Source organism: Novosphingobium fluoreni, from assembly GCF_014196615.1.
GTDB classification, from domain to species: domain Bacteria; phylum Pseudomonadota; class Alphaproteobacteria; order Sphingomonadales; family Sphingomonadaceae; genus Novosphingobium; species Novosphingobium fluoreni.
In genome coordinates this window covers 173,015-230,685 of record NZ_JACIDY010000004.1, presented here as the reverse complement: position 1 = coordinate 230,685, position 57,671 = coordinate 173,015, and the positions used below count along the sequence as shown (strand labels likewise).

Sequence of the window (57,671 nt, the reverse complement as noted above, 5' to 3'; positions counted from 1 at the left end):
ACTGCAGGGAAGCCGATCAGCAGGGCGCGCGCCGTTTCGGGCTTGGGCAGGATGCGCACGGTTACCTCGGTCACGACGCCCAACAGGCCCTCGGACCCGACGATCACGCCCAGCAGGTCCATCCCGGCACCGTCAAGCGCCTTGCCGCCAAAGCGCAAGACTTCGCCCTCAATGGTTACCAATTCCACGCCCAGGACGTTGTTGGTGGTCAGCCCATATTTCAAGCAATGCACGCCTCCTGAGTTCTCCGCGACGTTGCCGCCGATCGAGCAGGCGATCTGGCTGGAGGGGTCGGGCGCGTAGTAAAAGCCCTCGCCCTCCACTGCACGCGTGATGGCCAGATTGGTGACGCCGGGTTGCACCACGACCAGGCGATCGTCGTAGTCGATCTCTATGACGCGGTTGAATTTGCCCATGCCCAGCAGCACCGCATCGGCCAGCGGCAGCGCGCCACCCGATAGAGACGTACCCGAACCACGGGGCACGACCTTCACACCTTCGCGATGGCAATAGCGCAAGATCTCCGCCACCTGCTGCGTCGTCTCGGGCAGAACCACGACCATGGGCGGTTGCCGATAAGCGGTCAGACCATCGGATTCATAAGGCGTGAGTTCCCTTTCACTGTCGATCACGCCTTCGCCCGGCACGATAGCGCGCAAGGCGGCCACGATGGCATCCCGCCGGGCGAGGACGGCCTGATCCGGTTCGGGCATCTTGATGGACATCGCGGTTCAATCCTGTGCGACGAGCCTTCGTCGTGTACGCTTTCGTTTTACCTCTCCGCCCTTCCCGTCAATGTCGGATGCGCGCGAACCGCCTCCAAGGCCACGGCATCACATTATTGATTTCGTTTGGATGGAACGACCACACCCGCTGGCGAGGTGGCACCCGCGGCATCGGTGCGGCCAAATTTTATAAAGTCTGAGAAGATACGCTGATGCCGCTGCATGCCTGGCGGAGCTGCGACGCGATTGCTGCAACGGGATGCGTGGCAGGCAAAGCTTGGCGGGGGATGCTTTGATGTCACCGACGTGATGCAGGAAGGTGATAGCGTTGCAGTTAAATTGCAGGCGGTGCTGGTTCTAAAGTGGGATCGGTGCAAGAAGTGCACGATATGACAGCGCTACAGATTGATGCGGACAGCCATTGGACCGCAACGCGTGCCGAATGGCGGCGGCATTGGCCCACGGGTGTGGCGACACTGCTCGGACTTGGCCTTGGAGCCTCGATCTTCCCCAATATCTCCAGCTTGTTTATCCTGCCTTTGCAAAGCGCCTTTGGTTGGAGCCGTGGCGAAATCGCCATGGCCAATAACGCGGCCCTGATCCTGGCTCTGCTCAACCCCGCGATCGGGCGGCTAATCGATCGGCACGGGGCGCGGCCGGTATTGCTTTGCGGGTTCGTGGGCGTGGCGGCTGCTTGGACGGGGCTGTCGCTGATGCCGGGATCGATCTGGATCTATTATGCCTTGTTCGCCTTGCTCTCGCTCAGCGGATTTGCGACCTCGGGTGTGGGTTTTTCCCGCGCGATGGCCGCGGTCTTCGTGCGCTCGCGGGGGTTTTCCCTGGCGGTAGGACGATGTGGGTTGGCTTTGATGGCGGCCTCGTTGCCGCCATTGCTATTCGCCTTGATGCAATGGGGCGGATGGCGCACGGGCTACGCTGCTATGGCGACCCTGACCGTGCTGATTGCCATCCCGGCGGTTTACTGGGGTATCGAACGGGACCGCCACAACCATGCGATCCGTCAGACCCCCGCCGGGTTAGACTCTAAAGGCGGTGGGGCGGTCTCCTGGCGCGATTTGTTGCGCGATCCCCGTGTATGGGCGATCACCGCCGGTGCCGCCTGCGCGTACATGCCGCTGCTTGCCATCATCAGCCAGTTGCAGCCGCTACTGATCGAAGTCGGCCTGACAGCGCCGCGTGCTGCCGCCATGGTGGGAATGCTAGGACTGGCTGCGCTGGCCGGTGCTTTCGGCGCGGGCTTGTTGCTCGATCGCGCGAATGCCACCATGACGGCAGCAGGTATCATGCTGCTGTCGGCTTTGGGCGTGGGCTGCCTGTTGCTATCCGGACATGATACACGCTTCGCCTATATCGGCGTCATCCTGATCGGTGCGTCCCAGGGGGCCGAAATCGACATCGTTGCGTTCATGATCGCCCGATATTTTCCAATCGCGCGGTTTGGCAGCGTATTTGGTATCTGCACCGTTGGTATCACCAGCGCGGGCGTGCTGGGCATGGCGGGGATCGGCGTGATGTTTGACAGGACCGGCGGGTATGCCGTCTCGCTGATTATAGCGCTCGTCCTGTTCGTGTGCGCCGCGCTGGCTTACGTGGTGCTGGGTCGCTTGCCGGTGGAACGGCATCCGGACTGAATGCCACTACTGCTCGTCCATGCATTCGTCTGCCTCATGCCCGGCAGAGGTCAAGCGCTGGTGGCTGGCACGCATTGCTAACGGTCTGCGGCGGGACAGAACCAGCCCGCCACGTTGATCGATGGCCACCGGGTGAGGACGCGCAAGCGGTCCTATTCGCTGAACCCTCCGCATAGAGCGAGACATCGGTGATGTGATCAGTTCGTCGCGCCTTGCGCCATCGCGCCAGAGCAGGGAAAGTTGAGACCGGAATAATAGGAGAGATGCAAATGGCCGATACCGAATTGACGCCGGAGCTGATCGCGTTCGTGCGTGAGCAGAAGGACCGGCATGAAATCTATCAGGCGCTGCTGCGCTATACACGCGGGATCGATCGTTTCGACAAGGCGCTGATGGCGTCGGCCTATCATCCCGACGCTATCGACGAGCATGGCGTCGCGGAGGGCGATCCCGACCAGTTCACCGACTGGGCGATCGGCTGGCATGGAGAATTCCAGCACCAGCACCAGCATATCATCACCAACCACACGGTCGAGATCGACGGAGATGTGGCTCACGGCGAAACGTATTACGTCTTCTGGGGCGAAAACCGCGAAGGCCCGCCGACTTTGGCTTTCGGCCGCTACGTGGATCGTTTCGAGAAGCGCGATGGGCACTGGGCGATCGCGCACCGGGTGTGCGTCAACCAGATTTCCGGCTCGTTCAACCCCGTCGACGTGCCTGCGGAGTATCTCTCGCAAATGCGGGCCACCGGTCCGAACACCCGCGATCGCAACGATATCTCACACGATCGCCCACTCACCCGCAGCCGTGGATACGCTCCAGCAAGCTGAAGCGCATCCGGGTTGACCGGCCGCTGGGAAGCTTCAGGCCAGCGATACCAGCTTGGTATCGAGATAGGCCTGGAGCCCTTCCATGCCGCCTTCCGAGCCATGACCGCTTTCGCCGACGCCGCCGAACGGCGTCTCGGGAGTGGAGATCGTGAGCGTGTTGAGACCCACCATACCGGTGCGGATGCGATGCATCGCCGTCTGCGCGGTGTCGAGGCTGGTGGTGAACGCGTAACCGGCAAGCCCGGCGGCGACGGAGTTCGCCTTCTCAATCGCTTCGTCCACGGTGGAGAACGGCGCGATCGGCATGATAGGGCCGAAGCATTCTTCACTGAAGAGCAGGGCGTCGCCGCCCAGCCCGGTGACCACGGTTGGCTGGAAAAAGTTACCCGCATTGCCCGTACGCTTGCCACCGGCGCGTATGGTTCCGCCCCGATCTTCGGCATCGGCGATGAAGCGCTCCATCGCCTCCACCCGGCGGCCGTTCGCCAGGGGACCCATCACGCTGTCTGCGGCAAGGCCAGAGCCGACCGAAATCCCGGCGGCATGTGCGGCTAGATCCTGGGTGAACCGGTCGATCAGGCTTTCATGCACGAAAAACCGGGCAGGGCTGACGCAGACTTGGCCGGCGTTGCGAAACTTGCCGGCTGCCAGCGTCTTGATCGTGCGATCGTAGTCCGCGTCCGAAAACACGATTACCGGACCATTACCGCCCAATTCCATCGTGGTGCGCTTGGGCCCTTCGGCCGCCAGCTTCATCAGGTGGCGACCCACCTGTGTCGATCCGGTAAAGCTGACTTTGCGAATGGCGGGGGCCAGGATAAGCTGCTCGGATACTTCCGACGGCACGCCGAACACCAGTTGCGCGCAGCCGGCGGGTAAACCCGCCTCATGCAGGGCGCGCACGATTTCGACCGCGGAGCCGGGCGTCTCTTCCGACGCCTTGAGGATTACAGGGCACCCGGCGGCGAGACCGGCCGCAAGCTTGCGGGCAGGGGTCAGCGCCGGGAAATTCCAGGGTGTAAAGACCGCGGCCGGGCCGACAGGTTCCGACAAGACCAAGTGGTCGAGACCGGGCATGCGCGAGGGCACGATCCGGCCATAGACCCGGCGGCCTTCCTCGGCGCACCATTCGAGGATTTCACACGCGTGAACCCACTCGCCCCGTGATTCCGCCAGGGGCTTGCCCTGTTCCAGCGTCATCACGCGGCACAAGTGATCCATCCGATCGCGCAGCAGGCCGGCGGCCCGGCGCATGATATCGCTGCGCTCCAACGCGGATTTCGCGCGCCAGGCGGGAAAAGCCCGCTCGGCAGCGGACACGGCCTCGTCCAGTTCGGCGGAAGTCGCGTGCGGAAGTTCGGCCAGTACCTCATCCGTCGCCGGATCGAAAACCGGCTCGGACTTGCGGCCCGCACCTGACGTGATGAAGCGGCCATCGATGTAAAGGCCCAGCGTGGTGTATTCGGTCATCGATTGTCCTCGCGGATCATGTCGGCCGCCTTTTCGCCGATGGCGATCACGGCAGCGTTGGTATTGCCTGACGGTACTGCGGGCATGATCGAGGCATCGGCAACGCGCAAGCCCTCGATCCCCATGACGCGCAGCGATGCATCCACCACCTTGCCCATCGCGGCCGAGCAGCTGGCGTGATAGATCGAGCCGCCGGTTTCCCGGGCGTAGGCCAAAAGCTGTTCGTCGCTGGCCATGTCAGAGCCGGGTATGTGTTCTTCCTTCACGAACGGAGCGATCGCGGATTGCGCCATGATCTTTCGCACGATGCGCATCCCGGCGACGACTTCGGCTTCATCACGCTCGGTCGTCAGGAAGTTCGCCAGGATCGCCGGGGAGACCGTCGCGTCGGGGCTGACAGCGTGGACGTGGCCCCGGCTTTCAGGCCGAAGCGGGCAGGCGGACACGGTGAATCCGGAAAAGGCGTGCAATTTGTCGCCCATCTTCGTCGTGCTGAAGGTGATGAACAGGCACTGGATATCCGGCCTTTCGTCCCGCGCGATGTCCGAGCGCAGGAAGCCGCCCGCATATCCCGCCGAAACCGTAAGCGGTCCCTTCCGGCTGAGCGCATAGCGCAGACCCACTCCCATGGTACGGAAAGGCGAGAGCATGTCATCGTTGAACGTGATCGGCCGCGTCGCTTTGTAGACGGTGCGAACCTGGAGATGGTCCTGGAAGTTTTCCCCCACCTCGGGGTTGTGGTGGATCGTCTCTATGCCCAGGCCGCGCAGACGTTCACCATCGCCGATGCCGGACAATTCCAGGATTTGCGGGCTGCCGATGGCTCCGGCTGACAGGATGACTTCGCGCCAGGCGGTGGCGCGCTGGCTCGTGCCGCTTTCGTCCGTCCACTCGACGCCGGTGGCGCGTTTACCCTCCAGAAGGATGCGCCGAACCATCGCGCCGGTGGTGACCTGAAGGTTCCGACGGTTGCGAGCTGGCTTTAAATACGCCACAGCCGCGCTGCATCGGCGGCCCCGCTTCATCGTGGATTGATAGTATCCCACGCCTTCCTGCGTCTCGCCGTTGAAATCATCGTTGCGCGCATAGCCCGCTTCCACGCCCGCCTCGATAAAGGCGTCGCAAAGCGTATGTGGCTCGCTGGGGTCGGAGACGGCAAGCGGGCCGTCCGCACCGTGCCAGGGATCGGCGCCACGTTGCTGCCCTTCGGCGCGCCGGAAATAGGGCAGCAGATCCTCATAGCCCCAGCCCCGATTGCCCAGCCGCGACCAGGCATCGAAATCCTCACGCTGTCCGCGCACATACAGCAGGCCATTGATCGAGGAGGAACCGCCCAGCACGCGGCCACGCGGCTGGTTCACCCGGCGGCCGTTCATGCCCGGCTCCGGCTCGGACTGGAACCGCCAGTTCAATCGCTCATGATTGAACAGTTTGCCGTAGCCCAGCGGCACGTGAATCCAGGGATTGGTATCGCGCGGTCCGGCCTCGATCAGCAGGACGCGGATCGAGGGATCCTCGCTCAAGCGGGCGGCGAGGACGCAGCCCGCGCTGCCGCCGCCGATGATAATGTAGTCAGCTTCTGTCACAGCTTGGCCGCCACGACATCGGCGATAGCCATGCTGGCGGTCAGGCCTGGAGACTCGATCCCGAACAAGTTTACCAGGCCTGTGCAGCCATGATCTTCAGGGCCGGAAATAATGAAGTCACCCGCCGGCTCACCCGGCCCGCTTACCTTGGGGCGGATGCCGGCATAGCCTGGCTGCAACCTGGTCTCGTCAAGCCCGGGCCAGATCCGCTTGGCGGCAGCGGCGAAGCGTGGGAGCCGGGCGGGATCGACGGTGTAGTCGATTGTGTCGATCCATTCCACGTCTGGGCCGAAGCGGGCTTGCCCACCCAGGTCGAGCGTCAAGTGGGTGCCAAGGCCGCCCGCCTCGGGCACCGGATAGATCAGGTGCGAGAACGGTACTTTGCCCGAATACGTGAAATATACTCCTCGGGCGAGATGGAGCGGCGGCACATGCGTCGCCGGCAAAGCCTCGATCCGTGCCGCGAGCGCCTGCGCACCCAGGCCTGCAGCATTGATGAGGATCGGGCTGGCCACTGCGGCTTCGCCATCGTCGAGATGGACATGCCACAGGCCATTAACATGCGTTACGCGGGTGATCTCGCTGCCGGGTACCAGCATCGCGCCATGGCTTTCCGCTTCACCGAGCAAGGCGAGCATGAAGGCGTGGCTGTCAACGATGCCGGTCGAAGGGGAAAACAAGGCCCCGGCGCAATCCAGCTCTGGCTCCATGGCCCGCGCGTCGGCGCGGTCAAGCGGCCTGAGATCATCGACGCCGGCCTGCCGCGCATGCGCTAGGATCGCATCCAGCTCACCCAGTTGAGTGTCGCTATGGGCGAAGATCAGCTTGCCAAGCTGCTGATGAGGTACACCGCGTGCTTGGCAGAACGCGTAAAGCTGGTGTTTCCCTTCGACGCACAGCCGCGCCTTCAATGACCCCTCCGGATAATAGATACCCGCATGGATCACTTCGCTGTTTCGGCTGGACGTCCACGATCCGAAATGCGGCTCGCCTTCCAGGATCAAGGGCGGCTTACCGGCTAGCGCCAGCGCCCGCCCGATCGCCAGCCCGACTACGCCCGCGCCAACGACGATGGCGTCGACCTGATCGGTCATGCAGCACCTCCGGTGCGCAGGAAGGAATGACGGGCAGTGAGGGAGAGCTGCGCGCATAAGGTGCGTTCGCCGTGGTGTTCGGCAAAGATGTCGGTCGCCGCGAAGCTGATCGACTTGCCCTTGCGGATCATCCGGCCCACGCCGATCAGACGATCACCCCGCGCGGCGGCGACAAAGCGGATCGATTGCTCCAGAACCACGGTGTCATGCTCACTTCCTGCCGCCGTCGCAGCGCTCCAGCTGCCGGCGATTTCACCCATGGCGGTGGTGACGGTGCCTTGGAAAAAACCCGGCGCATGCTGGAATTCCACCCGATGCGCCAAGGCGAGGGTGATGGCACCAGGCTCTGCCCGCAAGACCTCGAACCCGAAGAAGCGGGCGTAGGGTTTCTCAAGCAACGCCGCGATCTGCGCTGCCACGTCGCTTGAGCCAGTCGAGGGCATCAGGCCCCCGTGTAGGCAGGCTTGCGCTTCTCCTTGAAGGCAGTGGTGCCTTCGCGGAAATCGTCAGTCCAGGTCATCAGAGCCTGCACGGCGAATTCGAACTCCAGGGCGTCTGCCAAGGTCTGGCCCGGTGCCGCGTCGAACTGGCGCTTGATTTGCGACAGCGCGATCGTGGGCGCGTTGGCAAAGGTGGCGGCCATCTCCTGCGCACGCGCCAGAACGCCGCCGGCAGGAACTGATTCAAGCGCAAAGCCGAGCGAAACCGCTTCGGTACCGCTAACGAAACGCCCGGAATAAGCGATTTCCTTGGCGCGCATTATGCCAACGTGACGCTCCAGCAGCCAGCCTGCCGCCCCGTCCATTGCCAGACCGATGTGGCGGAAGGCGAACTGGAAGCGCGCGTTGTCAGCGCAGATGATGAAGTCCGATGCCAGCGCCAGTGCAAAGGCCACGCCGATGCATACGCCTTCGACAGCGGCGATCACCGGCTTGTTGGTGTGGGCTACGCTGCGGACCATGCGGTGCAAGGTGCGCGCCTTGATCGAGTTGCCGCGCACGCCGCCCTGACCCATCTCGCCCACGTCGGCCCCGGCCGCGAAATCGCCACCGGCGCCGGTCAGGACGATGACGCGAACATCATCATTGTCCTGCAGGCTTTCGAACACCTGTTGGAATTCGCCACGCATCGCCATGGTGATCGCGTTCTTGCGTTCCGGGCGATTGATCGTGACCGTGGCGACGCCACTATCGATTTGTACCTCGACCGACATGCAGGAACCCTTTCTCGTAAGCTATTGGATGCGGCCCTAGCACGCCCCGATCTGGCGCGGCAGTGCGCATACAGTTATCGCCGCTGCGATGTACCGGCGTGATGGCCCGGTCTTATCGCTCAGGCTGCGGCCAGATGCGGCGTGGCAGATGTAAAACCACCCATCTTCGCCAGCCGCTTGATCTGTTCGTCGGTGCCGCCCAGCAGCATGCCGATCGCAGTCAGGCGGCGGAAGTAATGGCTCACCACGTGTTCCTCGCTGACACCGATGCCACCATGGAGCTGGACGGCGTATTGCGCGACGAACCGACCCGTCTTGCCGATGACCGCCTTGATCGCGGCGGTTCCGCGGGCGCGTTCTGCCGGATCGTCTTCATTCGCCAGCAACGCACCGTAGATCGCGGCGGACGTCGCCTGCTCCACTTCCACAAGCATCTCTGCCGCGCGATGTTGCAAAGCCTGGTTGGTGCCGATGGCCTTGCCGAACTGCACGCGGGTCTTCAGGTATTCCACCGTCACGTCCAGCGCCGCGCGCATCGCCCCCGCCGCTTCGGCGGCCAGGAATGCTATCCCCGCCTCTATGGCGCGGGTGACTGCGGACGCGGTAACGCGCGCCTCGTTGGAGACTTGCACGCCGCTGAGCGTAAGGTCCGCCGCGCCACCGCCGCCATGCAGGCTGAAGCCGCGGCGCGAGAGGCCGGGCGCGTCTGCCGGGACGATCCAGGCATCGTCATTTGAGGTTACGACGAACACATCGGCATGATCGCCGCCCAGCACGAGTGAAGCGGCGCCGTCCAGGCGAACACTGTCGCCATTGGGCGTAGCGGTCACTTCTGCGCGATCGGCGAGGGCGGCGATCGTCTGCCCGCCCATGATGCCTTCCAGCTGCGCGGCTGCGATTTCGGGCGCCGTCCCTTCGGCGATCGCGGTTCCTGCCAGGACGATTGAGGAGAGGTAGGGTTCGAGCAACAGCCCACGCCCGATCGCCTCGCCCACGATCATCGTCTCCACGCCACCCAGACCCAGACCGCCAACGTGTTCTGAGAACGGCAGCATGGTCAGCCCAAGCTCAACCATCTCGCCCCAGACCGCATCCGAAAACCCACGCGCACCGGCGGCATGGCCGTGGCGCTTGTCGAAAGGATAACGTTCGGTGACGAGACGCTCGATGCTGTCCTTCAGCATCCGCTGGTCGTCAGAAAGCTCCAGGTTCATTGTGTTCTTCCTGTCAGCCGAGGCCGAGGATCGTCTTGGCGACGATGGTCTTTTGCACTTCGCTCGACCCGCCATAGATCGAGGCGGCGCGCAGGATGGCGTAATTGGGCATGATCGTGCCCAGCCACTCCGTGTCTTCCTCACCGAAGGGATCCTCGTCGGTGCGGACCTCCAGGGCCTGCGGGCCCGCAGCTTCAAGAAGCAGTTCCGACGCAGCCTGCCGCAGTTCCACACCCTTGAGCTTCAGCACGGAAGAGCGGGGATCGGGCTCGTTCGATCCCCGTTGCGCGTCCAGGATGCGAAGCTGGGTGATTTCCAGGATCTTCAGTTCGGCTTCCAGTGCGGCGGCCTTGCGCAGCACCGCTTCGTCATCGCCTGCCAAGCGCTTCACGCGGCGGATGAGATGCTTGGTCATGCCGATACGGGCAATTCCGGTGCGTTCATTCGAGAGCAGGAACTTGGTGACGTCCCAACCCCGGTTCTCCCCCCCGACCAGGCAATCGGCCGGGACATGGACATCATCCAGGAATACCTCGTTGACCTCGTGCCGGCCATCGCTGGTGATGATGGGGCGAATGGTGACGCCGGGAAGCCGCAGGTCGATCAGCAGGAAGGAGATGCCCATCTGCTTTTTCGGGGCATCGGGATTGGTGCGCACCAGGGTGAACATCCAATCCGCGTGGTGGCCCATGCCCTGCCAGATCTTGTGTCCGTTGACGATGAAGTGATCGCCCTCGCGGCGCGCGGAGGTGCGCAGGGCGGCCAGATCGGAACCGGCGCCGGGCTCGGAAAAGCCTTGAGCCCACCAGATGTCGATGTTGGCGGTGGCCGCCAGCAAGCGATCCTTCTGCTCCGGCGTGCCGAACGCCGAAATCACGGGGCCGATCATCGAGACATTGAACGACACCGGCTCGGGCGCGGGGGCCTGATGCAATTCATCCAGGAAGATATAGCGCTCCACGACGGAGAAGCCGGGCCCGCCCGCCTCCTTCGACCACGACGGCGTCGCCCAGCCACGCGCATTCAGCGTGCGCTGCCAAGCGACGATTTCTTCCTTCGTCGGAATACGCCCGTCCATCATCTTGCGATGGGTGACGGGGTCCAGGTTGTCGCGAATGAAAGAGCGAACGTCCTGACGAAACGCTTCTTCCTCCGCCGTGAAGCGCAGATCCATGAAGCTTACTTGCCCGTGAAGACCGGCTTACGCTTGCCAAAAGCAGCGACGCCTTCCTTGTAGTCTTCCGAAGCGTAGCAGATTTGGAACAGCTCTTCGCACCGATCGAGATCGCGCTTCGATTCGTCCTGCGCATAGGTCCACAGCGTGAACTTGATGTCTTCAGCCGTCAGCGGCGCGCCGATCGAGATGTTGCCGACGATCTTGTCGATCCAGGGCTGAAATTCCTCGTCGGGCAGAACGCGGCCGACCAGCCCCTTGTCGTACGCTTCCTTCGCATCGAAGCGCAGGCCGCCCAGCAGCATGTCCTTCGCCGGGCCGTAGCCGATGATGTCGACCATGCGACGCAGCGAGGAATAGCGATAGCCGATGCCGATGTTCAACGCGGGCTGACCGAATGAGGACTTAGCCGAGCAATAGCGCAGATCGCACACCAGCGCGACCGAGACGCCGCCACCGATGCAGTACCCGTCGATCGCGGCCACGGTGACCTTCTTGGAGGTATAGATTGCCTGCAACGCCTGCTCGCCGGTCTTGGCGTAATGCTCCTGAGCATCACCTTCGCCACGCTCCTCAGCATATTTGGAGACATCGGCACCAGCCACGAACGCTTTGTCGCCCGCGCCGGAGAAGACAACGACGCGAATTTCGTCATCCGCCTCGAACTGCTTCATGGCGTTGCCCATGCCTTCCCACATTTCGAGGCAGATTGCGTTCATCTTCTCAGGCTTGTTGAAGATGATGTGGCCGATCGCGCCGTCCTTGCGGGTGAGAATCTTGTCGCTCAAAGTAATGTTCCTCGATGAATAGGGTCGGTCGAAACCGCAGTAAGCCGTCTAGTCCGAAACTGAAGACTTGAGAATACAGCTTAATGCATCGCCACGGAGCGCAAGTCATGGCTCTCATGGGCGACACGCGGGCCAAGGTATTGGGAAATGTTCTGGCGAATGGTGCGCACCAGTTCGTCGCGGCGAGCGTCGATATCAGCGGTACGGCCAATCACGCCAACACCAAGCGGCTCTTCATCGATTCCCTGCGGCAACAGCAGAGCGATACCCGACCAACCAGCTGCGACTTTACCGGTTGCGAAACCCTGCCGATTGACCTGCTCCAGCGTAGCCTGCAGATCTTGATAGCGCACGTGCATTTCCGGATCGCAACCCGCGTTCAGGCGATGGACGATCTTGCGCACTTCCTCACCCCTGACGAGCGACAGCAGGATATGACCGAAGGGCGAATGCAGCAGGTCAGCATCTTCGCTTTGGGCGAGGGCGGCGGGGATCGGGCCGGCCGTGGTGTGAACGTGCTTCAGCGAAACACCCACCATCGATGTCAGCGACACGGCCAGACGGGTCTGCTGCTGCAGGTTGTCGACCATCGGCAACAGGCGGCCATCGCGGAACAAGTGCGGTTGGACCCAGGCGCCGAGTAGGGAAATGCGCGCGGTCGGCCGGAAGGCGCGTGCGCGGCGATCCCGGGCGAGATAACCCTGGCGCACAAGGCTGGCGAGCAGTTCAGACGTGCTGGACTGGGGCACGTCAAGCGCGCGCGCCACTTCCATCACGGTGAGCGATTGCCGATCGGGGCCGAACATCTCGAAGATGCGAAGGACCCGGTCCGCCGACTTGATCTTCTTCTCCTTCACCGCCGTAGCCATGCTCCGTCTCCGTCAGTTTCTAGTTGTTATGACATTATGACGCATTTGAACGGTTCCGCAAGACTAGAATCGAAATTCCTGTTTCGAGATTTCGCTGGCGGGAGATGATGGCTTGACGCTGCGATCGGCTGTTATGCGCCGTGTCCTGATCTGGCGGCGATCGCGGTCGCCGATGAATCAGGCAGCCGTCTGGAAGATGCGGTCGAATGACGCGGACAGCATTTCTCGCAAGTTCACGCGGATGATCTCATTCTGGCCTTCGGCATCCGTCATGCGGACAAGGCTGAGAAGGTTGTCTAGGCTCATCGCCCACAACAACAGTTTTTCGCGCTGCCCGTCGGTGAGTATCAAGGCTCGGTCTGATTGAGCCCAGGTGTCAGACAGTACGATCCTCGATCGTTCCATGACCCAGTCCGACAAGTGGCGGTTGGCCAGGGCAGCCTCCCAAAATGCATGATATATCGGGTAATGCTGCAGCCAGAACGCGCTGTAATCGTCAAACCACTGATCAAACCCGGCACGATCCTTGATGATTCCGGGAACGCGAGCATGAAAAGCCCTGATGGTCGGCGCGATCTCTTCCAGCAGGCTCAGCGCGATCGCCTCCTTGGACTTGAAGTATTTGTAGAGCGTCGTGTGCGTCGTCGCCGCGGCTGTCGCGATCTGGCGCACGGAGGTGGCGCGAAATCCGTCGCGCAAGAACAGGGCAAGGGCTGCATCGCGGATGCGATCGCGAGTCCCGGCGCCGCCCGCTGTTTGCGGTTCGGCATGCGGGGACAAAGGCGTTCGCGGCAGATCCATTCTGTGTTCTTCCCTTGGCCCCGGCAGAGGCTACTGATGCCGGTATGGTCCTAATCGAACGGGCGGGCAGCGGAAAGGCCGCCTGACTTGGAAAAGGTGGAGCGACTGCGGAATTATGGTTGCTCGTGCGCCCGGACGGCGAGGGCATGGCATCGCAAGGTCGATGGAAATCCGGTGGGGTTGACACTGATGCAACCCTTATGCAGGTTCTTGTCTGCTGACCGGTCCGATGCCGTGACGCAGTTCACCCCGGTCCGGTGAGAAAGAGCGCGAAATGGCGCCGCTACGGAGAGTGGAAAGATGCCCAACCAACTCGCGCTTATCGTGTCATGGTGATGGTGGCCTGAGCGGGCATCCCATTTGCCCGGCGTTTTACTATCATCTCAATCTAACGAACATCCGGCCACTGCCTTGCGATTGTGCGGCTAAGAGACCGGACTCATTCTCAGGCCCAGCTTTGGGCCAATGCCCTCGGAGGCCCAGAATGCTCAATCCGCTGCCCAAGTTCGAGGAACTGCCCCCCAAGCCAGAGGTGACCGCACAGATCCTGCGTCCGGATGCGTCGCTTGCTGAAATCGTTGCGGCGGCTTTCACCGGCTATGCCGACCGCACGGCATTCGTGCGGCGAAATACGTTCGGTGCGTTCGACAGCATGACCTACGGGGAAGCATGGACCGCGATCGGGCAGATCGCCTCGTCGTGGGTGGCGGCGGGCATGGTGCCTGGCGACATGATCGGTATCCTAGGCTTCACCAGCCCCGAATTCGTGCTGCTGGACATGGCGGCCGTGCAAGTGGGCTTGCCGGTCATCCCGCTGCCGATGAACCTGGCCCCGCCGCAACTGGCCGAAGTCTTGACTGAAGCCGCGCCGCGCTATGTCGCCTCATCAGTAAGCGAACTGTCGCTGGCGATCGAGGCGATCAAAGCATCGGGCATCTCAACCACATTGGTGATCTTCGATATCGTCGACGATGAAACGGACTCCGCACAGCTTGAGCAGACCACTCAGGCCTTGCCGGGCACGCCGGTTATCACGCTGGCCCAGCTTCGTGCGCAAGGGGAGGGCAGGACACCGCCTGCGCCTTTCAGATCGACCGAGAGCGATCCGCTCAGCACGATCTATTACACGTCCGGAAGCACAGGCTCACCCAAGGGTGCGATGTACACCGAGCGACTGGTGAAACCCAGCTGGACGAACGACACGCCCGGGCTTCACGTGCTGCTGCATTACCAGCCGCTGAGCCATTCGTTCGGGCGCGCCTTTATCGCCACCGCGCTCTCACGAGGTGGTCTATCCCACTTTGTGACCAAGAGCGACTTGTCCACCCTGCTGGAAGATATCGCTTTCGTGCGGCCGACGACGTTTCCGTTTGTGCCGCGGGTTTGCGAGCTGCTTTTCCAACGTTTCAAGGCAGAGCTTGAGCGGCGCGTCGCCGCCGGGGAGGACCCTGAAAAGACCCGCGCCGCGCTGATCGTCGAGACGCGGGAGAAAGCGCTGGGCGGCAGGCTGGCGCGGGCAGTGACGGGATCGGCACCCACCAGCGCCGATCTGGACGCCTTCATGACGCAGGTCCTGGGTTTTCGCATGATGGACGGATACGGCGCTACGGAAGTGGGCGGCGTCACCTTCAATGGCAAGGTCATGCGGCCACCCGTGATCGACTACAAGCTGATCGATGTTCCCGAACTGGGCTATTTCACCACTGACCGGCCCCATCCGCGCGGCGAACTGCTGGTAAAGTCCGAGCGGATGATCCCGGGTTATTTCAATCGGCCCGAGTTGACGGCAGCGATGTGCGATGCCGACGGGTTCTACAAGACCGGTGACATCATGGCTCAAACCGGCCCCGACCAGCTGGTGTACCTTGATCGCCGCAACAACGTGCTGAAGCTTTCGCAAGGCGAATTCGTTGCGATCGCCAATCTGGAATCGGTCTTCACCAGCGGCCACCCTGCGATCCGCCAGGTCTTTTTGTATGGCAACAGCAGCCGCGCCTTTCTGCTGGCCGTGGTCGTCCCAAACCGTGATTTCCTGACGGACTTGGAGCCGGGCGCAACAAAGGCGGCCTTGTTGACCGCGCTGCGGGAAGTCGCTGATGCGCAGCAGCTGAACTCTTACGAGATACCTCGCGACATCCTGGTGGAGGAGGAGCCGTTCAGCGCGGAAAATGGATTGCTGGCGGGCGTCGGCAAATACCTGCGGCCCAAGTTCAACGCGCGCTATGCCGAGCAATTGGAGGCCTTGTATGACAGCATGGCCGAGCAGCAGGATTCCGAGCTTCGCGAACTGCGCCTCGAAGCGCGCAACTTGCCGACCCTCGAAGCCGTATGCCGCGCCGTGCGCGCTACGCTGGGGACGCAAAGCAGCGTCGTCACCGGGGAAGCCAGCTTCGATCGGCTGGGCGGGGACTCGCTTTCGGCGCTTTCGTTGTCGATGCTGCTGGACGAAGCGCTGGGCGTGGCCATCGATGTCGGCACGATCCTCCATCCGGCGGCGACGCTGGCTTCGCTGGCCGAGCAGATCGACGCGTTCAAGAGGGGCGATGGCGGCACCTTGCCCAGCGCCCATGTCGTCCACCAAGGCAAGCTGGATGTGTTGCGGGCGTCAGACCTGAAGCTCGACCGCTTCATCGATCCCGAGACGTTGGAGAAGGCGGCGAAGCTGGCGCCGGCGGCTCTGGGTGAACCTTCGGTCGTCCTCCTGACCGGCGCGAATGGCTACCTGGGTCGCATAATTTGCCTGGAATGGCTGGAACGTGCCGCTCGGACCGGAGCTAAAGTCGTCTGTGTGATCCGAGCCGGGGACAACGCCGCCGCGCATGCCCGACTGCGCGAAAGCCTCGATAGCGGTGATGCGGAGTTGCTCGTTCGCTTCGAGGAACTGGCCGAAAGCCATCTGAAGGTACTGGCAGGGGACCTGGCCGCGCCGCGCCTCGGGTTGGATGACACGACGTGGACCCGTCTGGCCGAGACCGTGGACGTGATCGTCCACCCGGCGGCCCTGGTCAATCACAAGCTGCCTTACGCGCAGTTGTTCGCGCCCAACGTCGCCGGAACCGCCGAGGTGATCAAGCTGGCCCTGACGACGCGCGCGAAACGCATCGCCTTCGTCTCGACGATCGCGGCAGCCGGGCGACGGGATGGCACCGCCATTCGCGAAGATGAACCCATCGTCCAGGCCATCCCGGAGTGGGTGTTGAGTGACGGCTATGCGGATGGTTACGCCAGCAGCAAGTGGGCGGGCGAAGTTCTGGTGGTGGAGGCGCACGAGCGTTTCGGCTTGCCGTGCACGATCCACCGCTCGGACATGATCCTGCCGCATACGCGCTATCAAGGGCAGATGAACGTGCCCGACATGTTCGTGCGCTGGCTGATCAGCATTGTCGAAACCGGCGTTGCCCCCGTATCGTTCTACCGCACCGCCGAGGACTCGATAAGGCCGCATTACGACGGGATACCGGTGGACTACACGGCCAAGGCGGTGATCGAGCTGGCCGAGGCGAAACGTACCGGGTTCGCCACGTATCATTTGGTCAACGGACATGACGACGGCGTGTCGCTTGACACGTTCGTTGACTGGATCGCGGACAGCGGTCATCGGGTTGAGCGTATCGCCAGCCATGCCGAGTGGTTCGAGCGCTTCGAGACGAAGCTGCGCGCTCTGCCCGAGCAGCGCCGGCAAGCGACCGTGCTGCCGCTGCTGGAGGCGTTTTCCCGCCCGATGCCGGCCATACCCGGCGCCCATGTGCCGCACGACGAATTCGACGCCCAGATCGCTCGTCTTGCGGTCGGAGCAGGGGCGGTGCCGTACCTCGACAAGCGCTACATCACCAAGGCGATCCGCGATCTGGAGCATCTCGGTCTTGTCACGCCCGGCTGATATCGTGCCTCGCGCCCGGCACCGGCACCGACACCGGCGTGAGGGACGGCGGTTCGGTGCGGGAAGGCCTATGAAAAAGGTCAATTCCCTGGCGAAGTGACACCCTTGCGCAGGTTTTGCCTTTCCTACACGGCAAATCTCGCGCTAGGCCCGCCCCGCCAAGGGAGGGCTATGACGTGACTGAATCGGCAACCGCGCGAAACGATATCGATTTCAATCCCGATACATTCGATGCCTTCCTGCGCGACACGATGCCGGGATACGCCGGACCGTTAGGTCTGGAGCGGATCGGCGGCGGCCAGTCCAACCCGACGTATTTCGTCGACGGTGCGGCGCAGCGCATGGTTTTACGTAAACGCCCGCCCGGTGACCACGCGCGCGGCGCGCACGATGTCGGCCGGGAGTATCGCATCCTCACCGCTCTTGATGCGACCCCCGTTCCGGTCCCCAAGCCCATCGTGTATCGGGAAGAGCCTGACGTCGTCGGTACGCCGTTTTACCTGATGGGCTGCGTGCCCGGTCGCGTCTTTGCGGACGCCTCGCTTCCCGAAGTGCGGCGCGATGACCGGCGCGCCTACTATCGAGAGTTCGCGCGCGTGCTCGCGGCGCTTCACGCCGTTGACGTGGACGCGGTGGGGCTGGGCGGTTTCAGGCGTCCGGAACGATATCTGGTCCGTCAGGTGAACACCTGGACGCGGGTGTGGGGAGGGCTTGCCGAAACCGATCCGGACGTGGCGCGTGTGGTCACCTGGCTACGCGCCAACTTGCCTGAGGACGAGGAGAGCGCCATTGTCCACGGCGATTACAAGATCAACAACGTCATTTATGATCTTGAACAGCCTCAGATATCCGCCGTCATCGACTGGGAGCTGTGCACCGTTGGCGATCCGCTGCTTGACCTGGCGCATGCCTGGTCCTTCATGTGGGAAACCCGCCTTGAGGAATATGGCGGCATGATGGGGCAGGACCTAAAAGCGCTCGGATTGCCCGACGAAAACGAGTTTTTCGAAGACTACTACGCCGTCGCGCAAAGCAGCCGTCGCCTGACCCCGTTCCACATGGTGCTGGCGCACTTCCGCACGTCCGGCATTTTCCACGGTATCGCCGAACGCGCCGCCAGCGGAAACGCCAATGCTGGGAACGCCGCCGAAAAAGGCAAGCTTGACCGTGTTTACCTCTCCCGAGCAATCGCGGCGATCGAGCGGTTTTCGTGAGTTTACGACGCACATCAGACATGGTCATCGGCGAGTGATATCGCCCATACGATCTAGATTGCTTGCTCTTGTGCCCCGCCACGTTTCGCGGGAAAGTAAGGAGAAATAGAAGAGTAAATAATCGAAAAAGGGAGAGGTTGATGCGCTCGTCTTGTACGCTGGCGTTATTGTGCTCGGTGGCCATGCCGTCAGTGGTATTGGCTCAGGAGTCTGCCCCCACTTCTCCTCCCGCTGAAGCGGAAACGCGCAGCAGTTCCCAACTTCAGGATATCGTCGTAACCGCGCAGCGTCGATCTGAATCGCTGCAGCGGGTTCCGCTCGCGGTCACGGCACTTGACGCAAGGGCTCTTGAAACCAAGGGCATCACCAATCTTAGCAACCTGTCCACCTCGGTTGCGCCGGGCGTCAACATCACGCAGTTCGCGGGCACGCCCAGCACGCTGGCTTTCAATATCCGTGGTGCCTACTCGTCTGATCCCGGCATCGGCCTGGCAGAGCAGGGCGTAGCCGTCTATCAGGACGGCGTGCCGCTTGGCCGCGCCGTCGGCACCGGAATTGAACTGGGCGATATCGAGCGCATCGAGCTTCTGCGCGGGCCGCAGGGCACTTTGTTCGGCCGCAATGCCGAAGGCGGTGCGGTGCAGTTCATCACCAAGCGTCCGACCGGCGAAGCGGGTGGCCGGATCGAATTGCAGGCGGGCAATTTCAACCAGCGCCGCGCCATGGCTGTGCTCGAACTGCCCAAGTTCGCCAATATCTCGGTCAAGCTGTCTGGCTTGGTCGACCGTCACGACGGTTGGACGCGGAACATTCAGCCACGCGAGGGCGTAGACTTTTATCAGCCAGGTTATCGGCTGCCGGAAACCGCGTTCAAGCAGGAAAAAAGCGGTAGCTTTGAGGATTTGGGCTATAAGAATCAACGCGGCTTTCGCGTAGCGGTGCAGTGGGAACCGACGCCGAACTTCACCGCGAACTACTCGTATGACTTTTCCGATCTGAATTATACGGTTTCTTACAACTCACGCACCGGCGGGCGTGTACCTTCGTCTTATGCATGGTGCTTGAATCCAGCGTACGCCGCGACGTGCGCCAGCGGGGCCGGCATCGCCGCGAACATCTATTACGGAACGCCATCGGCGCAGCCCCGCAACCCCAAGTATGTCGATGCTCCGAGCTACTACCCGCAGAGCAGCAACCACATTCGGGGTCATGCGCTGACGCTGGAATGGGAAGCGTCGGATAACCTGACGTTTAAATCCATTAGCGGTCTACGTTTCCTGCGCGAGAATGGATTCACCAATCTTGGCACCGGGCAAGTCTTCGTTCAAACAATCCCGACATCGGCTTTTGGAGCCAACATCGGTCAGGTGGCCGGGTTCACCGGCACTCTGGCTCTAGCGGGGGTTGATCAAAAGCAATTCAGCCAAGAAGTCCAGATGATTGGTAACTTCGGCGATCTTAAGCTCACCGCCGGGTTGTTTTACTATTATGAACGCGTGTTCGATACGCGCAGCTCTTTCTTCGCGATGGGCTATCAGGTGATCAACCCAACCACGTTACGTCCGCTCGCCCTGACGCCCTTCGATTTCGGGGGTACGCTCGCCGATGGTCTCACCGCTTCTCTCCAGAAGTTCAGGGGTGCTGCGCATTCCTATGCCGCCTACACCCAGGTCACATATACGCCGAGCAGCGTACTTGATGGCCGCCTCTCCATCACTGGCGGCTTGCGCTATACCAAGGACAAGAAAGAGTTCACGCGTTTACGGGCAGCGGCCGGTGCGTTCGGCGCCAATGAGTCGCTGTTTGATCGGGACCGATTTGATCCCGCAGCCATCATCGCGTTCCAGGCCACGCCGACTTTGAACCTTTATGCTCGCTACGCGCGTGCCTATCGCGCCGGCGGTACGGGTATCCGTAACAAGCTGGCACTGACCACATACGATCCTGAGGTGAACACCACCTATGAAGCAGGCGTGAAGTCCCAGCTGTTTGATAACCGCGTGCGCCTGAACGTTGCTGCCTTCCACAGCATTATCGAGAATTCACAAGTCTCATTCCAAAACAGCGGCGTCGATCCGTCAAGCACGGACACCGTGAACATGAGCGGCAACGTGAAAATCGATGGCGTCGAAGTAGAAGCTCAGGCCCAGATATCTGAGAACTTCTCGATGAATGCAGGCTATAGCTACATGCATTCCTCTTTCAAGGGTGCGACAGTTACGGGCCTCGTCTCCGACGGCCTCGGCGGTACTAGCTTGGTGTCTTTCCCAGTTGTCCAGGTTCCGTTTTTGCCGAAAAACCAAGTCAATATAGGAGCGGACTACACTCATCCGGTAGGCGAGGCCGACTTGTTTGCGCATCTGGAATATTCATATCAGAGCGCTCAGAAGAACGAGCCGCGCGATCTAGTTGGAGCCCTAGCGGCAGATCGCAGTCTTTCGCAATTTAACGGCCGCATCGGTCTGCGTGACATTGACGTCGGCGCCAGCAAGCTTTCCATAGAGCTCTATGGCTACAACCTCTTCAATAAGCGCGATCTTGCTTATGCCTATGGCATCGGTTCCACTGACTTCACAGTAGGAATTCGCAATGATCCCGGCGGCTCGGCCTATACCACGAATCCACGGACCTTCGGTTTGCTTGGAAAGGTTTCGTTCTAGCCGCTTTTAAAACATTTTGAGATCAAGGCGATTAAGGCTCGAGGACGTCCTGTGAATGGGGATGTCCTCAAATCTCGTTGCGTTCTGGCAAGGCATTCAGAGCGCCGTTTCCGTTTGTTCCGATTTCACGGTGTAGCGCTCTGATCTATATCGCCCCGGCCGTCGGCCGACACGAAAACCAGGGGAACATTCATGCGCCTGTACCGCGTAAAGGCCTTCACCGGCATCGATGGTTTGCAGCGTGTCGAGGAGCCGGATCCTGTCGCACCCGTCGCCGCGCAGGTTCTGGTTCGCGTTCGGGCAACGTCCATCAACTTCCGGGATTGGATGGGCCTGATCGGCGGACTTCAGGCCGTGGAAGGCGGTATGGTACCCAACCATATCCCGATGTGCGACGGTGCTGGCGAAGTGGTCGCGGTCGGCCCATCGGCAAGACGCGTGAAAGTCGGTGATCGGGTCGCCATGACGTTTCATCCAACGTGGATCGATGGTCCCATTCCGGATGACTTCAATGTTCTCGGGCGCAGTGCCGGGCCAAATGATGGTTGCCTGACCGAATTCACCACCGTCGATCAAAGCGAAGTGGTCACGTTGCCCGATCATCTCTCGTTTGAAGAAGCGGCGACTCTGCCGTGCGCCGGTGTGACGGCCTGGGCTGCGCTTCGTGGCCAAGCGGGCAAACTTGAGCCCGGTGAGGACGTGCTGGTCATGGGTAGCGGCGGGGTTTCGATACTGGGGTTGCAGTTGGCCAAGATCGCCGGCGCGAGAGTGATCGCAACGACATCGTCTCCGGCGAAGATGGACCGTCTGCGGGAACTCGGGGCAGACGTGGTGATCGATACCTCGGCAGGCCCGGGATGGTATAAGGCGGTGCAGGAGGCAACGGGTGGACGCGGGGTCGATGTCACCCTGGACGTTGGTGGTGCGACCGGGTGGCGGGACTCCATCCTCTCGACGCGCCGTTCGGGTCGGATCAGCCTGATCGGTGCATTAGACATGCAGCCAGGAGAGATGCCGGCGCTCTTTATGATGCGGGGGATCAATCTCAATCCCACTCGCGTCGGTAGTCGCAGACATTTTGAGGATATGAACCGCGCGATCGCTCAGACCGGCATGCGCCCCGTGATCGACAGGGTGTTCGCATTCGAAGACACGGCAGCAGCGTTCCAGCATTTCGCGAGCGGGACTCGTATAGGCAAGGTCGTCATTCGGATCGACTGACGTGCGGAACTACCGTTCGATCCCCTCCGCATCCACTCGCCAAAGTTCGATAATCTATCTTATGTAAAATGAAGGTCGCGTCTGGGAGCGCCAGACCATATCACCGCGAGCGGATACACCCGCGCAAGACCCACCGATCGCGCGGTGTCGCGTCGCTTCCGCTGCGTATCTCATGACGCTGGTCGCATGAGCGTGTCCGTTTCACGTCCGCCGCCGAAAAACCCTGCCATTTTATCTGGCCAGCCATTGCCTTCACGACCCGGGAATAGCCTTTTATTGTTTTAGCTCAAACAGACCAGTCGCGGCTTTCGGGTTCATCCATACCGATGATGGCGTCGATCCCCCACCTACTTCAAAGCGGCTGCGGCCTTCCAATATCAATTATGTATGTTTGATACCAAAGGTAAACCAATGCTTTCCGAGGTGAGATGATGAAGACGCTGGCTCGCCGCCACGGCATCATCGATCATCCGATCGAAGATTGCTTCAACAGGCTCGATCGCATCGGCGAAGATAGCTGAATGTCCCCAATCATAGCTGCCTCGGCTAAGATCACCGCTTTTGTAACCTGCCCGAGTATGCGTGCCGGACACAAGATCGCGATAAGCTTCGAATTCAGTCACCCCTGCGGCTTCCAGCGCGAGAACATCTTTTGTCGTCTCGTTGGCCAGGACCCGGTGATTGTCACGGAAGACGCGCTTGATCACGGTGCTTTCGCTGCCATCGGCGGCGATCAGTTGGGTCTTATAGCCTTCGCTAACCCACATTTCTTTCGCCACCATCATGCGCGTACCCATGATCACGCCCTCGCAACCCATCGCCAGCACGGCCGCAAGCTGACGCCCGGTGCCGATCCCGCCGCCGATCACGACGGGAATATCGATCTCCATCGGCGCCTGCGCGGCATGGACCATCGTTCCGATCTGATGCACGCCGGGATGGCCGCCGCATTCGTTACCGATCACGGTGACCGCATCAACGCCAAGTCGTTGCGCGGTATGGGCATAGCGGACGCCGGGCACCTTGTGGATCACGCGAATGCCCGCTTCCTTCAAGGCGGGGATGATTGGTCCGGGGTTCTGCCCGGCCGTTTCGACGCAAGAGACATTGTTCGCCACCATCTCCGGAATGAAAGAGAGGATGCGCTCCACCGAGCCGGGGGCGCGGCCGATATAGAGGTTTACCCCGAACGGCATTCCGTCCGTCAATTCGCGACAAAGCGCCATCTGCGATGAAAAGGTATCTGGCTCCTCAAATCCGGTGTGAACCAGGAAGCCCATGCCGCCCGCACGAACCACTGCTGCGACATAGCGGGCATCCGATACGCCCGGGCCCAGCCCGCCGCAGAGGATGGGATGGCGAATGTTCAAAAGCTCGGTCAGGCGGGTCTGGAAAGTGGCGGGACGCATCAGGAAACCTTTCGTGTAATCACAGTGGGCCGAGCGCGTTGTCCAGGCCGTGAAGAAGTGCCTCAGGCGCTTGCGCGGGATCCCAGGCCCGGCCCGGCATCAGCCCCGAGCGATGCCTTAGGTGAACCATCATCTCCGTCCAAGCCAGGATTACGGCCATGCAATCCATCACAGCCGCGCCATTGATGCTGTGCATGCCTTGCGCGGAACATTCAGCGTGAGAATGGCGAGCGCGCCATCCGTCTTGCTCATGACCAGGTGCTGATGATTTGTAGCTCATGCCGCCTCGATCGGGTTGACGCCTGCGACACAGCAGCCGGGCTCTATCGTATTCTTTGCGGATGACCGTTGCAGTTCGCAAGGCGCTGCAAGGCAGTGATCGCAAGCATGATTGCCCCAAACCACATTGGCCGATGGCTCGCAGAGAGATAGCACGGTCCGCCGCGTGGGAATGGCAAAAAAAAGACATTCTACAAGGCGGCTCCCTCCCCTCCCTCTGGAGCCCCGCCACCACCATGACCGCGTTGACCGACCGTGATCTATCCCGCCGCTTGCTGTCCCTCATGGAAGAGCGCCGAAGTGCCCTGCCGCCCGGTGCAGGCAATGCGCTGGTGGCGCGCGTTATCGCCGAGACCGGAATGTTGTGAGGTCTTCTGCGCGGGCGAGCAGGCCGGGTTCAGTATCAATCCGCTGAACTTTTTGACTGGCAGGCGCGGGGCGCCGTATCGCCCTAAGCTGGAAGATCCGTTGACGTTCATGTACATCAGCGGAACCACTGGACGGCCCGAAGGTGTGTCGCGTTCCAACCGGGTGCAAGTTCAAGAAGGTAGCCTTGCGCGAACTTTATGGGCAAACGCCGATCACCGCCGAACCGACCGGTACCGCAAGGTGATTGCCCTAGACAGCTACTGGAAGGGCGCATCATGACTCGAATTTTTCAAACTCGCCGTTGGCCGGATACGGCGGAGCAAGCGCTCGATGGGCTAGGCGACGTGGAACGGCGGACCGATGACCGCCCTCTTTCGGCTCGGGAATTGCGCGTCGGACTGGCGAGCGCCGATGTCTTTTGCCCCACGGTATCAGACACGATCGATGCACTTGTTCTGGGCGACCTCGACCTTTCGGGCAAACTGATCGCGAATTTCGGCGCTGGCACCAGCCATATCGATGTTGCCGCTGCTCGCGCGGCGGGCGCGGTGATCAGCAACACCCCCGATGTCTTGACCGATTGCACCGCGGACGTGGCCATGCTGCTGATCCTGGCCGTGGCCCGCCGCGCTGGGGAGGGAGAGCGGCAGTTGCGCGCGGGTGCCTGGCCGGGCTGGCATCCGATCCACATGATGGGCAAGCAGGTCAGCGGCAGCGTGCTTGGCCTTGTCGGCTTCGGCCGCATCGCCCAGGCGATCGCGCAACGGGGAGCCAAAGGCTTCGGCATGGAAATCCTCGTCTGGAACCGCAGCCCGGTGGCGTCGGAGTTGCTGGCCGCTTGCGCCGCGCGCCAGGTTGGCACGCTGGACGAACTGTTGGCGCGTGCCGACTTTGTCTCGCTCAACATCCCGGGCGGCCAACAGACCCACCACTTGATCGACGCTGGTCGATTGCAGAAGATGAAGCCCACGGCATTCCTCATCAACACTGCGAGAGGAACCGTGGTCGATGAGGCCGCGCTGGTACAGGCGCTCGATCAGGGTGTGATAGCGGGGGCCGGGCTGGACGTGTTCGAGGAAGAGCCGCGCGTCCATGCCGGCCTGCTTCAGCGTGAGAATGTGGTTCTGCTGCCCCACCTTGGCAGCGCGACGATGGAGACGCGGGTCGCCATGGGCCTGCGCGTTGCGGAGAACATCCGGCATTGGCAAGCGGGTGAGCCGTTGCGCGATCCGGTTGCATGACCGTGGACCCGGCTGCCGCGCTTCGTGCCCTGCTGGATGCCGCAATCTCATCCGCGCAACCGGCATTTTGCGTTCCCCCGGCCCTCCCCGCCCCGCCCGATGGCCGGACGATCGTGGTCGGTTTTGGAAAGGCCGCGGCATCGATGGCAAGGGCGGTTGAGGATCACTATACCGGCCCGGTTACAGGCGTCGTCGTGGCGCCGCATGGTTCGTCCCAGGATCATGGTTGCCGATCTATCCAGGTGCTGGAAGCGGGACATCCCATCGCTGACGACGCCAGCGTTACGGCAGCCAAGGCCATCATGGCGGCCGTGTCGGGGCTTACTGCGGATGATCTGGTACTGATCCTGATTTCCGGCGGGGGCTCGGCGATGTTCGAGTGGCCGCGCGATCGGGTCAGCCTGAGCGAGATGCAGGCCGTCGTGCGTCAGTTGATGCACGCGGGTGCGAGCATCGGTGAACTGAACACCGTGCGCGCGACCTTGAGCCGCGTGAAGGGAGGTGGCCTCGCTCGTGCCATTGGATCGGCACGGGCCGTGGCGCTCGTCATCTCGGATGTCGTGGGGGATGATATTGCGGTGATCGCCTCCGGTCCAGCAGTTGCCCCGCCCGATTTGCGAGCCGCTCCAGACATTCTGGCACGGTACGGCGTCGATGCGAGTGATCACATATTGCGCGTCATGGCGGGGGCGGCGCAGGCGCATGACCTCACTCCGGCCATCCCCCATCACCTTATCGCGACGCCGGCGATGGCGTTGGCGGCTGCGGCCAGTGTGGCGCGTAACCTGGGTTTGAAACCGATCGTGCTGGGTGACGATATCGAAGGCACACCCAATGTCGCCGCCGATCTTCATCTGCAGGCTGCAGCCGGGGGAGGTTCTGCTTTCCGGGGGTGAATTGGTTTGCCGCGTTACCGGCGCAGGGCGTGGAGGGCCAAACCTGGCGTTCTGCCTGGAACTGCTCAATCGTCAGGCGGACGCGACGGACCTTTGGGCGCTCGCCTGCGACACGGATGGACGTGATGGTAACTCCGGCCTGGCGGGTGCCATGGTCCGCCCCGGCGCGAAGGCACGCGCGCAGGCGGAAGGCCTGGATATTGCAGGTTTCCGGGTAAACGCCGACTCATCAGGCCTGTTCAGCGCCTTGGCCGACACAATTGATACCGGATGGACCGGTACCAATGTGAACGACTTTCGGGCCATTTTACGCGCTTCATGACTTGCGCGAGAAGATATCGCTGGAGCGATTTCTTGCTTACATCTGCGCGGGCGCCACGGTAACTGCCAACCCCTCAAGTTCTGGGCCGGCAATGATCTGGCAGGCCAGACGGCTTCCCGCCTGCCTATCGGCGAAAAGGCCTTCCAGCATCATCTCTTCGGCCTCATCCGGCGCTGGTAACCGCGCAATATCCTGCTCCGCGACGTAGATATGGCAGGTGCCACAATTTGCGTATCCGCCGCAAAGACCGACAATCCCGTCAACCTCCTTGTGCAGCGCCACGTCTTTTAGCGAGCTGCCGAGTTCCGCATCCACCACTCTTGCGGTGCCTGACGGCTCGATAAAGGTAATAGAAACCACACAGACCTCACTTTCGGTTGTTGGCCTTCTAATCTACACAGAACTAGATTTGCAATGTAACAAGATGTGCACTGGCAGGAGACAATATGCAGCTTTCACCGGAAAAGGCCTCCTTGCCCGACAATGTGCCGGCAGAATTGGTGGTAGACTTGAACGTCTACAAGCCAGAGGGCGGAAACCAGGATCTGCATGGTACTTGGCGGCGCATCCAGGCAACTTCGCCGGACATCATGTGGTGTCCCTACAATGGCGGACACTGGCTGCCGACACGCTTTGAGGATATCGACTTCATCCAACGCAATCACGATCCTTTTTCCATGCGGGATGTTGGAATGCCCAGTGGGTTGAAGCCCACTCGGATCCTCCCGCTGGAAGCTGATCCCCCGGAGCATCTGGGCTTCCGGATGATCATCAATCCGTTCTTCACGCCAAAAATCGTCAGCGGCCTCGACCATTTCACTCGTGAGTTGGCGGTTGAGTTGATCAGGGAAATCAAGCCGCGCGGCCGGTGTGAATTCATGGCGGAGTTCGCGCAGAAGCTGCCGATCGCGATCTTCATGCGCCTGGCCGATCTTCCGATGGACGACGCTCCGGAACTGCTTCGTCTGGCTGAGCAGTCGACGCGCGGCGGCGCGGAGTTGCAGGCCAGTTCGCAGATGGCGATGATGGCCTATATCACCCCGTTCGTGGAAGAGCGTCGCGCCAATCCGGGTAGCGATCTGATCAGCGCCATCGTTCACGCCAAGGTGAAGGGGAACCAGATTTCCGACACCGATATGATGAGCACGCTGTTGACCGTGCTGTTCGGTGGCCTTGATACCGTGGCGTCCACGATGGGTTTCATGGCAGAGTTTCTGGGCCGCCATCCGGCGCATCGTCAGCAGTTGATCGACGACCCCAAGCTGATCCCCAATGCCGTCAATGAAATGATGCGGCGCTTCGGCCCCTCCAGCACGGCGCGCACGCTCAGCCGCGATTACGATTACAAGGGCATCCATTTCAAGGAGGGTGACAAGGTTTACATCCTGCCGCTGCTGGCCGGGATGGACGAGCGGCGTTTCACCGATGGATGGAACATCGACTTTGAGCGGCGCGAAGGAGATCACGCCAGCTTCGGTTCCGGACCACACCGCTGCCCTGGGCAATTGCTCGCACTACTGGAACTGCGCATTTTCGTGGAAGAGTGGCTTAAGCAGATCCCGGATTTCCGCGTCAGCGAGTCTGAGCCGCCTTCATACGGCACGGGCATGGTGAATTGTGTGGAGACGTTGGTCCTTGAATGGGATGGTTGAGATATGACCATAATCCGGCGGATGGGCAAATTGGTCACCCGCCAAAGCGGCGCGCTTTGCATGCGTCACAATAGAATGGAGTCCTGCGTATCGCGCCGCTTTCCTTGAAGTAAGATATGCCCCGATATGACTCAGAGCTTCCCGCTTCCAACTGAATGCAGCCTCCGAGGTCAAATGTCGGTCGCGCTGGATTGATCAGAATGGCGCCGCCAGTGGTGTTGCACCCAAAAAGAGTGCCTTGCGGCCCCTTCAGCACTTCGGCAGAGGCTTAGTCATAGAGCGCAGTATTAGTCTGGTGCGGACGCTGTGTCACCACTTCGGCAAAATAGATGCCAACTGCGTTATTCTGCCTGATCAGACTTTCTAGCGAACGCTGCGATCGTATGGTGGAGCGCGGCACGGTCTTGCCGAATGACGATGGGGAAAACTGCGGCGCAGGGGCAAAGAAACGCTATGGCGGAGACACGGCTGCCACCCATCCAGCGCCATACGCCAGGCATCCTAACCCCTGCTTCCTAGACGAGCGCGAAAGCAAGTGCTTGCTTGATGCCATGTCGACCAAGCTCAATTGTTTACAGGCAGGGCGCATGCATCAGGAATGCGATTAGTGCTCGGCCTTGCTCCCATCGTCGTGCAAGGATAACGCGAGATGTCTAGGGTCACACCCAAATGATTGCATTGGAGCGAGCGTATGGCTGATAATATAGGACCCGACGGTGAGACGCTGCTCGGCATTTACCGGCGCGCGGCGTTGCTGAAGGCGAATGACGAGCGTAGCCGCAAGGTGATCACCACGGGCCGTCTAGTCATGCCGTATTACAGCTATCGCGGGCAGGAGATCATTCCTTCGGCGCTCTGCGCCAGCCTGACAGATGATGACTATCTCGTCACCATCTATCGCGGCATCCATGATATGCTGGCCAAGGGCATGCCGCTGAATGACCTGTGGGCGGAAATTGCCGGCCGCGTGGACGGCACTTGCAAGGGCAAGGGCGGCCCGATGCATCTCACCTACCCCAAGAAGGGCATCATGGTTACGACCGGCATCGTCGGCTCGTCCATGCCGATCGCCAACGGCCTGGCTTGGGGTTCGCAGCTTTCAGGAAACAACCGCGTGGCTGTTGCCACGTTCGGTGATGGCGCATCGAACATCGGCGCGTTCCATGAATCCTTGAATATGGCTGCGGTGTGGAAGCTTCCGGTGATCTTCCTGTGTCAGAACAACCTTTATGGCGAACACACCGCGTACGAGAAGGCAACGTCGGCTAAGCAGATCGCCGATCGCGCTGCCGGCTATTCGATTCCTGGCGTCCGCGTCGACGGCAACGATCCGGTGGAGATGTATCGCATGGCACGCGAGGCCATCGATCGTGCTCGTGCCGGCGAAGGACCGACGCTGATCGAGGCTATGACCTTCCGGTTCCATGGTCACGTCTTCGGGGACGCCGATGGCTACATGGACAAGGCCCAGAAGGCCGCCGCCATGGAAGCCGATCCCGTCCCGCGTTTGCGTCGCAAGTTGATCGACGAGGGTATCGCGACAGAGGAGCAACTTGCCCAAATCGAAGCCGATATCGAAGAATCGATAGATGCGGCCGTGGAATTTGCCCTGGCGTCGCCCCTGCCCGAGCTTTCCGAATTGACTACCGACGTTTATGGAGAAGCCGCATGAGCGATACTCTGACATCCGAAAAGCCGGCCGCCGCCAAGGTGGCGCAGGTGACGATGCTGCAAGCCATTAATCAGGCCATTGCCGATGCGATGGAAGCGGATGAGCACGTCGTCGTCCTAGGCGAAGACGTGGCCGATCCCGAAGAGGGCGGCGTCGTCGGTGTGACCAAGGGCCTGTCGGGCCGCTTTGGCGAGAAGCGCGTGCGCTCGACGCCGATTGCGGAGCAGGCGATTATCGGCGCGGCGATCGGCGCCAGCCTCGTGGGTTACAAGCCCGTGGCCGAAATCATGCTGATGAACTTCACGACTGTCGCCATGGACATGATCGTGAACCACGCGGCCAAGCTACGTTTCATGTCGGGCGGACAGACCCACGTCCCCATCGTTATCCGCACGATGACCGGTACCGGCTTCTCGTCCGGCGGCCAGCACTGCGACTACCTGGAGGCGTGGTTCGCCCACACGGCGGGGATGAAGGTCGTGGCCCCTTCCAACCCGGCTGATGCCTACGGGCTGATGCGCGCGGCGATCAACGATCCCGACCCGGTGCTCTATATTGAGAACATGCCGAGCTACTGGATGAAGGGCGACTCTTTCGATGCCGATCACATCGTGCCGTTGGGCAAGGCGGCCGTGGCCAAGGAAGGCGGCGATGTTACCATCGTCAGCTACTCGCGGACATTGAACGAGGCGCTGGGCGCGGTGAAGGCGATGGAAGCAGCAGGTGTTTCAGCCGAGATCATTGATCTGCGCACCATCTCCCCGTGGGATGAGGACACCGTGCTGGCCTCCGCCGCCAAGACGGGACGCCTCCTCATCGCGCACGAAGCAGTGGAAAAGCATGGCATGGGCGCCGAGATCGCTGCGGTTGCTTCGACCAAGCTTTTTGGCAAACTGAAGGCACCCGTCGCACGCCTGGGCGCACCTTATGCCCCCGTACCCTTCTCCAAGCCTCTGGAAGATGCCTTCGCACCCAACGCCAAGCGCATCGCTGAGGCCGCCATCTCACTTTGCAAATAACAGGACTGGTTCATGGCTACCGAAATCCTTCTGCCCAAGCTTGGCTTCTCGATGAACGAGGGCACTCTTTCCGAATGGCTCGTGGCGGACGGCGCCACGGTCAACGAGGGGGACCCACTTTTCTCCTTGGAAAGCGACAAGTCGACCAACGAAGTCGAAAGCCCCGCCACCGGTACGTTGAAGATCCTGAAACAAACCGGCGAAACCTATGAAGTTGGTACCGTCCTCGGCACGATCGAGTAACACGAACCGCAGGGACTAACCGTAAACGATGAGCGCGACCGAGCAGAGCGATGTCCAGGCGACGAACGTAGCGCCGTGGAATACGAAGCTCGTCGCGCTCGTCACCGGCGGCGTTAGCGGCATCGGCGAGGCTACCGCGAAGGCTTTGAGAGCCCGTGGCGATCGGGTTATTACCGTCGATTTGCGTAACGCCGATATCAATGCCGATCTTTCGACAGCGCAGGGCCGTGCAACACTTGTGGCGCAAGCGGAGCGATTGGCTCCGGATGGCATCGACCTCGTTGTTGCCGCTGCTGGTGTTTCGCTTGGCATCGGCGACGTTCTGGGCGTAAATTTTTTCGGTGCGGTCGCCACCCTTGAAGGCTTGCGCCCCCTGCTTGTCAAAAGGGCCCCAGCCCAGGCGATTGCCATCACATCCACCGCCGCGATCGGCGAGGTGGATGACGAAGTGATGGCCGCATGCCGCGATGGGAATGAGGAAGCCGCCAAGGTGCGCGCTCGTCACACCACAGAGGGAGATGCTCATTCGCCCCTGGAATATTCATCGTCGAAGCGGGCCCTTGCTTATTGGGTCCGCCGCGCCGCCATAACGCGGGATTGGGCAGGCTCACGCGTGTTTTTGAATGCAGTCGCACCGGGCTTGACGTTGACGAACATGACCCGGCCGATGCTCTCCGATCCAGCGTTGGTGGATGTGATCAATGCATCCACGCCCAGGGCCGTTTCTCAACCTGGACAGGCGGAGGATCTTGCGGAAGCGATCGTCGCGATCGCATCCCTTCGTAGCGGTTATGTAGTGGGACAAGTCCTTCATGTAGACGGCGGCACTCACGCCATTCTGCAACCTGAAATTTACTGATAATCGTCGTCTAAGTCGAATGGCCGCCGTGCTTTTGGGTGGTCGATAATGTTGCTTTACCGCCAATACTTTCAGATCATACGACCTGTTGTGAAAGATTTCTGCCGCAGGTGTATCCTCGTTCAAGAGCATGGTTCCATCGCTATCGCGAGAAAGATCGGCCCCGGGGAAGAGAAGACTATTTTTGAAGTTGTATCGATCGATTACGGCGGTTCAATTCAGGAAATAGTATTGCGCCGCGTTCGTCCCGGCCCGCTCGCTTGGCCAGCCCTGCCGCTTTCACATTTCAGACCACTTCACATTCACGCCCCTTTCATCGGAGCGGCGGCCTGCGACTTTATATAGCAATCGCTTTATAAATATCGTATGTTAGCCTCTAATAAGACAAATAAGGTCAAGCAGGAGACGGATCATGACGGCGCTGCCGAAGTTGCGCGACCTCGACAATCGCGAGTTCAACCCTTTCATGGAAGAGCGCTTTTTCTTTGGCGAGAACGAGGACCCCTATCCTCTGCTGGCGCGCTTGAGAGAGCAAAATGCGGCCATGGCAGGTGACTATCGGCTGATGATGGGCCTTCAACCGGACATCACGCACCCGGCCAACGTGCCGCACTTCATGATCCTGAGTTATGAGGAGGTTGCGAAGGCACTGCAATCTCCTCAGGTATTTTCGAACAAGGCGTACACGTTCAACATAGGAGCCAGCTTCGGTCGATCAGTTTCAGCGATGGATGCGCCTGAGCACGGTAGATATCGCCGGATTTTCCAGAAGATTTTTCTGCCGCAATTTGTGAAGACATGGGGCGATAACATCGTTGACCCTGTTGTCAACGATCTGATGGATGGGTTCATAGCTACCGGAAAGGCCGATTTGATTCAGCAGTTTACGCTGAATTACCCCTTTGGCGTCATCTATCGGCAGCTAGACTTGCCACCGGATGAGGGAAAGCTATTCCACAAGCTGGCTGTTACGCAGACGCTCGTCTCGTTCGACTTCAAGCATGGTTCTGAGGCAAACGCGAAGCTTGGGGAATATTTCCCTCATTTGATCGAGCAGCGGCGAGCCAATCCCGGCAATGATCTGGTCAGCCTGCTGGCGCGCGCGGAAGTGGATGGCGAATATTTGCCCGAAGATGTCCTGGTTTCCTTCTTTCGTCAGTTGATCAATGCCGCGGGCGACACGACTTATCGCGGCACCAGCGTTCTATTGACCAAGCTGCTGGAAAACCCGGACCAACTGGCGATGCTTCGAGAGGATCGCAGTCTGATGCCCAATGCGATCGAGGAAGCCCTACGCTTTGATGGACCGGTGGTTGAACAGGCTCGCTGGACTGCGCAGGACGTGGAGGTAGCAGGCGTTTTCATGCCCGCCAACTCTATCGTGCATGTCGTTGCCGGCGCGGCAAACCGTGATCCGGCGAAATTCGACGATCCTGATCGTTTTGATATTCGCCGGCATAATGCAAGCCGGCATTTCTCGTTTTCGGCCGGGCCACACATTTGCATTGGCCAGCATCTGGCACGGGTGGAGATGACGCGCGCCATGACGGCGATCCTGGATCGACTGCCCAATTTACGGCTCGACCCCGATATGCCGCCGCCCGCGATACGTGGCGCGATGATGCGGGTGCCGCACAGTCTCCACGTTCGCTTTGATCCCAGTTGATCGTTCATCCGCTGGGCTCCGCCTTACAACGGACGGGCCCAGCGGATCGATCATCACAAATCAGGGCGCGCGTGAACCTTGACGTCGGTGCTTTCACCTTTGTGCATCTTCTCAATCATCGCGGGAACTTCCTCCAACGGGATCGTCTTGCTCACCATCAGGCGCGGCTCCACGTGGCCACGATCAAACGCATTTAGCGCGAAGCGGAATTCATCGATCGAGTAAGCCATCGAGAAGATCAAGGTGACTTGCTTGAAGGTGGAGATCGCCGGAATCACGCCATCGGGCTTTGTGCAAAAGCCTAATGAGACGACGGTGCCGTTAGTGCGAACATGATTGATGCTTTGTTGCAAAGCGCCAGTTACGCCAACGCATTCAAAGACCACGTCGGGTTGGCCGCCCAAGGCTGCCTGAACGTCAGCGAATTCACTTTCGCCCGAGCATACGAAGGCATCCGCGCCCATTGTGCCGGCCATTTCCGCCCGGCGCGCCGAACGTGACATGGCGACGATCTTGCCGGCACCCAGCTTGCGCGCCCAATGAATAGCGGCAAGCCCGATAGACCCGGCGCCCAGCACCAAGACCTTGGCGCCAGGCTCCATCTTGGCGAGCGCGACGCCGTGCAGGCCGACCGACAAAGGTTCTACCAGAGCGCCATCTTCCATGGAGACGGATTGTGGAAGCAGCAGCGATGTCGAGGCCGAGACACGGATGTAATCGGCAAAGCCGCCTGCATAGTTCTTGATTCCGTTGGGGCAGAATAGCGGCGTTCCTTGCAGGCAAGCTTCACAAGCTCCGCAGCCAGCTGCCGCCAGAGCGGTGACCCGATCACCCGTCCTGAACCCCGAAACGCCCTTGCCGACCGCAACGACCTCACCGGAAAATTCGTGTCCGATGATGCTGTTTTCCGGGTAGAAACCATGTTCTTTGGTTAGGTGGACGTCCGAGCCGCAGATTCCGCATTGATGCACCTTGAGAACCATTTCGCCCTCGCCCGGCTCTGGATCGGGCATCTCCCGCAATTCGAGGGGCTTGCTGGCATTTTCAAAGTATAACGCACGCATCAGTTCTCTCCGGTAAATCGCGATTTGCTTTGGATCGCACCCTAGTACGTAGTCTCGGACTCGCCAAATAATGCCACCCCGAAGCGGGCCATCATCGGCACTGTGATTATGGACCTAAAAAAAACCTGGCGGGAGTTAGCCGGAAAGGCGCGCTTCGCAAACGTGAAGAATTGCTACTGATTGACAACAAATTCTCTACTGGGTAGATAGAGATCGTTCGAGGCGTTGGTCAGGCCTCTCGAATTCCGCACAAACCTGACCCGCGGCTTTTGACCGGGAAGCAGCTTGCTCCGCGTTATAAATGGCTAAAGCGCGCGATGCTTAGGCGACCACGCCCGGCGTCGTGTTCCCCTCTTTCATGAGGTGATGCGATGCGCATGTGTCTGACAATCCGTTGATGATAACCGCAGGGGTGCGGACGGGCCGATAAGTCCGTTCCTGCGCCAGCTGGGTTCGTAGGTTTCTCCCCCAGTTCCCGCGGGCAGCTTTTCGCCGGTCCGCATCCCTGACGCTCGGCTGTCCCGCAAAACGGGAGGCCTATTCCCACGGTGGCGCCAAGCACGGTGTCTGCCGGCGCCCCCTTGTGTCTTGAGCCCCCAGAGCATTTTGAAGGAGCCAATTTATGGCAACCGCAATCGATCAGTATCCCAACGCCAAGGATCACTCGTCCCCGCTCGATATCCGCCCCGTGACCGGAACCATCGGCGCCGAGGTTCGCGGGATCGAGCTTTCCGGCGATCTTGATGCCGCCACCGTCCAGGCCATCGACGCCGCCCTTGTTCGCCACAAGGTGATCTTCTTTCGTGGCCAACATCACCTGGACGACGCCGAGCATGAGGCCTTCGCCGCGCTGTTCGGCGATCCGGTGGCACACCCCACAGTGCCTGTCGCCGAAGGTTCGCGCTATCTGCTTGACGTGGACAGCAAGGAAGGCAGCGCTGCTTCCAGCTGGCATACCGACGTGACCTTTGTCGACGCCTACCCCAAGGCGTCGATCCTTCGCGCGATCAACATTCCCGAGGCCGGCGGCGATACGCTCTGGGCCAATACCGAAATCGCCTATGAGCGCCTGCCGGAGCCTTTGCGGCAACTGGCCAACACGCTGTGGGCGACGCATACCAACGATTACGATTATGCGGCCGCACTGTCCGGTGCGCAGCTATCGCCCACGGTTGCCGCCCAGCGAGAGGATTTCCAGAAGTCGGTCTTCTCCTCGACAATCTACGAGACGGACCATCCGGTCGTCCACGTTCATCCCGTTTCAGGTCAACGCAACTTGCTGCTGGGCCATTTCGTGAAGCAGTTTGTCGGGCTCTCTTCGGGCGACTCTCAGGCCTTGTTCAACGTCCTGCAAGCCCACGTCATCAAGCCGGAGAACACTGTGCGCTGGCGCTGGCAGAACGGCGATGTGGCGTTTTGGGACAACCGCGCGACCCAGCACCGCGCCATCGGCGACTTCGGACTACAGCGCCGCACACTGCGCCGGGCGACCGTGAATGGCGAAGTGCCGGTCGGTCTCGATGGGCGCCGCAGCCAGACCAAGCGACAGGAAAAGCGCGCCGATCTGGCGCACGCCTGACGCTTCGATACGGGGCTGCCGACTACGGTGGCCCCGTCATCCTCCGCTCGTGATGGAGACATCGCATGGCCACGGCCTTCGCCACATACGATCTTTCGATCCCGACACAGACGCGCGGGCCGAGCAAGGGCTTGGACACCCGCCGCCTGATGGCATTTTCCGCGCTGGCGATCCCTGTCAGCGCCGCGCAATTGCCGATCATCAACTTTCTCCCATCGATCTACGCGCAGCAGTTCGGCATATCGCTGGCCGCGCTGGGTACGATCTTTTTGCTCGAACGAGTCTGGGGTGTCTTCGCTGACCCGATCGTGGGTATTCTCAGCGATCGGACGCGCAGCCGATTTGGGCGCCGTCGCCCCTGGATGGCCGTCGGCGTGGTGATCTTCGCGCTGGCTTCCGCCGCTTTGTTCCTGCCGCCGCAGGGGGTTACACCGCTATACCTGGGCGTTGCTCTTTTCGTGTTTTATCTGGCCTATTCCATGATCCAGATACCCTATTGGGCCTGGTCAGGCGAACTCTCCTCCGATTATCACGAGCGAACCCGTGTCGCGGTGTTCTATAATGTGGCCACCGCCGTGGCGCTGTTGTTGATCATGCTGTTGCCCGCCGCGATTGACCAGTTGGGCCTGGGCGATGATAGGCTGAAGCTGGCCGTGATGGGCGGCCTGGTGCTGCTGGCTCTTGCCCCCGCAGCGTGGATGACGTTGCGCGCCTTTCCGGAACGCCCGTCGCCAGATGTTTCGCCCACCAAGCGTCTGGGGTTTCTGGCGACAGTACGGATCATTGCGCAGGAAAGGCTGATCCTCAAGATCATCCTGTCCGACCTTGCCGTTACGATGGGACAGGGCGTGCGCGGTTCGCTGTTGTTGTTCGTGGTTGCGCATTACGTCGGTCGCCCGGAATGGGGCGCGACCCTGATGCTGACGCAATTCGTGTTCGGCATCGCCGCCGGGCCGATCTGGCTGCAGGTCGCCAGACATATCGGGAAGCAGCGCACGGCGATCGTGGGTGAGCTTGTGCAAGTGGCTATCAACCTTAGCCTTCTGGCAATCACGCCCGGAAGCCTGGCGCTGGTGATCAGTCTCACGATTGCCCAAGGTCTGGCGCAGAACTCAGGTAACGTGATGCTGCGCGCCATGGTCTCTGACGTGGCGGATGCGCATCACCAGAAGACGGGGCAAGACCGCACCGCTTTGTTCTTTTCGGCATTCAGCATATCGATGAAGCTCGGCCTTGCCTTGGCAGTGGGGATCACCCTGCCTCTGGTGGCGGCGCTCGGCTTCGATCCCAAGGCGGCGCAGAACACGTCCGGAGCGCTGACGGGACTTTTGGTGGTCTTCGCCGTCGGCCCCGCCCTCGCCCATCTGGCCTCCGCATTGTTGCTCCGTGGCTTCACGGTGGATGGAGCTGCGTCGAGCCATGGATACGCCGGGCTTCAACGCATCGGGACAGCATACCGCTAGTCTTCGGCCCCGAGGCCACTGCCGCCTTTTTTCAATGCCCACGCGCTCGGCGATCTCGCCGGGCGCTGGCGCAAATAGCAGCTTACGCAATCAAACAAGTTTCAGGAGACCCCTTCATGAGGATTTTGACGCTATACGGCACTACCGCCACGCTGGCCCTGGCGATCGCCACGCCCGCGCTTGCCGCCGAGACGGAAGCGGTGATGGCGGAGGCCGGCGCTGCGGCCGAGGCGGCAGATACCGGCGAACCGATCGTCGTCACCGCCCGTCGCCGCGCGGAAAATTCGCAGGACGTGCCGATCGCCATCAGCGTGCTGGACAGCGCCACGATGGAGCGCACCGGCAACTTCACGCTGAACCAGGTGCAGCAGCTTGTGCCCAGCTTGCAGGTGAACAGCATCAATGCGCGCAATACCAACGTCAACATCCGCGGCCTGGGTGCAAATTCCTCGCTGGCAGTGGATGGGCTGGAATACGGCGTCGGGTTCTACGTCGATGGCGTCTACCTGGCACGGCCCGGGCAGTCGCAGTTCGATCTGGTGGATATCCAGCAGATCGAAGTGCTGCGCGGCCCGCAGGGTACCCTTTTTGGCAAGAACACCACAGCTGGCGCGCTCAACATCACCACTCGCGCGCCCAGTTTCGATCCGGAACTGACGGCCGAAGCGTCTTTAGGCAACTACGGCTACCATCAGGTCCGCGCGTCCGGATCGGCCCCCATCATCGCCGACAAGGTGGCGATCCGGCTCAGCATCGCCGACACCCATCGCGACGGCTTTTTGCTGAACAAGACGAACCTGACAAAGGCGCAGGACTATGACAACTTCAGCGCGCGTGGACAGCTTCTGATCCAGCCCAACGACGAACTCAAGATCCGGCTGATCGGGGATTATTCAAAGCAACGCCAGAAATTCCAGCTCAATTTGATCGACGGCTACTTTACGCAATATGCGAATGGTCAGACGATCGCCAATAACATTTTCGATCGAGCCGCGCGGTTCAACTATCCCTTGCCGACAAGCAACGCCTTCTCACGCGTCGGCGCGGCAGACTCGCCCTATCAGGCAAACATGGAAAGCTACGGGGTGTCGGGCCAGGTCGATTGGGATCTTGGCGCTGCATCTTTGACATCGATCACCGCGTATCGCTGGTGGGACTGGTCTCCGGCCAACGATGTCGATGCGACATCCCTGTCCATCAACACGGTGGCTCAGCAGCAAAACTCTCAGCGTCAGTTCAGCCAGGAACTACGGTTGGCCTCCGATGGCCACAACACGATCGATTACCAGGTCGGCCTGTTCTATTTCTGGCAAGTGATCCGCGGATATGGCCGCACCGCTTATGGCTCCGATTTCGCACGGTGGAATCTCCCGGGCGCAACGCCCGTCGCGGCTTTCAATACAATCAACAGCGCTTTGAGTGGCCTGGAAACGAACAGCTACTCCGATCCACGCACCAAGAGCTACGCCGCGTTCGGCCAGGCCGATTGGCACCTATCCAGCAAGCTTACGCTGACCGCAGGTCTGCGCTTTACGCATGAGGATAAAGACGGCTCTTTCTCCCGCTTTCTGGCACCAGCCAGCGGTGGCAACCGCGCACTGTTGACGGCCGCGCAGCAAGCACAATTCCAAGTTAACGACGTGTCGTTCGCGGCAAAGGTGAAGTCCGATGCGCTGTCGGGAATGGCGACGCTGGGTTACAAGTTGACGCCGGACGCCTTGCTCTATGCCTCGTATTCGCATGGCACCAAATCGGGCGGGCTTAACGTCACTGCGGGAGGCGCGCTGCGTCCGGTCGTCGCGCCGGAAAAGGTTGACGCGTTCGAGATCGGCCTGAAATCGCAGTTGCTGGACAACACCCTGACATTCAATGCCGCCGCGTTCCTGACGCAGATCAAGGATTACCAAGGCAACGTCTCACAAGAGGTTCCAGGTTCCACGGCAACCATCCAGTTCATCGACAGCATCCCCAAGGTCCGTTCGAAGGGGGTGGAAGCGGATGTCGCCTACTCCCCGAGCAATTGGCTGACCCTCAATGCCTCTGCCGCTTACACAGACGCGAAGTTCGTCAGCTACGCCAATGCTCCACAGCGGCCCGAGGCGGCGATTCCCGGAACGATCCAAGTGCAGGACTTGTCCGGCACCCGCCTGCCTGGCGTATCAAAATTCGCCTACACCCTGGGCGTCGACGCATCTCAGCCCGTGGGTCAGGATGTGGAGGCCTATGTCCACGCAGATTACCTGCACCGATCCGCGTTCAATTCCACCGCCACGAACAGCATCTACGGCATAGTCCCGGGCTACGGTCTGCTCAATGCGCGCGTGGGTCTGCGCTTTGGCGATGGCACGTACGACGTGGCGTTCTGGGCCCGTAATCTCACCAACGAGGACTACTACGTGCAGCGTAGCCCGGGCACCTTCGGCCTGATCACCGCTATCGTCGGCGAACCGCGTACCTTCGGCGCAACCTTGCGCGCAAAGTGGTGATCCACGTCCTCATACGCCCGATAACACTTCATTCCTCACTGGAGAGATCATCATGAGACGCAAGCTCGCCCTTCTCACCACCGCCCTTGTCAGCCTTGCCGCCACGTCCGCTCATGCGCAGGAGGCGGCCAAGCGACCCAACTTCCTGGTGATCGTGGCCGACGACCTGGGGTATTCGGATATCGGGGCTTTCGGCGGAGAGATCGCCACGCCAAACCTGGATGCGCTGGCCGCACGGGGCCTGAAGCTGACGGGTTTCCACACCGCGCCGACTTGCTCCCCGACACGCTCCGCGCTGTTGACCGGGCTGGACCACCACGAGGCGGGCGTGGGCAACATGGCGGAGATGCTGGCGCCCAATCAGGTCGGCAAGCCCTATTACGAAGGGTACTTGCGCGCCGATACCGCGACCTTGCCCGAAATCCTGCGCGGCGGCGGTTATCGCACGCTCTATTCCGGCAAGTGGCATCTGGGCCTCAAGCCTGAGCAGGACCCCCATGCGCGTGGTTTCGACAGCAGCTTTGCGCTGCTGCAAGGCGGTCACAACCACTTTGGCCAGAATGTCGCCCAGGATCGTGTGAGCATGGGCTCGACCTACACGCTCAACGGCCAGCAGGTGACGAGCCTTCCGGCGAACTTCTACTCATCGGACTATTTCGCCGATCAGCTCGTCTCGCAGTTGCAGGCCGGCAAATCATCGACCAAGCCGTTCTTCGCTTATCTGGCCTTTTCGGCACCGCACTGGCCGCTGCAGGCTCCGGCCAAGGTTATCGCCAAATATAAAGGCCGATACGACGCCGGTTATGATGCCTTGCGCGAACAGCGCCTGAAGCGGCAGGTAGCCTTGGGCCTGCTGGACCGCAAGGTGGCGGCGCACAATGCCGATCTGGCGCCGATCTGGAATGGCCTATCGGCTGCGGACAAGGCCAACCAGGCCAAGCGTATGGAAGTCTACGCCGCCATGGTGGACGAGATGGACCAGGCCATCGGTCGCGTGGTCCAGACGTTGAAGGCGACGGGGCAGTATGACAACACCGTGATCTTGTTTCTTGCCGATAACGGCGCGGAGGGCGCCAGGCTGGACGAACCCAGCATGAACATGGTGAACGCCGTGTACGCCAAGGCTGATAATCGGACCGAGAACGTGGGGGCCGCCACGTCATACGAGGCACTCGGGCCCGGCTGGGCGACCGCGGCCACCGCACCCTCCTGGCGGGTGAAGGGTTATGCCACCGAAGGCGGGACGCGCAGCGTTGCTTTCGTGGCGGGTCCTGGGATCGCTCCAGGCGTCGGCGCCGCCTACACCAACGTTGCGGACGTTACGCCGACGTTCCTGGAATTGGCCCATGTCGCCGCACCCAAGGCAAGCCCCAATGGCAAGCCCCTACGCCCGATCCGGGGCAAGAGCTGGGCCGGATGGCTGCAGGGCGGTGCCGCTCAGGTCTATTCGTCCGACGCTGCGATTGGCGAAGAACTGTTCGGTGGGCGTAATCTGCGGCAGGGAGATTGGAAGATTACCGACCTGGGCGACGGCAGCTGGCGGCTGTTCAACGTCGCCGCCGATCCGGGGGAAAAGAAGGACCTTTCGGCAACCGAGCCAGCCCGCAAGGCACAGCTGGAAAAGGCGTGGCAGGACTATGCCAGCCAAGTGGGCGTCGTGCTTCCCGAACCGCGACAGGCGATCCTGGACCGCCCGGTTAGGCGCTAAGGCACATCTGAGAGGACTTGCGCCGCTCAAAAGGCGGGCGCAAGTCTTTGCCCAGGCAAAGGAGTGATGACAGGCGTGCCTGCGGAAACGGTTGATGTGCCCCCCTTGCAAGAAAGCCGCCACGGCATGGCCTGGGTGCCGGGTGGCGCTTTCACTATGGGTTCGGAGCGCTTCTATCCCGAGGAAGCGCCGCTCCGCCGCGTCAGCGTCGGCGGTTTCTGGATGGACGTGACCCCTGTCACCAACCGGCAGTTTGCTGCCTTCGTCACCGCTACCAGGCACGTCACCACCGCAGAGATCGCGCCCGATCCGAAGCAATATCCCGGAATGCCGCTGGAAATGGCCAGCCCCGGATCACTGGTGTTTCATAAGACCCCCACGCCGGTGGATACCGCCAACCCCGCACAATGGTGGACTTTCGCATTCGGAGCCGATTGGCGCCATCCCTGGGGTGCCGATACCACGATCGAGGCGTTGGACTTATGGGATCACCCCGTGGTGCATGTCTCCTATTCCGATGCGCTCGCCTACGCGTCCTGGGCGGGCAAGGACCTTCCCACCGAGGCGGAGTTCGAATTTGCGGCGTGGGGCGGATTGGATGGAGTTGATTATGCCTGGGGCAATGAACTGTCCCCCGGCGGTGCGATGATGGCGAATACCTGGCAGGGACTTTTCCCGTTCGCCAACCAGCTATTGGACGGTTGGGAGCGGACCTCCCCTGTCGGGTCCTATCCGGTCAATCCGTACGGTTTGTATGACTTGATCGGCAACACCTGGGAATGGACGAAAGACTGGTGGGCCGATCGCCCGGAAACTCCCCGCAAATCGTGCTGCACCCTGGAAAATCCACGCGGTGCGAAGCTGAAGGACAGTTATGACCCACAGCAGCCGCAAATCAAGATCGGCCGGAAGGTGCTGAAAGGTGGCTCTCACTTATGCGCGCCGAACTATTGCCAACGCTATCGCCCTGCCGCGCGACATCCCGAGATGATCGATACGTCCACCTCCCACATCGGCTTTCGCTGCGTGTCACGCATTACGTGAAACGCGACTGATGGCGGCCTGGACGATAAGGCTTTAGTGGTACAAGTTAGGCTGGGTGCTTAGCTCGGCGATCGCTTGACGCAGGATGTCCAAGGCAATGTGTCCTGCCATTTCATGCGGGGTGATCTCTTCAAGCTGGGTCAGCAAGGCCATCAACTCGTCATCGGCGGACAGCGCCGCCAGGTGCTGGGCTACCTCCATCGTCGCCTCGCTTTGTCGGGTGCGGGAAACATAGACGCCGCCGTGCCGCCCCCGACGCAGTTCGATCAGCTTTTGTTGATCGGCCAGGAGCACGGTGTCCCGCATCACGTCGATACTGACGCCATAAGATGCGGCTAGCGCTGCAATAGTGCCAAGATAATGGCCGGGGTAAACGTCCGGCTCGCTGATCCGCTGATGCAGCGCGCGCAGCACATGATGGGCCAACTTCATGGCGGAAGCCGGGGCGTTGGCGGAGGGCCGAAATAAAGTATGGGGCCGCAAGGTCTGCGAAAGCATGCCGTCCGCCAGCGTCATCTTTACGTATTCGGCTTCTTGATCCGTGCAGTCGCATGCGGCGCGATCCGCGCTGCTAACATCGCCGGCGAGAACGGCCTGGGCGACACACAGCTCGAGTTCCCACATCACCTCGTCACGATCGGAGATCGGGTTGCCTCGGATATCGACAAGATGAAGTTCGGACATCATCGCGTTGTGATAAGCCCCGTGATAGGCGGAGTGAAGAAATGATAGAGCGGCCCCGCCCGCCAGGCTGACAAGATCTGTCCGGAAGATTTGCCAAGCCTCCAAGCTCCAGTTGCCTTTGTCCATCGCTGACATTTTCTGGATGTCGTGTGCCAGGCGCTGGCGTCCCTCAGGGCTTATTCTGCGCGTAGCTTCCCGGATGCCCAAACGGTACAGCGCCATCGCGAACTTCGCGACATCCAGCGTTGGCAGTTCTGCCAGAGTAAGATGGTCCACCAGCTTCTGGGTGGCCTCTGCCGATGGCCTCCCGCCGCCATAAAGGCCGCCCAATCGACCCCGCACGACGCGGATGACGCCTTGTCGCTCAAGTTCTCTGACCGCAGAGCGCATAGTGCTGCGGCAAACGCCGAATTCTGCCGATAACTGATGCTCGTCACCCAAGCGGCACATATCCTGTGCATCGCTGGCCTTTGCCCGCAGTAAGCGAATGGCTTGCACCACTCGTCGCTCCGCCGGACCTGCGCCTGCAGGTCGGCCAGCGTCGTTGCGCCTCATCCCCGGTATCCCATAATTATCGTTGCCAATGAGGCTAACGACTGATCGCAGCGCCGACAATGCGTAATATGCACATGTGAATACTGGTATCGCCAGTGCGACATCATGGAAACTGCCGTCGCTGTGATCCGGCAGCGGACGCAACCCCTTGCGCCTCAAGACGATGTCGGGAATATCGCAGCGCGAGATAAGGCGATTTTCTTATACCGATTGGTGAGGATGGGTGAAATGGTAGATTACGTGATCGCCGGCTCCGGCAGCGCGGGTGCCGTCCTGGCGACCCGACTTACCGAAAATCCCGATGTGAAGGTCATCCTGGTCGAGGCGGGAAAAGATCGGTCGCGCAATCTTTTCGTGACGATGCCTGCGGGCTCTTACGCCATGATGGGAAACAAGATCTTTGACTGGTCAATACTGGCCGAGCCTGATCCCAGCATCGGGGGTCGGCGTATCAACTGGTCTGGTGGCAAGATGCTGGGCGGGTCCAGCAGCATCAACGGCATGGTCTATGTCCGGGGTAATCGGGATGATTACACCCGCTGGGTTGAAGCCGGTGCCGACGGCTGGGGCTGGCCGGAGATGCTGCCTTACTTCCTGAAGGCCGAGAACTACCAGGGCGCGCCCTCGCAATGGCATGGCAGCCATGGTCCCCTGAAAGTCGGCCACCAGAACGCGCGGCATGAGCTCGTCGACGCGGTGATCGGCGCTTTCGTGAACAATGGCGTGCCCCATCGCGAGGAGTACTGCGATGGCGATCAATATGGCGTCTATGAAAATTTGACGACGGCCCCTGGCGGGCGTCGCTCCAGCACGGCGGTGACATATCTGGCAGAGGCTCGCAAGCGGCCGAACCTGACGATCATGACCGAAACCACGGTGGACAAAGTGCTGATCAGTGAAGGCCGTGCGACCGGCCTGCGCGTGATCCGCGGAGGTGTGGCGAGCGACATCATGGCACGCACGACACTGGTCTGTGCCGGCGCGTTGAATTCTCCGGCGATCCTGATGCGATCCGGAATCGGCCCGGCACAGGCCCTTTCAGCGCTGGGCATTCCGGTGGTGGCCGATCTGCCCGTTGGCCAGAATCTGCAGGACCACTGCGGGCTGACGTATAGCAAGCTGGTGGATGTTCCTACGTACAACAGCCCGTTCGGCCCCTGGACGATCGGCAAGAACCTTCTACGCTGGCTGGCGAAGAAGGATGGACCGATGTCATCTGCGGCGGTGCAGGTCATGGCAGGCCTGCGGTCTTCTCCCGAACTGCCCGAAGCCGACATCGCCGTTAGTTTCATCCCGCTGGCGATCGGGTTTGAAAAGGGCAAGCCGCAGATGCACAAGCAGCCCGGAATTACCATCGGCGGCAACTGCATGCGGCCCGATAGTCGCGGTGAAATCCGGCTCGCCAGTAGCGATCCGCACGCCGCCCCGATCATCGACCATCGCCTGCTGGGTGATGAACGAGACGTGCGCCGGCTGATCGCCTTCGGAAAATTCCTGGATCGCCTGTTCCGTACCGAGCCGCTGGCATCGCACGTTGTGGCGGACAATTTTCCGGCCGAAACCCCGCGCGACGATGCCGAGTGGGAGGCCTTGATCCGGGCAACATCCGGCATCGGGTATCATGCGGCAGGCACATGCCGCATGGGTGGTGCCGATGCCGTGTTGGATCCCCAGCTAAGGGTGCGCGGGATAGAAGGTCTGCGCGTCGTCGATGCTTCGGTCATGCCCTCGCTGGTGTCCGGCAACACCAACGCGGCGACGATCGCGATCGCGGAGCGCGCGGCGGAGTTGTTGAGCCAGGTACGGCGCTAGGCGCGTAAGCTATCGGGGCTTGCAGATTGCGCTTCCAGCGCCGCCATCGCCGGGGCCAGCAGCGCCCGCGTTGCGACGAGGCGCTGCGCCACATGGCCCAGGCCGTTCTCACTCCATGCGCCCATTATCCCCCCGCATACGAGGCACCATTGCTCGGACGGGGCGGTGCCGGTGGGGAAAAGCGGCACGGCTACAGAGGCGTAGCGTCCGCCAAAGCCGCCCGTCAGTTCCACGTGGCCGTTGTCGGCAAGGCTGGCCACGGCTTGTGCGACGCGATCACGGTGGCGCTCCAAACGCTCAGGATCGGCTAAGGCCATTCGGGCCATCGCCATCTCGCGTTCCTGTTCTGGCAGAGCCGCGAGAACCGCCAGGCCGGCAGCGACGGTGTCCAGCGGCGCTCTCCACCCGATCGCGTGGTCGCGTACGATCATGTCGCCGTCGATCTGCTCCATCCAGATCATCTCGTCATCGGCGCGCAAGCTGAGGGTGGCGCTTGTGCCGATATCATCCACGATACTGCGCAGATAAGGCATGGCGACGCTGCGGGCGTTCTGCCCCTGGGCCGCGATGTAACCCAGGGTGATGGCCGGTGCACCGATGCTGAGGCCACGACCAGTGCTCGAGCGCACTAGGAAGCCGCATTTCAAGAGCGTGTAGCACAGACGCCAGGCGGTGGGCTGGCTCATGCCCAACCGCCGGGCAATCTCCGCCACGTTGAGAACCGCGTGGGGACGATCGAAACAGCGCAGCACGTCCAAGCCGCGCGCCAACGCCTTCACAAACTGGCGGTCATTGGGATCGGTCGTTTCATCGGCCTCAGACATCGCAGGTCGTTTCCACTCCGTTCAGGCCAATTTGACCTGGAAGGCCTTATCGTGCCGCTTGGCCCAATCGGCAAAGCTTTCCAACTTGATGCCATGGCTGCGGGCCTTGGCCAGATCGACCTTGTAGCCTTCGACACTAGCCCACTTCTGGCTTTCCACCAGACCGGCATGATTACCGGCGGCCACGGCTTCCTTGCCGGAGAGACTGCTGCTCCGCACTGGCCGGCCGGTCACGTCCGCGATCACGGCCGCCACTTCAGCCATGGTCAGCGATTCCGCCGCAAGATCGATCTCCTGGCCATTGAAACGCGCCGGATCGGCAAAGGCGGCTGCGGCGAAACGCCCGATATCGGCGGCCGCGATCAGATCGAGCCGGGTATCTGCCGACATCGCCGTATCAACGGAGCCCTTGATCAGCGATGGGAACATCCATGTCACTTTGGGCGGGATGAAGTTGTCCATCATGAAGGCGGGCTTCAATACCACCCAGAAGGGGAAGCCGGCGCTGCGCACGATGTCGTTCACACCCGACTTGCTGTTCCAGTAATCGGGCCACCACCGATTGGTGTCCCAACCCACGAAGTTGGCCTGATCACCCGCACGCGCCACGGACGTATGCACGAACGTCTGCACCCCCGCGACCCGCGCCGCCTCGACCAGTTGGCGGCCCGTGCGAAGTTCGCTTTCGAGGTCATCGGGCATCGGGGGCATCTGTACGGAGAAGACCCCAGTCACGCCGCTCATCGCGGCCGCCAGGCTTTCCTTATCGTCAAAGTCGCCTTGAACCACGTCTACGCCGCGACCCGCCAGGTCACGCGCGGCCTGGCTGTCCGGGTTGCGCGACATCGCCCTCACCTTGAAGCCTGCGTCCAGCAGTGCGTCGACAGTGGCTCCGCCCTGCGCGCCAGTGGCACCGGTTACGAGAATTAGGTTTGCGGTCATGTAAATTGCTCGCCTTGTGAATAGCTGAAACAGGAATAGCTGGGAAAATCAGCGCGAAGTGGGCAGTGGTGCGTCACGAAACATCGCACCTGTGGATTCCAACGCGGACATCGGCACCGTGTATCCGCTGCGATCCTCGATCAGGGTGAATTGATCGCGGATGTCCTCCGGCGTGTGACCGGCTTGATGCCAGCCCTTGGTCAATCCGGTGAAAATCTCGCTGACATGGCCCAGCCCGGTTGAGAACACGCGCTTACTGGGGGCACAATCAGCATGGGCAAGGTAGGCTACCATCGGCGCCACAGCCTCTGGCCGCGCATTGTCCTCGAACCAACGGTTGAAGATTTCGTCGGTGGAAAAGCCCTCGAACAAGCGGGACATTCCCAAGGGGCAGATCGCATTGGTCTTGATGCCAAGGCCCTCCCCATCAAGCGCGAACGCACGCGTCAGGCCGACGACCGCCGTCCTGAATTCCTATTCGAAGGCGATGATGTCCAGCGTACTGGAGCAGCAGCTGGCGCGACAGTTCGACCAGACGCAAGGGCCTGATCACGGCAGGATCGTGCAGGATCTAATCGACAAGCAGAAGCGAAATCAGCCGTGACCGATATGACCGGGCCTGCCCTTACGACCCCACCGCCCCCACCTCGCCTGCTGAACTGGCTGATCCTTTTTCGAGATATGGCAGGCGGCGCGAAAAGGCGCCTGTTTCACCGGTCATCTGGCGTTCGGCGCCGGGTAGCACAGTTGTCCGGGCGCACCGCTCTCGCATATGGAAGTTTCTATTGTGCTGCGGCTGTTTGTCGAGCGAATGCCGGATATCGAACTGGCGGGCCCCGACGGGCGCAGCCTTGGCTACGGCTGAGACAGGACGAGGACGAGGACGAAGCATGACCCAAACTTCCAAATTCGCAAGCACTCTGTTCGATCTATCGGGACGCACAGCGCTGGTAACGGGTGGCAGCCGGGGTATCGGACGCGCCATTTCCGAACGCCTGGCGCAGCATGGCGCCAACGTCATCGTCTCGGGTCGCAAGATCGAGGCGGCGCAGGAAACGGTGGATGCCATCAACGCGCGCGACGGGGGCCGGGCCATCGCGGTGACGGTCAACATCACTCGAGAGGACGAACTGCAAGCGCTGGTCGAAGCGGGGGAAGCCGCGTTCGGCCCGATCGATATCCTGGTCGCCAACGCGGGCCTGCATATCCACTTCGGCCCCAGCGCCGAGATGACGGACGCGGTTCTGGAAAAGACGATCGCGGGCAACTTTCGCGCGTTGCACCGGCTATCTCAGCGGTTGCTGCCGGGGATGACCGCGCGCGGGTGGGGTCGGATCATCAACATCGGCACGATCGCCGCGCACTTCGGCACGGGTGCGTATCACAGCTATACCCTCAGCAAGAACCTGGCGATGCAATACACCCGCAACATCGCGGTAGAGCATGGCCCATCCGGCATCCGTGCGAACACTGTCTCCCCCGGTCTGGTCAAGACCGACATGGCGCAGGGCCTGATTGATGACCCGGAAGAGTTTGCGCGGGAGATGGCGCGGTCCACCGTGGGGCGGATGGGGGAACCGGACGAGATTGCCGGCGTCGTGCTGATGCTGGCCAGCGATGCCGGCGGCTATGTCAACGGTCAGACTATTGCCGCAGATGGCGGCCAGACCATCCGGTATGTGAAGTAGCCGATCGCTTAAGGCGCAGTGATAGACCGCTAGAAAGGCGGCGATTGATTTGCGCGCTTTAGGAATTAGCGTCGAGATGGGCGTCGCCGATGTTGCTCGATCGGCGGATGGAAAACCAACAATGGGTCTCGCCATCGAATTGTTTGGCACTTTCTCATCGATCCATCCGATTACGGCTATGCGCTGGCCGATCATCTGACAGATGCGCTTTGGCTCGGCTCCAAGACGCGGCTTCGCGCCAAGGAAAAGATGCCAGAGCAGCTCTGACCCAGTTACCTGCTCAAGGTGGATGGCCGCATTCATCCGCCCGTCGGGATGAACACCCCGACCGGAGCGGCTTATCCTAATCCCCGCGGTTCAATCCCAGGCGGCGGGGAAGTGGCGGACGATCAGGAAGTTGATGGTGGGGAAGTATTCCACCGGCCCGTTCAGCCGCAGCTTGGGCAGGCGACGGATGAAGATCCGCAGCGCGATCGCCGCTTCCATGCGTGCGGTCCACGCTCCGGGGCAGAAATGGGCGCCGGTGCCAAAAGCGATATGGCGGTTGCCGTCCTTGCGATCGAGACGGAAGCTGTCCGGGTCTTTAAAGACATTTGGGTCGCGATTGGCGCTGAGGACGGAAAACAGCACTCGGCCGTCCTTGGGAATCACCTCCCCAGCCATTTCCACATCCTTCACCACGCCTCTGAACATGCCCATCGCGGGCGGGTCGATACGAAGCGTCTCCTCGATAGCGGCATCCACCAGATCGGGGTTTGCCTTCACCTGCTCCCACAATTCCGGGCGTTTCAGCAGGTGCTGCAACGTGTTCAGCATTAGTGCGCCCGTCGTATCGACGCCGCCGATGAAGAACCCCCGAATGGTCCGCCGCACCTCCTCGTCGGTCAGGTAGCGCCCCCGATACTGCGATGTAAGGAGCAGGGATGTCAGGCTATCATCGATCACCGTTCCGACATGCTCGCGACCGGGTGTTTCAATTCCAGCATCGCGCAACTGCTGGCGCTTCAGCTCGAATTGTTCGTCGAAAAAGGCATACATCTCATCCATGACCTGCTTTTGCACGTCCGGCGCGCGGATCATCGCGTCGAGAAAACTGTCGGTCCACCGGCGATACATGTCGACGCGATCTTCCGGAAAGCCCAGGGCGCGAGCGGTTACCTTGGCAGGTACGGGCTTACCGAAAAGCGCCTGGAGATCGCCCGAGCCAAGCGATTCAAAGTCATCGATCACCTCCTCCGCGATCCGCGCGCAGTCCGCGGACCAGCGCTTCACTCCCGCAGGCGACATGTAAGAGTTGTAGAGCCGTTTAAAGTCGTTGAAATCGGGCGGATCCTGGTTCAGCGCGACCAGATGCTCCATGGGCGCCAGCTGACTGCCCCAATTCTTGGAAAAGTGGCTGTGATCTTCCAGCACCTGGCGAACGTTATCATAGCCCGCAACGTAGTAGTATTGGCCATCAGCGGATTGCGCCACGGGGGAGTTGTCGCGCAAGTCACCATGAAAGCGGGGTCGATCTGCCATCGCTTCCGGGGTGGTAGGGTCTACGGTCCGCATCGCACATCCTTTTGTTATTCACGCTTCGGCACGTGTCTTCGGCTGGAATGGTACAGGACGCGCGCGATACCGTCGAGCGAGTGACATCGCCAATGCGAAATCCCGTTGCGAAAGCTGATGAAGTCCTACCCGGCGAGGGACTAGCCGAAGCATCGGGGCCGCAATTGATTGGGCCTGTCCGGCCTCCGCCGCCACTGAACTGGCATGGCGAACCTACCATTGATGCGGCCAAGCAATGAGCATTTCTATTCATCGGACGATCCTTCGCCCTTGCGATACTTCTGCTGCGGCTTGCCCCGCGCCGCATAGGTCGCCCAGAATGGCTTTCAACGGAGATCGGGAATGTTGAAAACAACACGCGCTGAATTTGATGCCTTGACGCCAGTCGGACAGGCGCTTGCCCGCCCCGAGGTACCAGAAAGTCTGACTGCCGCGAACGAGAGGCTGCGAGATACCGCCGAAGCGCGATGGCCCTTCGAACCGCAGCGTCTTCTGGAAGCCGCCCGAGAAGCCACCGGTCTTGATGACTTCGGCGACGACTACTTTCGTGAAGCGCTCGACCAATTGTGCGCGTCGATCCAAAACGAACTGGACCTCAGCCCGGTCGGACGTCGCAACCTTCATGGGCAAATCCTCGATCATCTTGTGCAGCGCTTGCGCTTCGTCGACCTCTGGAAGCGGCAGCCCGAGATACTGGACGAGCCGATCGAAGCACCGATCATCATCGTCGGTCTGCCGCGCTCGGGCACGACGTTTCTGCAGCAGCTGCTCGCAGCGGATGAACGGCTCCGGCCCATCCCCTTCTGGGAGAATCTGGCACCGCTCCCCGCGCACGACCCGGCGATCCGTCCGCCTGAGGATGCCCCGCTGATCGCACAGGCCGAGGCGAACGTTGAGGGCCTGCGCCGTACCGCGCCGGGGTTGCTGGCCCTGCACCAGCTAGGCGCGGAAGATCCGGAAGAGGAGATCTACCTGCTGGGTCCAGCCTTCGCCACCACGGTGTACGAGTGGGTCTACATGGTGCCTGGTTTCGCCAGCTGGTTCGCGAAGGCCGATCATCGGGCGGGCTATCGCTTCTTCCGGCAAGTCCTGCAGACGCTGCAATGGATGCGCGGTGGCCGGCGGCGTTTTCTTCTCAAGGCCCCGCAACATATGGAGCAGCTTGTGCCGCTGCTGGAAGCGTTTCCCGATGCGGTCGTCGTGGAGACGGTCCGCGATCCCCTGACTGCCGCCTCCAGCCTCGCGAACTTGTGCTGCTACGGGCAGCGCTTGCGGACCGAACGCCCGGATCCGCTGGCGGCGGGCGTGGCCAGCGAAGCAATCGTGAGCCGCCTTGTCCAAAGCTATATCCGCGATCGCGACCTACCCTTTGTGGATGCCCGCTTCGTCACCGTGCCCTTTGCCGACCTGATGCGCGAGCCGGTGGCGCTGGCCGAACGCGTGCTCACCGCAGCCCGGCTCGACCTGACGGACGAAACCCGCGCGGAAATGCAGCGCTACCTCGATGCCAACGAGGGTAAGGAGCGCGCGCCGGTCGACTATGGCCCGGCGGACTTCGGCATAGATATTCCCCGCCTGCGGGATCGCTTCCAAGGCTACTACGCGCGCTTTGGACTCAGTCCTGATCCCAAGTTCGCCGCGTGATCGACACCCTGAATTCCTCAAGGAACCGCGCATGACCGAAGCAGCGAACCCCTGGATCGAGTACAACGCCCTTGTCGCAAAGGCGCGTGATCGCATGTTGGCGCGCCCGGAAGCCCGCCACCAGCGGATTGCGGATCAGGCCGAGTATGCCTTGGCCGCCATGCAGGCGGGCTGCCACCACTTCCATGTGCTCTATCGCGCGGATTACCCGGCGTTTTACCGCCAGACGGTGTGGAGCCCCTACGAAGCGCCGTGGGGCGGCCCATCCTCGGACATGGTCTATGCCTGGGTGATGCTCGACGGCCGGCGGACGTATCGGATCAGGGGCAAGCGCGGCACCACGCGGCTGACCGATCTGCAATTGTTCAACGGCTACTTCGAACGCGAAGCCGATATGCGCGGGCTGGGAAATCTCGATTTCGATACGCTGACGGCGCAGCCGGATGGAAGCTTCGAATTCATTGCATCCGCCACCCGTCCTGCATCGGGTGACTGGCTTCCCTTGGATGCCAATGAGCCCGCCATCTGGGGCCAGTTGCGCGATGTCTATCTTGATTGGGCGAACGAGCGCGCGACGGAAATCCACATCGAATGCCTCGATCCCGCGCCCGATTCCATGGTCCTTTCCATGGCCGAAACACACACGCGTTTGCTGCGATCTGGTAAATTGCTGGAACGCACCGTCGCGCGGGCGATCGGCTATGCCAACATGAACCGCAAGCTAGCGGGCGGTGACAATGCCTTTGGCCTTGTCCAGGGGGCGCCCTCGTCCGATCATGGCGCTTCGCCGCGCGCCGGGTACGGCGGCATGGTGTGGGATCTCGCCTCGGAAGACGAAGCTCTGCTGATCACGTGGACGCCCCCCGAGGCGCGCTACTGGTCGTTCCAGAACGTTGATATGTGGTGGATGACGATGGATTTCAGCTACCACCAGAGCGGACTGAACGCCCACCAGGCGGAAATCGATGCGGACGGCAAAGTCCGTCTGGTACTTAGCTTGCGCGATCCGGGCATCGCCAATTGGCTGGACCCGATCGGCACACCCATCGGCTTGTGCCAGATGCGCTGGTACGATGGTGTGGTGAACGATGCTCCGCAGGTGGAAAAGGTGGCCCTCACCCAAATCGCCGACCGCCTACCCCATGCTCGGCGAGTCAATCCCCAGCAACGCCAGGAAGCCATGGCCACACGGACGGCCGCCTCGATCGGGCGTTGGCCGGGCTATTGAGGCCGGATCAACTGGCGCAAAGCTCTTCGTTTTGCTTCGAGGTTGGTCACAAGGAGGAGGCGAAGAGGCCTTTTCGTTGTGTTGTAATGCCTTCAGGGAAAGGCAGTCTCGGCTTTTCCTGAAGGCATGACCGGCTGTAGCCGCCTCGAACATTCAACGTTCGAAGCGAGAATTCTTTCGGCTTCGCGTGTTTGATTGTCTGATGCCTGCAGATGGAAACACGCCGGTTCGGTGATCAGAGATCACCTCTTTTTTGGTGTCGGTGGTACTTGGCCATTTACCGCGCCAAATGCTTTCACGGGCCTCGCGGTAGAGTGCTGGACTACTATTCGATCGCGCGCCTTACTAGAACCGTCAAGATGTGTAGCGCAACGGCATGAGAATTGAAACGGGTAGACAACAGAACGCATTGGCCTTGCGTGCAGCGACGGGATGCTTCGTGATCTTGACTTCTTTGTGATTGCCCCCTCGGCCTGGTCGCCGGCAACGATCAAATCGTCACTTGAAGAATAACAACGCGATATGTAGCGTGTCCTCGGGTGGTCGTATCGCTAGCGGGTATGCCGTGGCAATAGGCCGTCAGAACATTGGCAGCAGTGGCGGCAGGCCCATCGCCACGCGCCCGGCGTCTTCCATCATTGCACGCTGAAACACGATGTGCCCGGCGGCGGCATTGACATCACGCAGGGCGCGTTCGAATGGTTGGTCGCTGAACAGCGCGGTTCCGCCTGCCGCGCGGTAGCACATTTGCACCGCCTCTACACTGGTTTCCACGGCATGGACACTAGCCCGCCGAAGCCGCGCGCGCGCTTCCATGCTTGCCTCGCCCTCATCGCGCACTTCGCGCCACAGTCGCTCAAAAGCATCGCGGACACCGAGCCGCGCGGCCTCAACCATCGCGTCGGCCTTGGCGACGACATATTGCGTGAACGGCTGATGAGAAAGGCCATGGCGCGGCGGCGGCGGCGTCTTCTTTGCGGCCAGATCCCGTAAAGCGGCGATCGTGGCCCGCGCGATACCCAGTGGAACCGCCGTCAGTCCAAACCCGAAATAGCTGGTGGGCAAGCGGTACAGCGGCGATTCATGCTGTGGCGCCGCGCCGAACATCATGAAGGCGCGCTGTTCCGGCACGAACACATCGTCGAGCCGGAACTCGGTGCTGCCGGTGCCCCGCATGCCACCGGTTTTCCAGCTGTCCAGGATCGTGATGTCCGAGGCCGGAACCAGCACGTGTCGCACCACGGGCACGCCGCCGGGGCCTTTGCGCATGTCAGCGCCATCGAACACGAAGCAGCCGCCCATCACCCACTTGGCCTGATGCACGCCGCTGGCCCACGCGAACTTCCCGCTTACCCGATAGCCGCCTTCAACCGCGATCGCTCGCCCTTGCGGCGGGCCTGATCCGGCGGTTGCAACTTCAGCATCAGCGAACAATTCCTGCGCCAGGTCCTGATCCATGACCCCTGCCATCGAGCCGCCGTTGGTGCCGATCGCGTAGTTCCAACCGACCGAGCCGTCGTAAGTGGAAACTTCCTCGATCAAATCGAAGACGCAAAGTGGCGAAAGGCCCCTGCCCCCCAGATCCTCGGGCAGGAGCAGGCGGTAAATATCGCGGTCGGTAAAAGCTTGGCCTACGCTGTCGGGTAGTCGGCGCAATGTCTCGGCTTCATCACGTGCAGCTTCGACGATCGGGCGGAGAGAACGGGTCTCTTCCCACAAGTCCGGCGATATGGTTTCGATCACCAAGGCTCTCCTGATCGTCGCCGCGCAAGGAATGCGCGTGTTTCCGACGAGGTTAGTGTCGCAAAGGTTGCGCGGCAATGCGCCCGCAAAGACATCATGCACGTGCTCTTATCGCGCCCCGGACGGACAAACTGTCGCGCTATCGGCGGCTTAGCCCGTCCTTATTCGCACGCTAATCGCCCCGCCATTGATGCCCCGGCATGGAGGCCACGGTAAACGGCTTTCAAGCCTCAGGCCATTTATCAAGTCAGGCAAGTAAGGGAGAGAGGATTAAAGGCGGGCAAAGGTTCACCCAAACGCGCCTTACGCACCCAATACGGATCATGCAGCAGGGCCCGACCGACCGAAACAATATCGAATTCCCCCGCCTCGAACCGCTCCAGAACCAATGGCAGGTTATTCGCGCCATCGCTGCTGGACGACATCGTATCGTACATGCCCTTGCTAAAGCCGATTCCACCAACAGCGCCGGTCAGCTTGCCGGTGAGCTTCTTGGCCCAGCCCGCCAGCGACAGGTCGGACTCCTTCGGAAACGCCGGAGTGTTGAAGTAGCGGACGCTGGCTTCCAGAAGATCGACGCCCGCATCGGCAAGAGGACCCAGGATCTCTTCCAATTCCTGCGGGGTTTCGGCCAGACGCGCGCGGAAATCCTGTTGCTTCCATTGCGAGAAGCGGAAGATCAGCGGCTTATCCTCACCGATCGCGCGACGGCACGCCTTTATAACTTCGACGGCGAAAGACGTTCGCTGGGAACGATCACCGCCCCACCGGCCCGTACGGCGATTGGTCTCTTCCCAAAGGAAACTGTCGATCAGGTAGCCATGCGCGCCATGCAGCGCGAGCCCGTCGAACCCGGCGGCCATGGCCTGAGCGGCGGCACGGCCGAACCCTTCCACGACATCGGCAATTTCTTCATCGCTGGGCACCGGCATGTCGGTGGCGGCGATGAGCTTGGCCTTTTCGATATAATAGTCAGCCGCCTTCTCAGGATCACCATAATGGCCCGAAGGTGAGAAAGCCGGCGCCTCCGCATTGGGCATCCGCATCGGTCCCTGATGCCACAGCTGTGGGATGATCTTCGCGCCGGTAGGATGCACCGCGCGCACAACTCGCGCCCAGGCATCCACGGTATCCTGCCCGGCGAAAAGGGGCAGGTTCATTTCGCCAAGGCCGGTATCGCCAACCGCGGCCGGATGATCGGTGCCGATCGCTTCTGTCACGATCAGGCCAGTGCCACCTTCGCCGCGCCGCTGGTAATAGCCGACCACGTCGTCGCCCGGCAGATTGTCCGGGCAGAAGCTGCGAGTCATCGGCGCCATCACCAGGCGGTTCGGGATGGTCATGCCCCTGATGGTCAGAGGCTGAAGCAAAGGCGCAATGGGTGACAACTGCTGATCTTCCTTTACCAAGGTCATGATCTTCCCACTCTCAATATTTCAACTTGGCGATGCGTGTCATAACGACCCAAGGCAAGAGCCGGACGAGATATCACGCTGGTGCTGTTGCACGATGGGCCGGCGTTATGAGCGCCGACCCATTCAATACCTCAGTGCCCCATGCCGCTGCCACCGCCGGACAGTTCCTTCGCGATGGCACCCACCATCTCTTTCGCGTCCCCAAACAACATCTGCG

Annotated in this window: 50 protein-coding genes (2 of these 50 running past the window's edge); 27 read left to right on the top strand and 23 right to left on the bottom strand. The window is 61.2% G+C overall.

What is annotated here, in order from left to right:
• On the bottom strand, window positions 1–725 hold the 5' portion of the coding sequence (locus GGR39_RS10195) for an FAD-linked oxidase C-terminal domain-containing protein (RefSeq protein WP_183617024.1). The gene continues 769 nt to the left of window position 1, outside the view; 725 of the gene's 1,494 nt are visible here — the first part of the coding sequence; it begins with the start codon at window positions 723–725; its stop codon lies off the left edge, out of view.
• Window positions 726–1,114: 389 nt separating this feature from the next.
• On the opposite strand from GGR39_RS10195, the gene GGR39_RS10190 reads away from it, so the two are divergent.
• Complete coding sequence (locus GGR39_RS10190; RefSeq protein ID WP_183617023.1) at window positions 1,115–2,377, top strand: MFS transporter; 1,263 nt, start codon at window positions 1,115–1,117, stop codon at window positions 2,375–2,377.
• Window positions 2,378–2,646: 269 nt separating this feature from the next.
• On the top strand, window positions 2,647–3,210 hold the full coding sequence (locus tag GGR39_RS10185; protein WP_058736798.1) for a nuclear transport factor 2 family protein: 564 nt from the start codon (window positions 2,647–2,649) through the stop codon (window positions 3,208–3,210).
• A gap of 33 nt (window positions 3,211–3,243) precedes the next feature.
• Here the strand turns inward: GGR39_RS10185 and GGR39_RS10180 are convergent, their stop codons facing one another.
• From GGR39_RS10180 to GGR39_RS10135, 10 genes are all read right to left on the bottom strand, one after another.
• The gene (locus GGR39_RS10180; protein WP_183617022.1) at window positions 3,244–4,680 is read right to left on the bottom strand and encodes an NAD-dependent succinate-semialdehyde dehydrogenase; all 1,437 of its coding nucleotides are present in this window, start codon (window positions 4,678–4,680) and stop codon (window positions 3,244–3,246) included.
• Window positions 4,677–6,266, bottom strand: coding sequence for a choline dehydrogenase (locus GGR39_RS10175; protein WP_183617021.1), 1,590 nt, complete (start codon window positions 6,264–6,266; stop codon window positions 4,677–4,679). Before GGR39_RS10175 ends, GGR39_RS10180 begins: the two co-directional genes overlap by 4 nt.
• On the bottom strand, window positions 6,263–7,360 hold the full coding sequence (locus tag GGR39_RS10170; RefSeq protein WP_183617020.1) for an NAD(P)/FAD-dependent oxidoreductase: 1,098 nt from the start codon (window positions 7,358–7,360) through the stop codon (window positions 6,263–6,265). Before GGR39_RS10170 ends, GGR39_RS10175 begins: the two co-directional genes overlap by 4 nt.
• Complete coding sequence (locus GGR39_RS17395; RefSeq protein WP_183617019.1) at window positions 7,357–7,779, bottom strand: hotdog domain-containing protein; 423 nt, start codon at window positions 7,777–7,779, stop codon at window positions 7,357–7,359. The genes GGR39_RS10170 and GGR39_RS17395 overlap by 4 nt, the downstream gene beginning before the upstream one ends.
• Window positions 7,780–7,802: 23 nt before the next feature.
• Window positions 7,803–8,573, bottom strand: coding sequence for an enoyl-CoA hydratase/isomerase family protein (locus tag GGR39_RS10160; RefSeq protein ID WP_058736803.1), 771 nt, complete (start codon window positions 8,571–8,573; stop codon window positions 7,803–7,805).
• A 119-nt stretch (window positions 8,574–8,692) separates the two neighbouring features.
• Window positions 8,693–9,787, bottom strand: a complete 1,095-nt coding sequence (locus tag GGR39_RS10155) for an acyl-CoA dehydrogenase family protein (protein ID WP_183617018.1) — start codon at window positions 9,785–9,787, stop codon at window positions 8,693–8,695.
• A gap of 13 nt (window positions 9,788–9,800) precedes the next feature.
• Window positions 9,801–10,961 carry an acyl-CoA dehydrogenase family protein gene (locus GGR39_RS10150; protein ID WP_183617017.1) on the bottom strand — a complete coding sequence of 387 codons (1,161 nt, stop codon included), beginning with the start codon at window positions 10,959–10,961 and terminating at the stop codon, window positions 9,801–9,803.
• A 5-nt stretch (window positions 10,962–10,966) separates the two neighbouring features.
• Window positions 10,967–11,749: an enoyl-CoA hydratase gene (locus GGR39_RS10145; RefSeq protein WP_183617016.1), complete on the bottom strand. Its 783-nt coding sequence runs from the start codon at window positions 11,747–11,749 to the stop codon at window positions 10,967–10,969.
• 80 nt (window positions 11,750–11,829) lie between these two features.
• Window positions 11,830–12,618 carry a helix-turn-helix domain-containing protein gene (locus GGR39_RS10140; RefSeq protein WP_183617015.1) on the bottom strand — a complete coding sequence of 263 codons (789 nt, stop codon included), beginning with the start codon at window positions 12,616–12,618 and terminating at the stop codon, window positions 11,830–11,832.
• A 177-nt stretch (window positions 12,619–12,795) separates the two neighbouring features.
• Window positions 12,796–13,419: a TetR/AcrR family transcriptional regulator gene (locus GGR39_RS10135; protein ID WP_183617014.1), complete on the bottom strand. Its 624-nt coding sequence runs from the start codon at window positions 13,417–13,419 to the stop codon at window positions 12,796–12,798.
• A 484-nt stretch (window positions 13,420–13,903) separates the two neighbouring features.
• Here GGR39_RS10135 and car point away from each other — a divergent pair, with 484 nt between their 5' ends.
• The 4 genes from car to GGR39_RS10115 all read left to right on the top strand — a co-directional run bounded on the left by car (window position 13,904) and on the right by GGR39_RS10115 (window position 22,394).
• Window positions 13,904–17,299, top strand: coding sequence for a carboxylic acid reductase (car, locus tag GGR39_RS10130; protein ID WP_183617013.1), 3,396 nt, complete (start codon window positions 13,904–13,906; stop codon window positions 17,297–17,299).
• A 176-nt stretch (window positions 17,300–17,475) separates the two neighbouring features.
• Window positions 17,476–18,513, top strand: a complete 1,038-nt coding sequence (locus GGR39_RS10125) for a phosphotransferase (protein ID WP_183617012.1) — start codon at window positions 17,476–17,478, stop codon at window positions 18,511–18,513.
• Window positions 18,514–18,653: 140 nt separating this feature from the next.
• Window positions 18,654–21,173, top strand: a complete 2,520-nt coding sequence (locus GGR39_RS10120) for a TonB-dependent receptor (protein WP_183617011.1) — start codon at window positions 18,654–18,656, stop codon at window positions 21,171–21,173.
• A 192-nt stretch (window positions 21,174–21,365) separates the two neighbouring features.
• Entirely contained in the window at window positions 21,366–22,394 is a 1,029-nt protein-coding gene (locus GGR39_RS10115) for a zinc-dependent alcohol dehydrogenase family protein (RefSeq protein WP_183617010.1), read from the top strand.
• Window positions 22,395–22,771: 377 nt separating this feature from the next.
• Here GGR39_RS10115 and GGR39_RS10110 read toward each other — a convergent pair whose 3' ends face one another.
• Window positions 22,772–23,803 carry an NAD(P)H-dependent flavin oxidoreductase gene (locus GGR39_RS10110; protein WP_183617009.1) on the bottom strand — a complete coding sequence of 344 codons (1,032 nt, stop codon included), beginning with the start codon at window positions 23,801–23,803 and terminating at the stop codon, window positions 22,772–22,774.
• 341 nt (window positions 23,804–24,144) lie between these two features.
• Between GGR39_RS10110 and GGR39_RS10100 the strand changes: the two genes are divergently transcribed.
• The 4 genes from GGR39_RS10100 (at window position 24,145) to GGR39_RS17090 (ending at window position 26,910) form a co-directional block, all read left to right on the top strand.
• Window positions 24,145–24,450: a hypothetical protein gene (locus tag GGR39_RS10100; RefSeq protein WP_183617007.1), complete on the top strand. Its 306-nt coding sequence runs from the start codon at window positions 24,145–24,147 to the stop codon at window positions 24,448–24,450.
• A gap of 276 nt (window positions 24,451–24,726) precedes the next feature.
• Window positions 24,727–25,692: a 2-hydroxyacid dehydrogenase gene (locus GGR39_RS10095; RefSeq protein ID WP_183617006.1), complete on the top strand. Its 966-nt coding sequence runs from the start codon at window positions 24,727–24,729 to the stop codon at window positions 25,690–25,692.
• Window positions 25,689–26,588, top strand: a complete 900-nt coding sequence (locus GGR39_RS10090; protein ID WP_221226072.1) for a glycerate-2-kinase family protein — start codon at window positions 25,689–25,691, stop codon at window positions 26,586–26,588. Before GGR39_RS10095 ends, GGR39_RS10090 begins: the two co-directional genes overlap by 4 nt.
• Window positions 26,527–26,910: an MOFRL family protein gene (locus tag GGR39_RS17090; RefSeq protein ID WP_221226071.1), complete on the top strand. Its 384-nt coding sequence runs from the start codon at window positions 26,527–26,529 to the stop codon at window positions 26,908–26,910. Before GGR39_RS10090 ends, GGR39_RS17090 begins: the two co-directional genes overlap by 62 nt.
• Window positions 26,911–26,946: 36 nt before the next feature.
• Here the strand turns inward: GGR39_RS17090 and GGR39_RS10085 are convergent, their stop codons facing one another.
• Window positions 26,947–27,270, bottom strand: a complete 324-nt coding sequence (locus tag GGR39_RS10085; protein ID WP_082668014.1) for a 2Fe-2S iron-sulfur cluster-binding protein — start codon at window positions 27,268–27,270, stop codon at window positions 26,947–26,949.
• Between the two features lie 86 nt (window positions 27,271–27,356).
• Between GGR39_RS10085 and GGR39_RS10080 the strand changes: the two genes are divergently transcribed.
• The 6 genes from GGR39_RS10080 to GGR39_RS10055 all read left to right on the top strand — a co-directional run bounded on the left by GGR39_RS10080 (window position 27,357) and on the right by GGR39_RS10055 (window position 34,021).
• Window positions 27,357–28,562, top strand: coding sequence for a cytochrome P450 (locus GGR39_RS10080; protein ID WP_183617005.1), 1,206 nt, complete (start codon window positions 27,357–27,359; stop codon window positions 28,560–28,562).
• A gap of 691 nt (window positions 28,563–29,253) precedes the next feature.
• Window positions 29,254–30,234 (top strand): thiamine pyrophosphate-dependent dehydrogenase E1 component subunit alpha, encoded by a 981-nt coding sequence (locus GGR39_RS10075; RefSeq protein ID WP_183617004.1) that lies wholly within the window; start codon window positions 29,254–29,256, stop codon window positions 30,232–30,234.
• Complete coding sequence (locus GGR39_RS10070; RefSeq protein WP_183617003.1) at window positions 30,231–31,253, top strand: alpha-ketoacid dehydrogenase subunit beta; 1,023 nt, start codon at window positions 30,231–30,233, stop codon at window positions 31,251–31,253. Before GGR39_RS10075 ends, GGR39_RS10070 begins: the two co-directional genes overlap by 4 nt.
• 12 nt (window positions 31,254–31,265) lie before the next feature.
• Window positions 31,266–31,496, top strand: a complete 231-nt coding sequence (locus GGR39_RS10065) for a biotin/lipoyl-containing protein (protein ID WP_058736666.1) — start codon at window positions 31,266–31,268, stop codon at window positions 31,494–31,496.
• Window positions 31,497–31,524: 28 nt separating this feature from the next.
• Entirely contained in the window at window positions 31,525–32,355 is an 831-nt protein-coding gene (locus GGR39_RS10060; protein ID WP_183617002.1) for an SDR family oxidoreductase, read from the top strand.
• 412 nt (window positions 32,356–32,767) lie between these two features.
• Window positions 32,768–34,021, top strand: a complete 1,254-nt coding sequence (locus GGR39_RS10055) for a cytochrome P450 (protein ID WP_183617001.1) — start codon at window positions 32,768–32,770, stop codon at window positions 34,019–34,021.
• A gap of 53 nt (window positions 34,022–34,074) precedes the next feature.
• Here the strand turns inward: GGR39_RS10055 and GGR39_RS10050 are convergent, their stop codons facing one another.
• A complete protein-coding gene (locus tag GGR39_RS10050) occupies window positions 34,075–35,085 on the bottom strand; it encodes a zinc-dependent alcohol dehydrogenase (protein ID WP_082667985.1) in 1,011 nt (336 codons plus the stop codon).
• A 622-nt stretch (window positions 35,086–35,707) separates the two neighbouring features.
• Here GGR39_RS10050 and GGR39_RS10045 point away from each other — a divergent pair.
• The 5 genes from GGR39_RS10045 to GGR39_RS10025 all read left to right on the top strand — a co-directional run bounded on the left by GGR39_RS10045 (window position 35,708) and on the right by GGR39_RS10025 (window position 43,365).
• Window positions 35,708–36,664, top strand: coding sequence for a TauD/TfdA dioxygenase family protein (locus GGR39_RS10045; RefSeq protein WP_183617000.1), 957 nt, complete (start codon window positions 35,708–35,710; stop codon window positions 36,662–36,664).
• Window positions 36,665–36,729: 65 nt separating this feature from the next.
• A complete protein-coding gene (locus GGR39_RS10040; protein WP_183616999.1) occupies window positions 36,730–38,127 on the top strand; it encodes an MFS transporter in 1,398 nt (465 codons plus the stop codon).
• A 116-nt stretch (window positions 38,128–38,243) separates the two neighbouring features.
• Window positions 38,244–40,613, top strand: coding sequence for a TonB-dependent receptor (locus GGR39_RS10035; protein ID WP_183616998.1), 2,370 nt, complete (start codon window positions 38,244–38,246; stop codon window positions 40,611–40,613).
• A 52-nt stretch (window positions 40,614–40,665) separates the two neighbouring features.
• On the top strand, window positions 40,666–42,321 hold the full coding sequence (locus GGR39_RS10030) for an arylsulfatase (protein WP_183616997.1): 1,656 nt from the start codon (window positions 40,666–40,668) through the stop codon (window positions 42,319–42,321).
• A 126-nt stretch (window positions 42,322–42,447) separates the two neighbouring features.
• The gene (locus GGR39_RS10025; protein ID WP_183617118.1) at window positions 42,448–43,365 is read left to right on the top strand and encodes a formylglycine-generating enzyme family protein; all 918 of its coding nucleotides are present in this window, start codon (window positions 42,448–42,450) and stop codon (window positions 43,363–43,365) included.
• A 33-nt stretch (window positions 43,366–43,398) separates the two neighbouring features.
• On the opposite strand, the gene GGR39_RS10020 is transcribed toward GGR39_RS10025, so the two are convergent.
• Entirely contained in the window at window positions 43,399–44,604 is a 1,206-nt protein-coding gene (locus GGR39_RS10020) for a helix-turn-helix domain-containing protein (RefSeq protein WP_183616996.1), read from the bottom strand.
• A 228-nt stretch (window positions 44,605–44,832) separates the two neighbouring features.
• Between GGR39_RS10020 and GGR39_RS10015 the strand changes: the two genes are divergently transcribed.
• A complete protein-coding gene (locus GGR39_RS10015) occupies window positions 44,833–46,416 on the top strand; it encodes a GMC family oxidoreductase (RefSeq protein WP_221226070.1) in 1,584 nt (527 codons plus the stop codon).
• Here the strand turns inward: GGR39_RS10015 and GGR39_RS10010 are convergent.
• From GGR39_RS10010 to GGR39_RS10000, 3 genes are read right to left on the bottom strand one after another with little or no spacing between them, the layout of a single operon-like run.
• Window positions 46,413–47,240 carry an IclR family transcriptional regulator gene (locus GGR39_RS10010; protein WP_183616994.1) on the bottom strand — a complete coding sequence of 276 codons (828 nt, stop codon included), beginning with the start codon at window positions 47,238–47,240 and terminating at the stop codon, window positions 46,413–46,415. The two genes, GGR39_RS10015 and GGR39_RS10010, sit on opposite strands and share 4 nt — an antisense overlap.
• Window positions 47,241–47,261: 21 nt before the next feature.
• Window positions 47,262–48,182, bottom strand: coding sequence for an NmrA/HSCARG family protein (locus GGR39_RS10005; RefSeq protein WP_183616993.1), 921 nt, complete (start codon window positions 48,180–48,182; stop codon window positions 47,262–47,264).
• A 48-nt stretch (window positions 48,183–48,230) separates the two neighbouring features.
• Complete coding sequence (locus GGR39_RS10000) at window positions 48,231–48,554, bottom strand: hypothetical protein (protein ID WP_221226069.1); 324 nt, start codon at window positions 48,552–48,554, stop codon at window positions 48,231–48,233.
• Between GGR39_RS10000 and GGR39_RS09995 the strand changes: the two genes are divergently transcribed.
• From GGR39_RS09995 to GGR39_RS17390, 3 genes are all read left to right on the top strand, one after another.
• Window positions 48,535–48,786 (top strand): hypothetical protein, encoded by a 252-nt coding sequence (locus GGR39_RS09995; RefSeq protein ID WP_221226068.1) that lies wholly within the window; start codon window positions 48,535–48,537, stop codon window positions 48,784–48,786. The genes GGR39_RS10000 and GGR39_RS09995 overlap by 20 nt on opposite strands.
• A 286-nt stretch (window positions 48,787–49,072) precedes the next feature.
• Window positions 49,073–49,870, top strand: coding sequence for an SDR family NAD(P)-dependent oxidoreductase (locus GGR39_RS09990; protein WP_058736654.1), 798 nt, complete (start codon window positions 49,073–49,075; stop codon window positions 49,868–49,870).
• A gap of 76 nt (window positions 49,871–49,946) precedes the next feature.
• Window positions 49,947–50,069, top strand: coding sequence for a hypothetical protein (locus GGR39_RS17390; RefSeq protein ID WP_281374475.1), 123 nt, complete (start codon window positions 49,947–49,949; stop codon window positions 50,067–50,069).
• Between the two features lie 158 nt (window positions 50,070–50,227).
• Here the strand turns inward: GGR39_RS17390 and GGR39_RS09985 are convergent, their stop codons facing one another.
• Window positions 50,228–51,424, bottom strand: coding sequence for a cytochrome P450 (locus GGR39_RS09985; protein WP_183616990.1), 1,197 nt, complete (start codon window positions 51,422–51,424; stop codon window positions 50,228–50,230).
• Window positions 51,425–51,673: 249 nt separating this feature from the next.
• Complete coding sequence (locus GGR39_RS09980; protein WP_183616989.1) at window positions 51,674–52,066, bottom strand: hypothetical protein; 393 nt, start codon at window positions 52,064–52,066, stop codon at window positions 51,674–51,676.
• A 3-nt stretch (window positions 52,067–52,069) separates the two neighbouring features.
• Between GGR39_RS09980 and GGR39_RS09975 the strand changes: the two genes are divergently transcribed.
• Both GGR39_RS09975 and GGR39_RS09970 read left to right on the top strand, forming a co-directional pair.
• On the top strand, window positions 52,070–53,068 hold the full coding sequence (locus GGR39_RS09975; protein WP_183616988.1) for a sulfotransferase: 999 nt from the start codon (window positions 52,070–52,072) through the stop codon (window positions 53,066–53,068).
• 31 nt (window positions 53,069–53,099) lie between these two features.
• Window positions 53,100–54,296, top strand: a complete 1,197-nt coding sequence (locus tag GGR39_RS09970; RefSeq protein WP_183616987.1) for a DUF1214 domain-containing protein — start codon at window positions 53,100–53,102, stop codon at window positions 54,294–54,296.
• Window positions 54,297–54,875: 579 nt separating this feature from the next.
• Here GGR39_RS09970 and GGR39_RS17465 read toward each other — a convergent pair.
• From GGR39_RS17465 to GGR39_RS09955, 3 genes are all read right to left on the bottom strand, one after another.
• Window positions 54,876–56,039, bottom strand: a complete 1,164-nt coding sequence (locus GGR39_RS17465) for an acyl-CoA dehydrogenase family protein (RefSeq protein WP_183616986.1) — start codon at window positions 56,037–56,039, stop codon at window positions 54,876–54,878.
• 242 nt (window positions 56,040–56,281) lie between these two features.
• A complete protein-coding gene (locus tag GGR39_RS09960; RefSeq protein WP_183616985.1) occupies window positions 56,282–57,454 on the bottom strand; it encodes an oxidoreductase in 1,173 nt (390 codons plus the stop codon).
• 131 nt (window positions 57,455–57,585) lie between these two features.
• A protein-coding gene (locus GGR39_RS09955; protein WP_183616984.1) for an NAD(P)(+) transhydrogenase (Re/Si-specific) subunit beta crosses the window boundary here: on the bottom strand, window positions 57,586–57,671 show its end. 1,312 nt of this gene lie beyond the right edge of the window; the window shows 86 of its 1,398 coding nt (coding positions 1,313–1,398); the start codon falls outside the window, past its right edge; its stop codon occupies window positions 57,586–57,588.

Bases quoted from the DNA above. Each gene is read 5' to 3' on its own strand.
- GGR39_RS10190 (WP_183617023.1), top strand. From the start codon at position 1,115: ATGACAGCGCTACAGATTGATGCGGACAGCCATTGGACCGCAACGCGT.
- GGR39_RS10185 (WP_058736798.1), top strand. From the start codon at position 2,647: ATGGCCGATACCGAATTGACGCCGGAGCTGATCGCGTTCGTGCGTGAG.
- GGR39_RS10180 (WP_183617022.1), bottom strand. From the start codon at position 4,680: ATGACCGAATACACCACGCTGGGCCTTTACATCGATGGCCGCTTCATC.
- GGR39_RS10170 (WP_183617020.1), bottom strand. From the start codon at position 7,360: ATGACCGATCAGGTCGACGCCATCGTCGTTGGCGCGGGCGTAGTCGGG.
- GGR39_RS10160 (WP_058736803.1), bottom strand. From the start codon at position 8,573: ATGTCGGTCGAGGTACAAATCGATAGTGGCGTCGCCACGGTCACGATC.
- GGR39_RS10155 (WP_183617018.1), bottom strand. From the start codon at position 9,787: ATGAACCTGGAGCTTTCTGACGACCAGCGGATGCTGAAGGACAGCATC.
- GGR39_RS10150 (WP_183617017.1), bottom strand. From the start codon at position 10,961: ATGGATCTGCGCTTCACGGCGGAGGAAGAAGCGTTTCGTCAGGACGTT.
- GGR39_RS10140 (WP_183617015.1), bottom strand. From the start codon at position 12,618: ATGGCTACGGCGGTGAAGGAGAAGAAGATCAAGTCGGCGGACCGGGTC.
- GGR39_RS10135 (WP_183617014.1), bottom strand. From the start codon at position 13,419: ATGGATCTGCCGCGAACGCCTTTGTCCCCGCATGCCGAACCGCAAACA.
- car (WP_183617013.1), top strand. From the start codon at position 13,904: ATGCTCAATCCGCTGCCCAAGTTCGAGGAACTGCCCCCCAAGCCAGAG.
- GGR39_RS10120 (WP_183617011.1), top strand. From the start codon at position 18,654: ATGCGCTCGTCTTGTACGCTGGCGTTATTGTGCTCGGTGGCCATGCCG.
- GGR39_RS10115 (WP_183617010.1), top strand. From the start codon at position 21,366: ATGCGCCTGTACCGCGTAAAGGCCTTCACCGGCATCGATGGTTTGCAG.
- GGR39_RS10110 (WP_183617009.1), bottom strand. From the start codon at position 23,803: ATGCGTCCCGCCACTTTCCAGACCCGCCTGACCGAGCTTTTGAACATT.
- GGR39_RS10100 (WP_183617007.1), top strand. From the start codon at position 24,145: ATGACCGTTGCAGTTCGCAAGGCGCTGCAAGGCAGTGATCGCAAGCAT.
- GGR39_RS10095 (WP_183617006.1), top strand. From the start codon at position 24,727: ATGACTCGAATTTTTCAAACTCGCCGTTGGCCGGATACGGCGGAGCAA.
- GGR39_RS10090 (WP_221226072.1), top strand. From the start codon at position 25,689: ATGACCGTGGACCCGGCTGCCGCGCTTCGTGCCCTGCTGGATGCCGCA.
- GGR39_RS17090 (WP_221226071.1), top strand. From the start codon at position 26,527: ATGTCGCCGCCGATCTTCATCTGCAGGCTGCAGCCGGGGGAGGTTCTG.
- GGR39_RS10080 (WP_183617005.1), top strand. From the start codon at position 27,357: ATGCAGCTTTCACCGGAAAAGGCCTCCTTGCCCGACAATGTGCCGGCA.
- GGR39_RS10075 (WP_183617004.1), top strand. From the start codon at position 29,254: ATGGCTGATAATATAGGACCCGACGGTGAGACGCTGCTCGGCATTTAC.
- GGR39_RS10070 (WP_183617003.1), top strand. From the start codon at position 30,231: ATGAGCGATACTCTGACATCCGAAAAGCCGGCCGCCGCCAAGGTGGCG.
- GGR39_RS10065 (WP_058736666.1), top strand. From the start codon at position 31,266: ATGGCTACCGAAATCCTTCTGCCCAAGCTTGGCTTCTCGATGAACGAG.
- GGR39_RS10060 (WP_183617002.1), top strand. From the start codon at position 31,525: ATGAGCGCGACCGAGCAGAGCGATGTCCAGGCGACGAACGTAGCGCCG.
- GGR39_RS10055 (WP_183617001.1), top strand. From the start codon at position 32,768: ATGACGGCGCTGCCGAAGTTGCGCGACCTCGACAATCGCGAGTTCAAC.
- GGR39_RS10050 (WP_082667985.1), bottom strand. From the start codon at position 35,085: ATGCGTGCGTTATACTTTGAAAATGCCAGCAAGCCCCTCGAATTGCGG.
- GGR39_RS10045 (WP_183617000.1), top strand. From the start codon at position 35,708: ATGGCAACCGCAATCGATCAGTATCCCAACGCCAAGGATCACTCGTCC.
- GGR39_RS10040 (WP_183616999.1), top strand. From the start codon at position 36,730: ATGGCCACGGCCTTCGCCACATACGATCTTTCGATCCCGACACAGACG.
- GGR39_RS10035 (WP_183616998.1), top strand. From the start codon at position 38,244: ATGAGGATTTTGACGCTATACGGCACTACCGCCACGCTGGCCCTGGCG.
- GGR39_RS10030 (WP_183616997.1), top strand. From the start codon at position 40,666: ATGAGACGCAAGCTCGCCCTTCTCACCACCGCCCTTGTCAGCCTTGCC.
- GGR39_RS10025 (WP_183617118.1), top strand. From the start codon at position 42,448: ATGGCCTGGGTGCCGGGTGGCGCTTTCACTATGGGTTCGGAGCGCTTC.
- GGR39_RS10020 (WP_183616996.1), bottom strand. From the start codon at position 44,604: ATGAGGCGCAACGACGCTGGCCGACCTGCAGGCGCAGGTCCGGCGGAG.
- GGR39_RS10015 (WP_221226070.1), top strand. From the start codon at position 44,833: ATGGTAGATTACGTGATCGCCGGCTCCGGCAGCGCGGGTGCCGTCCTG.
- GGR39_RS10010 (WP_183616994.1), bottom strand. From the start codon at position 47,240: ATGTCTGAGGCCGATGAAACGACCGATCCCAATGACCGCCAGTTTGTG.
- GGR39_RS10005 (WP_183616993.1), bottom strand. From the start codon at position 48,182: ATGACCGCAAACCTAATTCTCGTAACCGGTGCCACTGGCGCGCAGGGC.
- GGR39_RS09990 (WP_058736654.1), top strand. From the start codon at position 49,073: ATGACCCAAACTTCCAAATTCGCAAGCACTCTGTTCGATCTATCGGGA.
- GGR39_RS17390 (WP_281374475.1), top strand. From the start codon at position 49,947: ATGGGCGTCGCCGATGTTGCTCGATCGGCGGATGGAAAACCAACAATG.
- GGR39_RS09985 (WP_183616990.1), bottom strand. From the start codon at position 51,424: ATGCGGACCGTAGACCCTACCACCCCGGAAGCGATGGCAGATCGACCC.
- GGR39_RS09980 (WP_183616989.1), bottom strand. From the start codon at position 52,066: ATGATCGAGGATTTGCCCATGAAGGTTGCGACGTCCGACCGGGCTGAG.
- GGR39_RS09970 (WP_183616987.1), top strand. From the start codon at position 53,100: ATGACCGAAGCAGCGAACCCCTGGATCGAGTACAACGCCCTTGTCGCA.
- GGR39_RS09960 (WP_183616985.1), bottom strand. From the start codon at position 57,454: ATGACCTTGGTAAAGGAAGATCAGCAGTTGTCACCCATTGCGCCTTTG.